The 50,102-nt window shown below is 70.7% G+C and carries 44 protein-coding genes and 1 pseudogene; 29 read left to right on the top strand and 16 right to left on the bottom strand.

Going from position 1 to position 50,102, the window contains the following annotated elements; genetic code table 11:
- The coding region (locus ACWCXB_RS33175) for a LysR family transcriptional regulator (protein WP_450727621.1) at positions 1-854 on the bottom strand (854 nt) is incomplete at its 3' end.
- 95 nt (positions 855-949) lie between these two features.
- On the opposite strand from ACWCXB_RS33175, the gene ACWCXB_RS33170 reads away from it, so the two are divergent.
- The 5 genes from ACWCXB_RS33170 (at position 950) to melC2 (ending at position 6,135) form a co-directional block, all read left to right on the top strand.
- Entirely contained in the window at positions 950-1,654 is a 705-nt protein-coding gene (locus ACWCXB_RS33170) for a succinate dehydrogenase cytochrome b subunit (protein ID WP_450727619.1), read from the top strand.
- Position 1,655: 1 nt separating this feature from the next.
- Positions 1,656-3,602, top strand: coding sequence for a fumarate reductase/succinate dehydrogenase flavoprotein subunit (locus tag ACWCXB_RS33165; protein WP_450727617.1), 1,947 nt, complete (start codon positions 1,656-1,658; stop codon positions 3,600-3,602).
- Positions 3,599-4,354 (top strand): succinate dehydrogenase/fumarate reductase iron-sulfur subunit, encoded by a 756-nt coding sequence (locus ACWCXB_RS33160; protein WP_450727615.1) that lies wholly within the window; start codon positions 3,599-3,601, stop codon positions 4,352-4,354. Before ACWCXB_RS33165 ends, ACWCXB_RS33160 begins: the two co-directional genes overlap by 4 nt.
- 498 nt (positions 4,355-4,852) lie before the next feature.
- Positions 4,853-5,290 (top strand): apotyrosinase chaperone MelC1, encoded by a 438-nt coding sequence (melC1, locus tag ACWCXB_RS33155; protein ID WP_450727613.1) that lies wholly within the window; start codon positions 4,853-4,855, stop codon positions 5,288-5,290.
- Between the two features lie 17 nt (positions 5,291-5,307).
- A complete protein-coding gene (melC2, locus tag ACWCXB_RS33150) occupies positions 5,308-6,135 on the top strand; it encodes a tyrosinase MelC2 (protein ID WP_450727612.1) in 828 nt (275 codons plus the stop codon).
- Positions 6,136-6,139: 4 nt separating this feature from the next.
- Here melC2 and ACWCXB_RS33145 read toward each other — a convergent pair whose 3' ends face one another.
- Together ACWCXB_RS33145 and ACWCXB_RS33140 are read right to left on the bottom strand one after the other, a co-directional pair.
- Complete coding sequence (locus ACWCXB_RS33145; RefSeq protein ID WP_450727610.1) at positions 6,140-8,491, bottom strand: ATP-binding cassette domain-containing protein; 2,352 nt, start codon at positions 8,489-8,491, stop codon at positions 6,140-6,142.
- A gap of 10 nt (positions 8,492-8,501) precedes the next feature.
- The gene (locus ACWCXB_RS33140) at positions 8,502-9,596 is read right to left on the bottom strand and encodes an MsnO8 family LLM class oxidoreductase (RefSeq protein WP_450727608.1); all 1,095 of its coding nucleotides are present in this window, start codon (positions 9,594-9,596) and stop codon (positions 8,502-8,504) included.
- A gap of 60 nt (positions 9,597-9,656) precedes the next feature.
- Between ACWCXB_RS33140 and ACWCXB_RS33135 the strand changes: the two genes are divergently transcribed.
- Positions 9,657-10,145, top strand: a complete 489-nt coding sequence (locus ACWCXB_RS33135) for a phosphatase domain-containing protein (protein WP_450727606.1) — start codon at positions 9,657-9,659, stop codon at positions 10,143-10,145.
- A gap of 144 nt (positions 10,146-10,289) precedes the next feature.
- Here ACWCXB_RS33135 and ACWCXB_RS33130 read toward each other — a convergent pair whose 3' ends face one another.
- Complete coding sequence (locus tag ACWCXB_RS33130) at positions 10,290-10,502, bottom strand: dodecin (protein WP_450727624.1); 213 nt, start codon at positions 10,500-10,502, stop codon at positions 10,290-10,292.
- Positions 10,503-10,694: 192 nt separating this feature from the next.
- On the opposite strand from ACWCXB_RS33130, the gene ACWCXB_RS33125 reads away from it, so the two are divergent.
- The 3 genes from ACWCXB_RS33125 to ACWCXB_RS33115 all read left to right on the top strand — a co-directional run bounded on the left by ACWCXB_RS33125 (position 10,695) and on the right by ACWCXB_RS33115 (position 14,107).
- A complete protein-coding gene (locus ACWCXB_RS33125) occupies positions 10,695-11,945 on the top strand; it encodes an extracellular solute-binding protein (RefSeq protein ID WP_450727604.1) in 1,251 nt (416 codons plus the stop codon).
- A 315-nt stretch (positions 11,946-12,260) separates the two neighbouring features.
- Positions 12,261-13,037 carry a GNAT family N-acetyltransferase gene (locus ACWCXB_RS33120; RefSeq protein WP_450727602.1) on the top strand — a complete coding sequence of 259 codons (777 nt, stop codon included), beginning with the start codon at positions 12,261-12,263 and terminating at the stop codon, positions 13,035-13,037.
- Positions 13,034-14,107, top strand: a complete 1,074-nt coding sequence (locus ACWCXB_RS33115; RefSeq protein WP_450727600.1) for a lysophospholipid acyltransferase family protein — start codon at positions 13,034-13,036, stop codon at positions 14,105-14,107. Before ACWCXB_RS33120 ends, ACWCXB_RS33115 begins: the two co-directional genes overlap by 4 nt.
- On the opposite strand, the gene egtD is transcribed toward ACWCXB_RS33115, so the two are convergent.
- From egtD to egtA, 4 genes are read right to left on the bottom strand one after another with little or no spacing between them, the layout of a single operon-like run.
- Complete coding sequence (egtD, locus tag ACWCXB_RS33110; protein ID WP_450727598.1) at positions 14,002-14,964, bottom strand: L-histidine N(alpha)-methyltransferase; 963 nt, start codon at positions 14,962-14,964, stop codon at positions 14,002-14,004. The two genes, ACWCXB_RS33115 and egtD, sit on opposite strands and share 106 nt — an antisense overlap.
- Positions 14,961-15,716 carry an ergothioneine biosynthesis protein EgtC gene (gene egtC, locus ACWCXB_RS33105; protein WP_450727596.1) on the bottom strand — a complete coding sequence of 252 codons (756 nt, stop codon included), beginning with the start codon at positions 15,714-15,716 and terminating at the stop codon, positions 14,961-14,963. Before egtC ends, egtD begins: the two co-directional genes overlap by 4 nt.
- 1 nt (position 15,717) lies before the next feature.
- A complete protein-coding gene (gene egtB / locus ACWCXB_RS33100; RefSeq protein WP_450727594.1) occupies positions 15,718-17,031 on the bottom strand; it encodes an ergothioneine biosynthesis protein EgtB in 1,314 nt (437 codons plus the stop codon).
- On the bottom strand, positions 17,028-18,296 hold the full coding sequence (gene egtA / locus ACWCXB_RS33095; RefSeq protein WP_450727592.1) for an ergothioneine biosynthesis glutamate--cysteine ligase EgtA: 1,269 nt from the start codon (positions 18,294-18,296) through the stop codon (positions 17,028-17,030). The genes egtB and egtA overlap by 4 nt, the downstream gene beginning before the upstream one ends.
- A gap of 136 nt (positions 18,297-18,432) precedes the next feature.
- Between egtA and ACWCXB_RS33090 the strand changes: the two genes are divergently transcribed.
- The 3 genes from ACWCXB_RS33090 (at position 18,433) to ACWCXB_RS33080 (ending at position 21,333) form a co-directional block, all read left to right on the top strand.
- Positions 18,433-19,254: a TIGR02452 family protein gene (locus ACWCXB_RS33090; RefSeq protein ID WP_450727590.1), complete on the top strand. Its 822-nt coding sequence runs from the start codon at positions 18,433-18,435 to the stop codon at positions 19,252-19,254.
- A 73-nt stretch (positions 19,255-19,327) separates the two neighbouring features.
- The gene (locus ACWCXB_RS33085) at positions 19,328-20,005 is read left to right on the top strand and encodes a helix-turn-helix domain-containing protein (protein WP_450727588.1); all 678 of its coding nucleotides are present in this window, start codon (positions 19,328-19,330) and stop codon (positions 20,003-20,005) included.
- The gene (locus ACWCXB_RS33080; RefSeq protein ID WP_450727586.1) at positions 20,002-21,333 is read left to right on the top strand and encodes an MFS transporter; all 1,332 of its coding nucleotides are present in this window, start codon (positions 20,002-20,004) and stop codon (positions 21,331-21,333) included. The genes ACWCXB_RS33085 and ACWCXB_RS33080 overlap by 4 nt, the downstream gene beginning before the upstream one ends.
- A 77-nt stretch (positions 21,334-21,410) precedes the next feature.
- Here the strand turns inward: ACWCXB_RS33080 and ACWCXB_RS33075 are convergent, their stop codons facing one another.
- Positions 21,411-22,112 carry an alpha/beta fold hydrolase gene (locus ACWCXB_RS33075; RefSeq protein ID WP_450727584.1) on the bottom strand — a complete coding sequence of 234 codons (702 nt, stop codon included), beginning with the start codon at positions 22,110-22,112 and terminating at the stop codon, positions 21,411-21,413.
- Between the two features lie 61 nt (positions 22,113-22,173).
- A complete protein-coding gene (locus ACWCXB_RS33070) occupies positions 22,174-22,425 on the bottom strand; it encodes a helix-turn-helix domain-containing protein (RefSeq protein ID WP_450727623.1) in 252 nt (83 codons plus the stop codon).
- A gap of 152 nt (positions 22,426-22,577) precedes the next feature.
- Between ACWCXB_RS33070 and ACWCXB_RS33065 the strand changes: the two genes are divergently transcribed.
- The 3 genes from ACWCXB_RS33065 to ACWCXB_RS33055 all read left to right on the top strand — a co-directional run bounded on the left by ACWCXB_RS33065 (position 22,578) and on the right by ACWCXB_RS33055 (position 25,516).
- Entirely contained in the window at positions 22,578-23,600 is a 1,023-nt protein-coding gene (locus ACWCXB_RS33065; protein ID WP_450727582.1) for a LacI family DNA-binding transcriptional regulator, read from the top strand.
- A gap of 36 nt (positions 23,601-23,636) precedes the next feature.
- The gene (locus tag ACWCXB_RS33060; protein ID WP_450727580.1) at positions 23,637-23,906 is read left to right on the top strand and encodes a hypothetical protein; all 270 of its coding nucleotides are present in this window, start codon (positions 23,637-23,639) and stop codon (positions 23,904-23,906) included.
- Positions 23,907-24,079: 173 nt separating this feature from the next.
- Positions 24,080-25,516 carry a benzaldehyde dehydrogenase gene (locus ACWCXB_RS33055; RefSeq protein WP_450727578.1) on the top strand — a complete coding sequence of 479 codons (1,437 nt, stop codon included), beginning with the start codon at positions 24,080-24,082 and terminating at the stop codon, positions 25,514-25,516.
- Positions 25,517-25,622: 106 nt separating this feature from the next.
- On the opposite strand, the gene trxA is transcribed toward ACWCXB_RS33055, so the two are convergent.
- Complete coding sequence (trxA, locus tag ACWCXB_RS33050) at positions 25,623-26,006, bottom strand: thioredoxin (RefSeq protein ID WP_450727576.1); 384 nt, start codon at positions 26,004-26,006, stop codon at positions 25,623-25,625.
- A gap of 116 nt (positions 26,007-26,122) precedes the next feature.
- Between trxA and ACWCXB_RS33045 the strand changes: the two genes are divergently transcribed.
- Both ACWCXB_RS33045 and ACWCXB_RS33040 read left to right on the top strand, forming a co-directional pair.
- On the top strand, positions 26,123-27,553 hold the full coding sequence (locus ACWCXB_RS33045) for a dihydrolipoyl dehydrogenase family protein (protein ID WP_450727574.1): 1,431 nt from the start codon (positions 26,123-26,125) through the stop codon (positions 27,551-27,553).
- 532 nt (positions 27,554-28,085) lie between these two features.
- Complete coding sequence (locus ACWCXB_RS33040; protein ID WP_450727572.1) at positions 28,086-29,468, top strand: hypothetical protein; 1,383 nt, start codon at positions 28,086-28,088, stop codon at positions 29,466-29,468.
- 71 nt (positions 29,469-29,539) lie between these two features.
- On the opposite strand, the gene ACWCXB_RS33035 is transcribed toward ACWCXB_RS33040, so the two are convergent.
- A complete protein-coding gene (locus ACWCXB_RS33035) occupies positions 29,540-29,890 on the bottom strand; it encodes a tetratricopeptide repeat protein (RefSeq protein WP_450727570.1) in 351 nt (116 codons plus the stop codon).
- 200 nt (positions 29,891-30,090) lie between these two features.
- On the opposite strand from ACWCXB_RS33035, the gene ACWCXB_RS33030 reads away from it, so the two are divergent.
- Positions 30,091-31,005 (top strand): DUF6891 domain-containing protein, encoded by a 915-nt coding sequence (locus ACWCXB_RS33030; protein WP_450727568.1) that lies wholly within the window; start codon positions 30,091-30,093, stop codon positions 31,003-31,005.
- 151 nt (positions 31,006-31,156) lie between these two features.
- On the opposite strand, the gene ACWCXB_RS33025 is transcribed toward ACWCXB_RS33030, so the two are convergent.
- Positions 31,157-31,348 carry a DUF6381 family protein gene (locus ACWCXB_RS33025; protein ID WP_450727566.1) on the bottom strand — a complete coding sequence of 64 codons (192 nt, stop codon included), beginning with the start codon at positions 31,346-31,348 and terminating at the stop codon, positions 31,157-31,159.
- Positions 31,349-31,702: 354 nt separating this feature from the next.
- Here ACWCXB_RS33025 and ACWCXB_RS33020 point away from each other — a divergent pair, with 354 nt between their 5' ends.
- The 7 genes from ACWCXB_RS33020 to ACWCXB_RS32990 all read left to right on the top strand — a co-directional run bounded on the left by ACWCXB_RS33020 (position 31,703) and on the right by ACWCXB_RS32990 (position 38,634).
- Entirely contained in the window at positions 31,703-31,825 is a 123-nt protein-coding gene (locus ACWCXB_RS33020) for a hypothetical protein (RefSeq protein WP_450727564.1), read from the top strand.
- 298 nt (positions 31,826-32,123) lie between these two features.
- Positions 32,124-33,089, top strand: a complete 966-nt coding sequence (locus tag ACWCXB_RS33015) for a pirin family protein (protein WP_450727562.1) — start codon at positions 32,124-32,126, stop codon at positions 33,087-33,089.
- Positions 33,090-34,427: 1,338 nt separating this feature from the next.
- Positions 34,428-35,825, top strand: coding sequence for a sensor histidine kinase (locus ACWCXB_RS33010; RefSeq protein WP_450727560.1), 1,398 nt, complete (start codon positions 34,428-34,430; stop codon positions 35,823-35,825).
- A gap of 20 nt (positions 35,826-35,845) precedes the next feature.
- Positions 35,846-36,235, top strand: coding sequence for a roadblock/LC7 domain-containing protein (locus ACWCXB_RS33005; RefSeq protein ID WP_450727558.1), 390 nt, complete (start codon positions 35,846-35,848; stop codon positions 36,233-36,235).
- A gap of 38 nt (positions 36,236-36,273) precedes the next feature.
- Positions 36,274-36,588 (top strand): DUF742 domain-containing protein, encoded by a 315-nt coding sequence (locus tag ACWCXB_RS33000; protein WP_450727556.1) that lies wholly within the window; start codon positions 36,274-36,276, stop codon positions 36,586-36,588.
- The gene (locus ACWCXB_RS32995) at positions 36,569-37,192 is read left to right on the top strand and encodes a GTP-binding protein (protein WP_450727554.1); all 624 of its coding nucleotides are present in this window, start codon (positions 36,569-36,571) and stop codon (positions 37,190-37,192) included. Before ACWCXB_RS33000 ends, ACWCXB_RS32995 begins: the two co-directional genes overlap by 20 nt.
- Positions 37,189-38,634, top strand: a complete 1,446-nt coding sequence (locus ACWCXB_RS32990; RefSeq protein WP_450727552.1) for a cytochrome P450 — start codon at positions 37,189-37,191, stop codon at positions 38,632-38,634. Before ACWCXB_RS32995 ends, ACWCXB_RS32990 begins: the two co-directional genes overlap by 4 nt.
- Positions 38,635-38,789: 155 nt before the next feature.
- Here ACWCXB_RS32990 and ACWCXB_RS32985 read toward each other — a convergent pair whose 3' ends face one another.
- Positions 38,790-39,875, bottom strand: coding sequence for a terpene synthase family protein (locus tag ACWCXB_RS32985; RefSeq protein ID WP_450727550.1), 1,086 nt, complete (start codon positions 39,873-39,875; stop codon positions 38,790-38,792).
- Between the two features lie 1,704 nt (positions 39,876-41,579).
- Between ACWCXB_RS32985 and ACWCXB_RS32980 the strand changes: the two genes are divergently transcribed.
- On the top strand, positions 41,580-42,173 hold the full coding sequence (locus ACWCXB_RS32980; protein ID WP_450727548.1) for a carbonic anhydrase: 594 nt from the start codon (positions 41,580-41,582) through the stop codon (positions 42,171-42,173).
- On the top strand, positions 42,170-43,714 hold the full coding sequence (locus ACWCXB_RS32975; protein ID WP_450727546.1) for a SulP family inorganic anion transporter: 1,545 nt from the start codon (positions 42,170-42,172) through the stop codon (positions 43,712-43,714). The genes ACWCXB_RS32980 and ACWCXB_RS32975 overlap by 4 nt, the downstream gene beginning before the upstream one ends.
- Positions 43,715-44,298: 584 nt before the next feature.
- Here the strand turns inward: ACWCXB_RS32975 and ACWCXB_RS32970 are convergent.
- On the bottom strand, positions 44,299-46,461 hold the full coding sequence (locus ACWCXB_RS32970) for an MMPL family transporter (protein ID WP_450727544.1): 2,163 nt from the start codon (positions 46,459-46,461) through the stop codon (positions 44,299-44,301).
- 308 nt (positions 46,462-46,769) lie between these two features.
- Between ACWCXB_RS32970 and ACWCXB_RS32965 the strand changes: the two genes are divergently transcribed.
- Together ACWCXB_RS32965 and ACWCXB_RS32960 are read left to right on the top strand one after the other, a co-directional pair.
- Entirely contained in the window at positions 46,770-47,993 is a 1,224-nt protein-coding gene (locus tag ACWCXB_RS32965) for a sensor histidine kinase (RefSeq protein ID WP_450727542.1), read from the top strand.
- Positions 47,990-48,667 (top strand): response regulator transcription factor, encoded by a 678-nt coding sequence (locus ACWCXB_RS32960; protein WP_450727540.1) that lies wholly within the window; start codon positions 47,990-47,992, stop codon positions 48,665-48,667. Before ACWCXB_RS32965 ends, ACWCXB_RS32960 begins: the two co-directional genes overlap by 4 nt.
- A 679-nt stretch (positions 48,668-49,346) precedes the next feature.
- Here the strand turns inward: ACWCXB_RS32960 and ACWCXB_RS32955 are convergent.
- Positions 49,347-49,945 (bottom strand): annotated as a pseudogene (locus ACWCXB_RS32955) (maleylpyruvate isomerase N-terminal domain-containing protein).
- Between the last annotated feature and the right edge of the window lie 157 nt (positions 49,946-50,102).

Below are 50,102 nucleotides of genomic sequence, written 5' to 3'. Positions count from 1 at the left end.
TCGCGCGCCGCCCGCGGCGGAGCCACGTCGCTGCGGTGGGCCAGTGCGATCGTCCGTTGCAGCCCGGGCCGGGCCAGGGCCGTCACCCGAAGGTCCCGCCCCGCCCGCGCCGCCACCATCCGCGGCACCACCGCCACCCCCAGCCCCGCCCGCACGAACCCGAGCACCGCGTCCATCTCGCCTCCCTCCACCGTGAACGAGGGCTCGAAGCCCTCGGCCCGACATGCCGCCACCGTCAGCTCCCGCAGGTCGTACCCGTGCCGGAACATCACCAGCGGCACCCCCTGCAGATCCGCGATCCGCACGGCCCGCCGCGGAACCGGTGCCTCCGCACCCGCCGAGGACACCACCACGAGGTCCTCCTGCAGCAGCTCCACCGTCGTCAGCGCGGGCGCCGGCGCCGGGAGCGGCAGTACCACCAGCGCCAGATCCAGGGCGCCGCGCGCCAGTTCCCGTACGAGATCGTGCGAGCCACCCTCCTCGATCAGCAGCTCGATCCCCGGATGCAGATCGTGGAACGCGCGCAGCACATCAGGCAGCAGCCCGGTGCACACGCTCGGCGTCGCCCCGAGCCTGATCCGCCCGCGCCGCAGCTGCGCCAGCTCCTGCACCTCGTGACGGGCCGTGTCCGCGTCCGCCAGGATCCGCCGGGCCAGCGGCAGCAGCGCCTCGCCCGCGTCCGTGAGGGCGATATTGCCCCTCGCCCGGCTGAACAGCTCCGCCCCGAGCTCCTTCTCCAGCGCCCTGATCTGCTGCGACAGCGACGGCTGGGACACATGCACCCGCTCCGCGGCCCGTGTGAAGTGCCGGGTCTCGGCGACGGCCACGAAGTACTGAAGCTGCTGGAACTGCATGGCTCCACGATAGACCGTCGATAGGCAGAGCCTATCGAGATGAGCCGGACCATGTCTTGGACCTCTCGGCATCCCCGGCCCTAGCGTCTATGTCCATGGCTCTGGCAACGCGGACGGGCCGACGGCCGTCCATGACACGCACGCTCTGGGGATCGACCGTCGGCAAGAAGACGGTCATGGCCGTCAGCGGCCTGATCATGCTCGGCTATCTGGTCGTCCACATGATGGGCAACCTCAAGATCTTCTTCGGGCCGGACGAGTTCAACGCGTACGGCCGGTGGCTGCGCCACATGGGCGAGCCGTTCCTGCACAGCCACTGGGGCCTGTGGGCCGCGCGGATCGTGCTGCTCGCGGCCGTCGTGCTGCACGGCGTGTCCGCGTACCAGCTCAGTCGGCGGGACATCAGGGCCCGCCCCAGCAAGTACGTCCACAAGAGGCCCCGCGCGAGCTACGCCACCCGCACCATGCGCTGGGGCGGCATCATCCTCGGCCTCTTCGTCGTCTGGCATCTGCTGGACCTGACCACGCTCACCGTCAACGAGAACGCGCAGCACGGACGCCCGTACGAGAACGTCGTCGCGACCTTCTCCACCTGGTACGGCAACACCATCTACGTCACCGCGATGCTCGCCCTCGGCCTGCACGTCCGGCACGGCTTCTGGAGCGCCGCCCAGACCCTCGGCGTGGGCAACGCGACCCGCGACCGTGTCCTCAAGGCCGCCGCCAACCTCCTTGCGCTGGTGCTGACGGTGGGCTTCATCTCGGTACCCGTCGCCGTCATGACCGGAGTCGTGAGCTGACATGAACTACCTGAACCACGAGACCGGCGAGCCGATCGCCGACACCAAGGCGCCCGCCGGGCCCATCGCCGAACGCTGGGACCGCCGCCGCTTCGGGGCCAAGCTGGTCAACCCCGCCAACCGCCGCAAGCACACCGTCATCGTCGTGGGCACCGGCCTCGCGGGCGGATCGGCGGGCGCGACGCTCGCCGAACAGGGGTACCACGTCGTCCAGTTCTGCTATCAGGACTCCCCGCGCCGCGCCCACTCCATCGCCGCCCAGGGCGGCATCAACGCGGCCAAGAACTACCGCAACGACGGCGACTCCATCCACCGTCTCTTCTACGACACCGTCAAGGGTGGCGACTTCCGCGCCCGCGAGTCCAACGTCCACCGCCTCGCCCAGATCTCCGTCGAGATCATCGACCAGTGCGTCGCCCAGGGCGTGCCCTTCGCCCGCGAGTACGGCGGCCTCCTCGACACCCGATCCTTCGGCGGCGTCCAGGTCTCGCGTACCTTCTACGCCCGCGGGCAGACGGGCCAGCAGCTGCTCCTCGGCGCCTACCAGGCGCTGTCCCGGCAGATCGCCGCCGGCAACGTCGAGATGCATCCGCGTACGGAGATGCTCGACCTGATAGTCGTCGACGGACGGGCCCGCGGAATCGTCGCCCGCGATCTGATCACCGGGAAGATCGACACGTACTTCGCCGACGCGGTGGTCCTGGCCACCGGCGGCTACGGCAACGTCTTCTATCTGTCGACGAACGCCATGAACTCCAACGCCACCGCCATCTGGCGCGCCCATCGGCGCGGGGCGTACTTCGCCAACCCCTGCTTCACCCAGATCCACCCCACCTGCATCCCGCGCACCGGTGACCACCAGTCCAAGCTGACGCTGATGAGCGAGTCGCTCCGCAACGACGGGCGTATCTGGGTGCCGAAGGCGAAGGGCGACACACGCCCGGCCAACAAGATCCCCGAGGACGAGCGCGACTACTACCTGGAGCGCCTCTACCCCTCCTTCGGCAACCTCGTCCCGCGCGACATCGCCTCGCGAGCGGCGAAGAACGTCTGCGACGAGGGGCGGGGCGTCGGCCCCGGCGGCCAGGGCGTCTACCTGGACTTCGCCGACGCGATCCGGCGCATGGGCCGGGCGAAGGTCGAGGAGAAGTACGGCAACCTCTTCGACATGTACGAGCGGATCACCGCGGAGAACCCGTACGAGGTGCCGATGCGGATCTACCCCGCCGTGCACTACACGATGGGCGGCCTCTGGGTCGACTACGACCTCCAGACCACCGTCCCGGGGCTCTTCGCCATCGGTGAGGCCAACTTCTCCGACCACGGCGCCAACCGCCTGGGCGCGTCGGCGCTGATGCAGGGCCTCGCCGACGGCTACTTCGTCCTCCCGTCGACGATCAACGACTATCTCGCCCGCAACCCGCACCACGACGAGATCGACGGGAGCCACCCCGCCGTGACCGAGGTGCTCGCCGAGACCGAGGACCGGCTCAACGTGCTCCTCGCGGTCGACGGTGACCGCACGCCCGACTCCTTCCACCGTGAACTCGGAGAGCTGATGTGGGAGTTCTGCGGAATGGCTCGCACCGAGGAGGGCCTGCGCAAGGCGCTCGACCGGATCCCGCAGATCCGTGAGGAGTTCTGGCGCCGGATCAAGGTGCCCGGCACCGGCGAGGAGTTCAACCAGTCGCTGGAGAAGGCCAACCGGATCGTCGACTACCTGGAGCTCGCAGAGCTGATGTGCCTCGATGCGCTCAGCCGCAGAGAGTCCTGCGGCGGCCACTTCCGCGAGGAGTCGCAGACTCCGGACGGCGAGGCGGAGCGGAAGGACGAGGAGTTCTCGTACGTCGCCGCCTGGGAGTTCAACGGCACCGGCGAGGCGCCCGTCCTGCACAAGGAAGACCTGGTCTTCGAGTTCGTCCACCCCACCCAGCGGAGCTACGCATGAGGCTCAACCTCCGCGTCTGGCGTCAGAAGAACGCCGACGCCCCCGGCGCCATGGCCACCTACAAGGTCGACGGCATCTCCCAGGACATGTCGTTCCTGGAGATGCTCGACACCCTCAACGAGGAACTGATCCTGCGCGGCGAGGACCCCGTCGCCTTCGACCACGACTGCCGCGAGGGCATCTGCGGCGCCTGCTCGCTCGTCATCAACGGCGACGCCCACGGCCCCGAGCGCACCACCACCTGCCAGCTCCACATGCGGTCCTTCAAGGACGGCGACACCATCGACGTCGAGCCGTGGCGGGCCTCGGCCTTCCCGGTGGTGAAGGACCTGGTGGTGGACCGGTCGGCCTTCGACCGGATCATCCAGGCCGGCGGCTACATCTCCGTGCCGACCGGCTCCGCCCCCGAGGCGCACGCCACCCCGGTCCCCAAGGCCGACGCCGACTCCGCCTTCGAGCACGCCGAGTGCATCGGCTGCGGCGCGTGCGTCGCGGCCTGCCCCAACGGCTCGGCGATGCTCTTCACCTCGGCGAAGATCAACCACCTCAACGTGCTTCCGCAGGGCGCACCCGAGCGCGAGACCCGCGTGCTCGACATGGTCGCGGCGATGGACGAGGAGGGCTTCGGCGGCTGCACACTGACCGGTGAATGCGCGACGGCCTGCCCGAAGGGAATCCCGCTGCCGTCGATCGCGGCGATGAACAAGGAGTGGCTGCGGGCCGCCCGCAAGGTGGGCCAGGGGCCGTCCTGACCGAGGTGCGGAGCTCTCGGTCCCCGGACCGGTCACTCGAACGGACCTCGGGCCTGCACGACCAGACCACCCACCGGGCACTGCGTGCCCCGGCGGGCGAGTCTGCACCGTGGAGGTGCGTCGGTGCGCTCCGGTGAGCGGGCCGCCCACGAGGTCCTGGCCGCGAGTTGACCCCCTCCCGATCCGGCAGGTGCGTACGGCATATCTTCAGGACAGATTTCCCATGTGAGGGCGGGCACACCTTGCCCCGTGCACAGAAGATTCTTCACGAGAGTGACATATTCCGTGCAGGATCTTCGCCCTGTGGGCGGAGCGAGGGTGTGCGCAACAAGATCAACTTTGTTCAACGCTGCACTTCGTATGGCGACATGTCCGTATAGCAGCCAACCGGCACCCGGCAACTTCTTGTTGCCGGGTGCCGCCCTGTAGGCATGGCCACGGCGGTACCGACCGACCACCGGACCGCCGTCCCACCACAGCCACACCAGGGGGTTATGCATGTCCCGAATCACTCGCCGCCGAGCCATGGGAGCCGTCGCCGGCGCGGCCGCGGCATTCGCGGCCACCGGCGCAGCGAAGGCGTTACCGGCGGCGCGCGCCACCCCGGCCGCGGCCGTGTCCGCGTCGCCGGACGCCTTCGACGAGGTCTACCGGGGCCGCCGCATACAAGGAGCGCCCTCGCCCGGCGGCGACCACGGCGAAGACCACGGCGGCGGTCACGGCGGTCACGGCGGCCACGCCGGCCACCACGGAAGCCACGGCGGTGGCTGGACCGTGCGCATAGACGGCGAAGAGCTGCACGTCATGCGGAACGCCGACGGCACCTGGATCAGTGTCGTCAACCACTACGAGCCGCTCGCCACCCCCCGCGCCGTGGCCCGCGCGGCGGTCGTCGAACTCCAGGGCGCTGCCCTCGTCCCGCTCGCCCTCACCTGATCCGGAGCACCACCGCCATGACCGTACGCAAGAACCAGGCCCAGCTCACCGCGGACGAGAAGCGACGCTTCGTGAACGCGCTCCTCGCCCTCAAGAGCAGCGGCCGCTACGACGCCTTCGTCACCACCCACAACGGCTTCATCATGAGCGACACGGACAGCGGCGACCGCGTCGGTCACCGCTCGCCGTCGTTCCTTCCGTGGCACCGCAGATTCCTCATGAAGTTCGAGCAGGCGCTGCAGTCCGTGGATCCGTCCGTGGCCCTCCCGTACTGGGACTGGACCGCCGACCGCACCGCCGCCTCCTCGCTCTGGGCGGCCGACTTCCTCGGCGGCACCGGCCGCAGCCGGGACGGGCAGGTGATGGACGGCCCCTTCGCGGCCGTCTCCGGTGCCTGGACCGTCAACGTCCGTGTCGACGGGCGCAGTTACCTCCGGCGCGCCCTGGGTGCGGGCGGGCGCCCGCTGCCGACCAAGGCGGAGGTCGAATCGGTCCTGGCCATGTCCACGTACGACGCCCCGCCGTGGAACAGCGCGTCCGACGGCTTCCGCAACCACGTGGAGGGCTGGCGCGGGGTCAATCTCCACAACCGCGTCCATGTCTGGGTCGGCGGCCAGATGGCGACCGGAGTCTCCCCGAACGACCCTGTGTTCTGGCTGCACCACGCGTTCATCGACAGGCTCTGGGCCCAGTGGCAGGCACGCCATCCCGGCTCCACGTATCTGCCGGCGGCCGGCACGGCGAACGTCGTCGGCCTGCGGGACACGATGCGCCCGTGGAACGACGTGACCCCGGCCGACATGCTCGACCACACACCCCACTACACCTACGACACCGCCGCGTAGGACCTCAGACGCGGTCCTGGCCCAGGGACCTGGCGAGATACGGCGCGGTGCGGCTCCCGGCCGCCCGCGCCACCTGCGCCGGGGGACCCTCGGCCACGATCGTGCCGCCCTCGTCCCCGCCGCCCGGGCCCAGGTCGATCACCCAGTCCGCGTCCGCGACCACTTCCATGTCGTGCTCGACGACGACCACCGAGTGCCCGGCGTCGACCAGACCGTGCAACTGCCGCATCAGCACCTCGACATCGGCGGGATGCAGCCCGGTCGTCGGCTCGTCCAGCACGTAGAGGGTGTGGCCGCGACGCAGCCGCTGAAGCTCGGCTGCAAGCTTGATGCGCTGCGCCTCGCCGCCGGACAGCTCGGTCGCCGGCTGGCCGAGCCGCAGATAGCCGAGGCCGACATCGAGCAGCGCCCGCAGGCTCCGCAGCGCTGCCGGTGTGTCCGCGAAGACCTCGGCCGCGGCCTCCACGGTCAGATCCAGCACCTCGGCGATGTTCCGGCCGCCGTGGCGGACCTCGAGGGTCTGCGGGTTGTAGCGGGCGCCGTGGCAGTCCGGGCAGGGTGCGTACGTACTGGGCAGGAAGAGCAGTTCGACGGAGACGAACCCCTCACCCTGGCAGGTCTCGCACCGGCCGCCCGCCACATTGAAGGAGAACCGCCCCGCCTTGTAGCCGCGTGCCCGCGCCTCGTCGGTGGCGGTGAAGAGCTTGCGCACGACATCGAACAAACCCGTGTACGTCGCCAGGTTGGAGCGCGGTGTGCGGCCGATCGGACGCTGATCCACCGTCACCAGCCGCTCCACACCGGTGAGTTCCTCGGTGATCGACCCTACGAAGGTCGACTTGCCCGAACCCGACACGCCGGTGACGGCCGTGAACACCCCGAGCGGCAGCCGGGTGGTCAGGCCCCGCAGATTGTGCCGGGTGACCGGACCCAGCAGGAGCTGCCCCGACGGCACGCGCGTCTCCCGCGCGGGCGCCGGAGCCGCGTCGAAGAGGAAGCGGCGGGTCGCCGAATCCGCCACATCGGCGAGCCGCTCCGGCGGCCCGCTGTGCAGCACCTGCCCGCCGTGCTCGCCCGCCCGCGGCCCCACATCGACCAGCCAGTCCGCGTGCCGCACCACGTCCAGATGGTGTTCCACCACGAAGACCGTGTTGCCGCCCGCCTTCAGCCGGTCCAGGACGACCAACAGCGCCTCCGTGTCGGCGGGGTGCAGCCCGGCGGACGGCTCGTCGAGCACGTACACGACCCCGAAGAGACCGGACCGCAGCTGGGTGGCCAGCCGCAGCCGCTGCAGCTCACCGCTGGAGAGCGTCGGCGTGGCACGGTCCAGGCTCAGATAGCCGAGGCCCAGCTCGGTCACCGTGCCGATACGGGCCAGCAGATCCTCGGTCAGCACCCGGGCCGTCTCGTCGTCGCGGCCCTCCGCGCCCAGCGCCTCGGCGAGCGCGGTCAGCGGCAGCGCAGCCAGCTCGGCGATCGACCGCCCCGCGAACGTCACCGCGAGCGCCTCGGGCCGCAGCCTGCTGCCCCCGCACACCGGACACGGCGCACTGGTCAGAAAGCGCTCGGCCTTCGTGCGCAGCGTATGGCTCCTGGATTCGGCAAAGGTGTGCAGGACATAGCGCCGTGCGCTCATGTACGTGCCCTGGTACGGGCGCTGGATACGGCCCGCCTCACGCACCGGATGGACCGTCACCACCGGCTGCTCGTCCGTGAACAGGATCCAGTCGCGGTCCTTCTGCGCGAGTTCCCGCCACGGCCGGTCCACGTCGTACCCGAGCGTGTCCAGCACATCCCGCAGGTTCTTGCCCTGCCAGGCGCCCGGCCACGCGGCGATCGCGCCCTCCCGGATGGACAGCGAGGGATCAGGGACCAGCAGCTCCTCGCTGGTGCGGTGGATCCGCCCGAGGCCGTGGCACTCGGGACAGGCGCCGGCGGCCGTGTTCGGCGAGAACGCATCGGAGTCCAGCCGCTCGGCACCCTCCGGATAGTCACCGGCCCGCGAGAACAGCATCCGCAGCGAGTTCGACAGCGTCGTCACCGTACCGACGGACGACCGTGAGGTGGGCGATGAACGGCGCTGTTCCAGGGACACGGCCGGCGGCAGCCCGGTGATCTCGCCGACCTTCGGCGCCCCCACCTGGTGGATCAGCCGGCGCGCGTACGGCGCGACCGACTCGAAGTAGCGGCGCTGGGCCTCGGCGTAGATCGTGCCGAAGGCGAGCGAGGACTTGCCCGATCCGGACACTCCGGTGAAGACGGTCAGCGCGTCGCGCGGGATGTCGACGTCGACGTTCTTGAGATTGTGCTCGCGGGCGCCGCGGACGCGGACGTACGGATCGTGGGGGCCTTGCATACCGTGGATTCTAGGCAGCGGCCGGGACATCCCTGCTGGTCAGTCCCGCGAGTACGGCGAGGCGCCGGAACGAGTCGACCAGCCCGGCGCGGTCGTACGTGCTCGTCGTCACCAGCACCTCGTCCGCGCCGCTGTCCTTGATCACCGCTTCCAGGGCATCCGCAACCTGATCCTCCGTGCCGTGGATCTGGCCGCGCAGCCCGGACTCGTAGAACTCCCGCTCCTTCGCGGTCATCGTCCGCGCCTCGATCCGCCCGGCCGGTGCCAGCGGCGGGAACGTGCCGTGCGTACGGGCGTACGCCATCGCCCACGCCTCCGGGACCAGCAGCCGCCGGGCCTCTTCCTCGCTGCCCGCGACCGCGACCGTGCCCGCCACGACGACGTACGGCTCCGCGGCCCACGGCGACGGCCGGAACGCGACCCGATAGCGCTCGACAGCCCGCAGCAGCCGCTCCCGGCCCTTGAGGTCGCCGATCACCAGCGGCAGCCCGGCCGCGGCGGCGACCCCTGCGCCCTCGCCGGTCGCCAGCACGAACGGCGGCACCCGCAGCCCCTCGGCGGGGCGGGCGTGCACCTGCGGATGCGTCCCCTCGCTGTGCTCATCCGGGGGGCGACCCCCAGACCCCCGGCTGTGCTCATCCGGGGAGCGACCCCCAGACCCCCCGAAGTAGCCCAGCAGCTCGCGCAGCTGTCCCGCGAAGTCCTTCGCGTCGTCCTTGTCGCGCCCCAGCGCCCTGCGGACCCCGTCGGTGAAGCCGACCGAGCGGCCGAGCCCCATGTCGATCCGTCCCGGGAAGAGGGACTCCAGCACCCCGAACTGCTCTGCCACGACCAGCGGTTGGTGATTGGGCAGCATCACCCCGCCGGTGCCCACCCGGATGGTTGAGGTCGTGGCGGCCACCGCGGCCGCCAGCACCGTCGGTGCCGAGCTGGCCACTCCCGGCACCCCGTGATGCTCGGATACCCAGAAGCGGTGGAAGCCCAGCGCCTCCGCCTGCTGTGCCAGCCGGACGGTGTCGCGCAGCGCCTGCGGGCCGTCCTGCCCCTCACGGGTACGGGAGCGGTCGAGCACGGAGAACCGGGTCGAAGCGATCACTGAGCTCATACGGGGTTCAACAGACCGGGGCGGCGAGGATTCCCGCCGCGTCCGCCTAACCTTGGGGCCGTGCATCCGAGCAGCAGGCCGCTGGCCATATTCGACCTTGACGGGACCGTCGCCGAGACCGGCCACCGCCAGCACTACCTGGAGCGGAAGCCGCGCGACTGGGACGGCTTCTTCGCCGCCGCTCCCGACGACACACCGCTCGCCGATGGCGTACGGATGGCGGCCGAGGCGGCCGAGGAGTGCGAGGTGATGTACCTCACCGGCCGACCCGAGCGCTGTCGTGTGGCGACCGTGAAGTGGCTGGAGCAGCACGGGCTGCCCAGCGGGCGCATCTGGATGCGCCGCAACGACGACCGCCGCCCCGCCCGGACCACCAAACTGGAGATCCTGCGGCGCCTCGTCCGCTCCCGCGAGATCCGCATGCTCGTCGATGACGACGAACTCGTCTGCGATGCGGCCGAACGGGCGGGCTTCCGCGTCGTACGCGCCCGCTGGGCCAGTACGTCCCAGGCGATGAAGGACGCTCAGGGGCGCGAAGGCCGCACCTGACCGGGGGAGGGGCACCGGGAAGGCCCGGATCGGCGCCTGCACGGCCCTGACGGCGCCTGCACGGCCCGGAACGGCTCATGGGCGGCCCGGAACGGCGTCCGTGCCGCCCGTACGGCCGAACGGGTGAGGCCGGAAGCCCCTGCCCTACACGTCCTCCAGCCGGAAACCGACCTTCAGGCCGACCTGGTAGTGCTCGACCTCGCCGTCCAGGATGTTGCCGCGGATCTGCGTCACCTCGAACCAGTCGAGGCCCCTGAGGGTCTGTTTGGCGCGGGCGATGCCGTTGCGCAGGGCCTGGTCGATCCCCTCGTGCGAGGTGCCGACGATCTCGGTGACCCGATAGGTGTGGTGGGACATGGGGCCGAACTCCTCGTCGCTGTGCCGGTGGTTCCACTCCACGGTGCCCCACCCCAGGGCGGTGCGCGAGGCGTCGGGGGGTTGACCACCCGATTGGTACATACCAAAATCCAGCCAACAGCCCGCGCGAACACCGTTCGATCCCCCCACGTCGGGTCCACCATCCGTGCCTCCACGCAAAAGGTGACCTACGTGAAGAGACGTTTCCTGGCCTGCGCCACAGCCATCGTGTCCGCCGCAGCACTCGGCGGCTGTGCACTGCTGCCGGGTGCCGGCCCGGGCGGCCGTACCGTCACGGTCTGGCTGATGCAGGACAGCGTCTCCGACGACTTCCTGGAGCGCTTCATCACGGAGTACGAGGACGAGCACCCCGACGTCGACCTGGAGGTCACCTTCCAGGAGTGGACCGGCATCGGCGCGAAGGTGACCGCCGCGCTGAAGAGCGACGAGGCACCGGACGTCATCGAGGTGGGGAACACCCAGGTCGCCCAGTACGCCGAGAGCAACGCGCTGCTCGATCTCACCCTGGAGTCCATCCGTGACCTGGGGAGCGAGGACTGGCTCCCGGGCCTCGCCGACCCGGGGAGCATCAGCGGGACGCAGTACGGCATCCCCTGGTACGCGGCCAACCGCGTCGTCATCTACAACAAGGACCTTTTCGCACAGGCGGGCATCGAGGAGCCGGCGAAGACGCGCGAGCAGTGGCTCAAGGACACCGAGAAGCTCAACAGCGGCGGGAACCAGGGCATTTACCTCTCCGGCCAGGACTGGTACACCCTTGCGGGGTTCGTCTGGGAAGAGGGTGGGGAGATCGCCGTCGACGAGGGCGGTGCCTGGTCGGGAGCCCTCCACAAACCCGAGGCGATCAAGGGCATGGAGTTCTACAAGAAGCTCCAGGCCCTCGGGGAAGGGCCCGAGAACGCGGACGAGCAGACGCCGCCGCAGGCCGGGGTCTTCGCCAAGGGCGACGTCGCCCAGATCATCGCGCCGCCGTCCACCGCGAAGGCCATCGAGGAGGCGAACCCCGACCTGAAGGGCAAGCTCGGGTACTTCCCGATCCCGGGCAAGACCGCGGCGAGACCCGGCGCCGTCTTCATCGGCGGCTCGGATCTGATCATCCCGGAGAAGTCACGTGAGCGCGGCGCCGCCATCGAGGTCGTCAAGGCCCTCGCCGGTGAACGCTGGCAGAAGGAGCTCGCGCAGACCATGAGCTACGTGCCGAACAAGACGAGCCTTGCGTCGGTCATCGAGGGCGACGAGGCCACCGCGGCGATGGCCGCCGGCGCGGCCCGGGGGCGGGCCACCCCCAATTCCCCGCAGTGGGCGGCCGTCGAGGCCGACAACCCTATCAAGCCGTACATGACCGCTGTCCTCCAGGGCAAGGACCCCGTGCGGGCGGCGAAGACCGCCTCGGACCGCATCACGGCGGCGCTCGCCGACTGAGCCGGACGAGGCCGTATCTGCTCTTCGGAATCTCCGATTTCCCCTGTTTCTCCGCGAACTTCTGCGTGAGCTTGCCGTGAACTTTGCCGCGGCCTTCTCCGTGACGCCGGTCCGCCGCCCTGTGCGGACAGGTGTCGTGCCGCCTCTCACGGACCGGGTCATCTGCCGGGCGGGCCGGGGTCGCCCGGCATTCAGATGGCGCACATCCGCGCTCCGCACCCCCGTCATGTCGAATCCAGCCGGTCACGGAATTAGTTAGGGGCCGGACCGCCGCAGGAGCGGTCCAGTGCTTCCGTCCGGCAGAGGAGAGCCGCCATGCCCGCATCGCCCGCCGTCGCCCCCGCACCACTTGTGTCCGCCGAGCCACGGTACGTGGTCTCCATCGCCCGCGACCAGGACGAGGTCCGCGCCGCGCAGCGGCTGAGGCACCAGGTGTTCGCCGGAGAGATGGGCGCCCGGCTCGAGGGACCCGAGCCCGGCCTCGACATCGACGCCTTCGACGCGTACTGCGACCACATTCTCGTACGGCACGAGCAGACCGGCGAGGTCGTCGGCACGTACCGGGTGCTGCCCCCCGACCGGGCCAAGGTCGCCGGGCGGCTCTACTCCGAGACCGAGTTCGACCTCGCCTGGCTCGAGCCCATTCGCGACGACCTCGTCGAGGTCGGCCGCTCCTGCGTCCACCCCGCGCACCGCAACGGCGCCGTGATCGCCCTGATCTGGGCCGGCCTCGCCCGCTACATGACCCGTACCGGCCACACCTGGCTGGCCGGCTGCTGCTCCATCCCGCTCGCCGACGGGGGCACCCTCGCGGCCGCCACGTGGGACACGGTCAAGGCCAAGCACCTCGCCCCGGAGGAGTACTGGGTCACCCCGCACAAGCTCTGGAGCGCCGAGGGCATCGCCCGCCCCGAGGGCCGCACCGAGCTCCCCCCGCTGCTGCGGGGCTACCTCCGGCTGGGCGCCTGGGTGTGCGGCGCGCCCGCCCACGACCCCGACTTCGGCGTCGCCGACCTGTACGTGCTGCTGTCGCTGCGCCGGACCAACCCCCGCTACCTCCGCCACTTCCTCTCCCTGGCCCCGGTGAAATGAGCGTCTGGCTCCCTGTCGCGCCCTGCACCCCGGCCGACTGTGCCGCCCCTCAGTGGCCCACGGTCGGCCGTCTCACGGCGATCACCCGCCTGGTCGCGGGCACCCTGGCGGTGCTCGCAGGAGTCCTGCTCTCCCCGTCGGCGATCCTCCTCGGTCCGGCGGGGCGGGCCCGCCTGGTCGGCCTGTGGTGCCGCACGGTGATGCGCGCCTTCGGCGTGCGGATCCGGATCGTGGGCCCCGAGCCGGGTGCCGGTCATGTGCCGGCTCCCCGGCTCGCACCGGAGGCCGGGCTCGTGCAGGGCGCCGCGGCCGCCCCATCGGCCGGGACGCTCGTCGTCCCGAACCACATCTCCTGGCTGGACATCCCGCTGGTCGCCGCCGTCCTGCCCGGGCGGATGCTCGCCAAGAAGGAGGTGCGGCAGTGGCCCGTGCTCGGGCCGCTCGCCGGATTCGGGGGGACGCTCTTCGTGGACCGGGACCGGTTGCGGGCGCTGCCCGGGGTCGTCGGGACCATGGCGGGCACGCTCAGGGGAGGGTCGCGGGTGATCGTGTTCCCCGAGGGTTCGACGTGGTGCGGCCGGGAGAAGGGACGCTTCCGCAACGCCGCGTTCCAGGCGGCGATCGACGCGGGCGCGGCCGTACAGCCCGTACGGATCACCTACAGGCCCGTCGGCGCCGCCGCGTTCGTGGGCGAGGATCCGCTCGCCGCGTCGCTGTGGCGGGTCGCGACGGCCGGCGGGCTCACCGCGGAGATCAGGATCCTTCCCCCGATCCCCGCGGGCCGCCACGCCGACCGCCGCTCACTCGCACAGGCCGCACACACCGCGGTGGCCGACGACGCGGACGCGCCGACCGGCCGCACCGCTCACGCCGGTCGCACCGTTCACGTCGGTCGCACAGTTCAAGCCGGTCGCACCGTTCATGCAGGTCGCACCGTTCACGCCGGTCACGTCATGCACACGGCTCAGACCGCCGTCGACAGCGACAGCGCGAACCTCCCCGCCTCATCGGTCCACCACTCCGACATCTTCAGCCCCGCCTCGGCCAGTTCGGCCCGCACCCCTTCCTGACGGAACTTCGCCGAGACCTCCGTACGGATCTCCTCGCCCGCCTCGAACGGCACCACCAGATCCAGCTCCCGGATCTTCACGGTCACCGCGTCCCGCGCCCGCAGGCGCATCTCGATCCACTCCTCCTCCGCGTTCCACAGCGCCACATGGGCGAAGTCGTCCAGCGGGAAGTCGGCGCCCAGTTCCCTGTTGATGACAGCCAGCACATTCCGGTTGAACTCGGCGGTGACACCGGCCGCGTCGTCGTACGCCGCGACCAGCACCGCCTCCTCCTTCACCAGATCCGTGCCGAGCAGCAGCGCGTCACCGGGCGACAGCATCGCGCGTACGGAGCGCAGGAACGCGTTCCGCTCGCCCGGCAGCAGATTGCCGATCGTGCCGCCGAGGAAGGCGACCAGCCGGGGACCGGGGGTCTCCGGCAGGGTCAGGCTGCGCGTGAAGTCGGCGACCATGGCGTGGACATGGAGGTCCGGCCGCTCGGCGAGCAGCGCCTCGGCCGCCCCTGCGAGCGCGCTCCCGCTGACGTCCACCGGGACGTAGCTGTGCAGCTCCGTGAGTGCGTCGAGCAGATGGCGGGTCTTCTCGGAGGAGCCGGAGCCCAGCTCCACCAGGGTGCGGGCGCCGGACTCGGCGGCGATCCCGGCCGAGCGGGTGACGAGGATCTCGCGCTCCGCGCGGGTCGGGTAGTACTCGGGCAGCCGGGTGATCTCCTCGAAGAGCTCACTGCCACGGGCGTCGTAGAACCACTTGGGCGGCAGCTCCTTGGGCGTACGGGTCAGCCCGTGCAGCACGTCGGCGCGCAGCGCGGCGGCCATGGCGTCGTCGGGCAGGGTGCGGGTCAGCTGGAACGGGCTCACGCGGTCGGCTCCTTGAGCGGGGTCAGCAGTACATCGGTGCGGGTCGCCACGAGCAGCGTGCGGTCGGACACCTCGCGCCAGTGGGGGTCGTCGTCGTACGGCTCCGATGCCACGACCGTGCGGCGGCCGGGCTCGGCGAGATACCAGAGCGAGTCGCCCCAGGCCGTCGCCGTGACCGTCGTACCGTCCGTGAGCAGCAGATTGAGCCGTGATCCCGGGGCCGCAGCGGCGACCTCGAGCACGGTGTCGGCGAGGGCCTGGCCCAGTTCGTCGCCGCTGCGCAGCCGGTGCAGCACGAGCGCCCACACCAGTGCGGAGTCCGAGCGTGCCTCCAGCGACAGCAGTTCGGCGGCCGGCAGGGCGGCGGCCGGCACGGTTACCGAGTCCGGCCAGCCCCTGACGGCGCCGTTGTGGCTGAACAGCCAGGGCCCGGCGGCAAAGGGCGCCGCTGCGGCTTCCCCGTCCGCGCCCGGTTCGGTCGCGTCCCGGACGGCCGCGAGCAGCGCCTCGCTGCGGACCACCCGGGCCAGGTCGGCGAAGGACCGGTCGCCCCAGATCGGCCCGGACCGGCGGTAGCGGGCCGGGACCGGATCGCCCTCGGCGTACCATCCGATCCCGAAACCGTCGGCGTTGACCGTCCCGTACCGCTGACCGCGCGGCGCCCAGGACTGCCGCAGCAGCGCGTGCGGGGGCCGTACGAGCAGCTCGCCCAGCGCCGTCGGCGGGCCCAGGAACGCGATGTGGCGGCACATGTCAGGCGTCCCTGGCGGTGCGGAACCCGGAGAAGATCTGCCGGCGCACGGGCAGGTCCCAGTTGCGGAACGTGCCGCGGCACGCCACCGGGTCCACGGCGAACGAACCGCCGCGCAGCACCTTGTGGTCGGGGCCGAAGAAGACCTCCGAGTACTCGCGGTACGGGAACGCCGCGAAGCCCGGGTAGGGCAGGAAGTCGCTCGCGGTCCACTCCCAGACGTCGCCGATGAGCTGGTGGACGCCGAGCGGCGACGCCCCCTCCGGGTAGGCACCGGCGGGTGCGGGCCGCAGATGACGCTGGCCCAGATTGGCGCGGCCGGGGGTCGGGTCCTCGTCGCCCCACGGGTAGCGCCGCGAGCGCCCGGACGCGGGATCGTGGCGGGCCGCCTTCTCCCACTCGGCCTCCGTCGGCAGCCGCCGTCCGGCCCAGCGGGCGTACGCATCGGCCTCGTACCAGCTGACGTGCAGGACGGGCTCGTCCTCGGGCACCGGCTCGGTCACCCCGAACCGGCGGCGCAGCCACTGCCCGCCCTCGCGCCGCCAGAACAGCGGCGCGCCGATGTCGTGCTTGCGGATCTGGGCCCAGCCGTCGGGCGCCCACCACCGCTCGTCGGAGTAGCCACCGTCGGCGATGAAGGCCTGGAAGGCGCCGTTGGTGACGGGTGTGGTGTCGAGGAAGTACGCCCCGAGCTGGCGGTGGTGCGCGGGCCGCTCGTTGTCGAGTGCCCAGGGCTCGGCGGAGGTGCCCATGGTGAACGGGCCCGCCGGGACCAGCACTTCGGCCGGCAGCCCGTGCGTGCTGCCGCGAGGCGGCTCGGGCGCATCGAGCGCGGCCGGTCCACGCCGGAGCTGATGGGTGATCAGCATGGTCTCGTCGTGCTGCTGTTCGTGCTGCGCGATCATGCCGAAGGCGAAGGCGGAGTCGACGAGGGGGCGGCCCTGCAGCGGGTGGCCGTCGAGGATGTCGAGCACCCGGTCGCGTACGTCGGAGGCGTAGGCCCGGGACTCGGCGGGGGAGAGGAGCGGCAGCGAGGGCCGCTCGGCGCGGGGGTGCTCGAAGGCGTCGTACACCGAGTCGATCTCGGGGCGTATCGCCTCCCGCCCGGCGACGGCCCTCAGGAGCCACTGCTCCTCCTGGTTGCCGATGTGTGCCAGGTCCCACACGAGCGGCGACATCAACGGCGAGTGTTGCGCGGTCAGTTCGTGGTCGTCGACGCAGCTGGTGAGCAGCGCGGTGCGGGCGCGGGCGGTGGTCAGCGCCTCGAGGGCGCGCTGCCTGAGCGCGTCGTCGGTCGCCACCGGGGACTCGTTCATGAGCTGATCTCCTTGCTACGGAGCGAGAAGTCGTCGGCCGGACACCGGCCCCGCAGGACGTAGCGGTCGTGGTACGCGGCCACCGCGTCCGTGACGGACGTGGACGCCCCCAGTCGGGGGAGTGCCTCCAGCGCGACGGCGAAGCACGTGACGGCGGCGCAGTGCAGTTCGGGGTCGGTGAGCCCGTCACGGGCGGCACCGAGCCAGAGGGGATTGCGCGGCGCGGGCAGCTCCCCGGCGACCTCGGCGAGCGGCTTGACCGTGCGGTAGGCGGTCTCGGCCGCCTCCGGGTCGTCGAACAGCGCCATGGTGACGGCGAGCGGCACGATCCACCCGTTCTCGCCGGACTGCGCGTCGATCATGCGCAGTTCGAGATGACCGCGCGGGCGCACGGGCGGGAACAGTGTGGTGACGTGGTACTCGAGATCCGCGCGGACGGGCGGCCGCGGCACCCCCGACCGTATCCACTCGCGGAAGGTGAGCCGCTCCGGCACCGGCCAGGGACCTTCCGGGGCGCGGATGCACATCACCGGCGTGTCCAGCACATGGGCGGCCCAGGCGTCGCGCGGCGGCATGTCCGGTCCGGGGGCGAGGGACCGCACCGGGTCCAGCTCCGCCCACAGGGACTGCCGGGTGGAGCGCCAGCCGGTGGGCCGGCCGGCCCCGGCCGGGGAATTCGCGAAGGCCGCCACCAGCACGGCACCCAGCAGATGCGCCAACTTCCAGCGTCGGCCGAGCCCCAGCGGTCCCGGCTCCTCGAAGCCCGCGTCCAGGCACACCTGGACGGAGGCGGACGAGCACATCATCGAGCGACCCGCCGGCCCCGTGCGGTCGAGGCAGGTCTCCATGGCGTCGTACCGCGGCTCACGCAGGAGCCGGCGCGGGGGATGCCAGGGATCGTGGCCGAAACCGTTCAGAGTGAGGCCGGATGCGCGCAGTGCGGTCCGGACGGCCGCGAGATCCGCTGCGGTGGAGTCGATGCACTCCATGAGCGACGCGGCGGGCGGCGAGCTGAGCTCCAGCTGCCCGCCGGGCTCGAACGTGAGTGCCGAGGCGAGGGGCAGGTCCCGCAGCCCGGCGAAGGCCCGGTCCAGACGGGTCGGCGCGACGGGCAAGTGGGGGTGGTGCAGTTCGTGTACGAGCCATTCGAGTTCCACCCCGACGGTGCGGGGCGGGCCCGTCTTGAAGCAGATACATCGCAGTAGGTCTTCGGCGTCGTCCTCGGTGAGCGGCGGGCCGCCGTCCCCGAAGCCGTGTGCTGCCATGATCGACTCCTCCTGTCGCAGGCGCTCCGTCCACCTAAAGCCACCGTCGAGGGTTCGCACAAGAGTGCCCCTGCGGGGCGTAAGGGGGCCGTAATGCGCTTGCTGCCTCCCTGCTTGATCGCTGAGGATTCCGGGCATGAGTGCACGTTTGCGGGGGATCGCGAAGCAGACCCAGGAGATCGTCGAAGCAGGTCGCTACCGGGCGCCAGGCGGCCACACGGTGACGATCGGCGGGGCACTGTCCGCCGCGGTCGAGGGGACACGGATGTACGGACCCGGTCCCGTGCCGGTGGTCCCCGACACGGACCGTTTCAGCCTAAGTGAGGTCAGGGGGGAGAGCAGCCTGGACGCTGCCCGCCGCCTGGTGGCCCGGGATCCGGGGCCCGTCGCGGTTCTGAACTTCGCCTCGGCCCGCAATCCGGGCGGTGGCTACCTCAACGGCGCACAGGCGCAGGAGGAGGCGCTCTGCCGGGCCTCGGCGCTCTACACCACGCTTTTGCGCGCCCCCGAGTTCTACGAGCACCACCGGGCCGACCGCAGCCCCTTCTACTCCGACCGGGTGATCCACTCTCCTGGCGTCCCGGTCTTCCGCGACGACAGCGGCCGTCTCCTCGACACGCCGTACACGGTGGGCTTCCTTACGTCGCCCGCGCCGAACGCGGGGGTGATCCTGAGCCGTACGCCGGAGGAGGCCGCCCGCATACCGGCGGCCCTGGCGTCGCGCGCCGAACGGGTCCTGGAGACCGCCGCCGCGGCCGGTTACCGGCGGTTGGTGCTGGGGGCCTGGGGCTGCGGGGTCTTTCGCAACGACCCGGCGCATGTGGCGGGCGCGTTCCGGGCGCTGCTCAGGGACGGTGGGCGATTCTCCGGGCACTTCGACGAGATCGTCTTCGCGGTCCTGGACCGCACGCGGGGGCAGGGCACGCTGGGGGCGTTCCGGGAGACGTTCCGGGAGTAGCCCGTGGGTCTTTCCCAAAGAAATTCTGCAAAAATACTTTTGGAAAGCCCATGACTCGCTCTACGCTCCCGCCATGGTCAGCCAAGAGCGCAAACGCGTCCTCGACCCCGAGCACGACGCGGCGGCCCTGAAGGCCCTCACCCATCCGCTGCGGATCCGGCTGCTCGGGCTCCTGCGGCAGGACGGTCCCGCCACCGCGAGCGAACTCGCCGTGCGCACCGGCGAGTCCTCGGCATCCACCAGCTACCACCTGCGGGTGCTGGCCAAATACGCGTTCGTCGCCGAGGCCGAGCACCGGGACGGGCGCGAGCGGCGCTGGCGTGCGGTGCACGAGATCACCTCCTGGAGCAACGAGGCCATGGGCGCGTCGGACGAGAGCCGGGCCTTCGTCTCCGCAAGCCGCCGGGCCCAGCTCGCCCACCTGGAACAGGCGCTCGCCCAGCACGAGCAGGATGCATCGGCGGGGCGGCTCGGCCCCGAGTGGGCGGAGCCATCGGGCATCAACGACCTGGTGCTGCGGCTGACCCCGGAGTCCCTGGCCGAGCTGTGGGAGGTGTTCGAACGGACGGTGGACGAGCTGGCGGCGCGTGACGAGGACGACCCGCGCGCGCGGCAGGCCGTCCTCCTGTGGGTGGGACTGCCGCTCGCCGGGCGCGAAGCCGAAGCCGAAGCAGAAGCCGAGGCCGGCGCCGAAGCCGAGGCCAAAGAGGACGCCGACGCCGACATCGAGGCCGACGAGGACGCGCGGTGACCCCGCCGCTGGACCCGCGCGCCGCACGCCGCCGGTTCTCCGCCGTCACCTTTCTCTTCTGGCTGCCGGTGGGCCTGTACATACCGTCACAGGTCCTCCTCCTCGGCGAGCGGGGCATGAGCCTCGCGACGATCGCCTCGCTGTTCGCCGTGCACTCCTTCACCGTCGCCGCACTGGAACTTCCCACCGGCGGCCTCTCCGACGTCATCGGCCGCCGCCCCGTGCTTGCCGCCGCGGGAGTGCTCAACCTGAGCGCCCTCGTCCTCCTCGCGCTGGGGAACGACGTCTGGATGCTCGCGCTCGCCATGCTGCTCATGGGCTCGGGCCGCGCCCTGTCGAGCGGACCCGCCGAAGCCTGGTACGTCGACACCGTGCAGGCCCACTCCGGCCCCGACGCCGAGCTCCGCACCGGGCTGGCCCGCGCAGGCACCGCCTCCGCCGCCGCACTGGCACTCGGCACCCTGACGGGCGGCGCACTGCCCTGGCTGCTCGGGCTCGGCCCGGACCTCGGGGCGCGGCTGGCCGACGCCACCTCCGGGCTGGTACTCCCGCTCTCCGTACCGGCGTTGCTGGGCTCAGCCGTCGGACTCGTCTTCGTGACGTACGTGCTCACGCGGCTGCCCGAACCGCCCAGGCCCCCCACTGCGCTGCGCGATGTCCTGCGCGGGGTCCCGGTCACCGTGCTCGGCGGGCTGCGCCTGGGTGCGGGAGACCCGCTCGTACGCCGGGTGCTCCTCACGGCGGGCGCGGCCGGCGCGGCTCTCGGCACCGTGGAACTCCTCACCCCCGGACGTGCCGCCGCGCTGACCGGCGCACCGGCGTCCGGCGCCGTGCTCTTCGCCGTGCTCGCCTGCGCGGGCTTCGTATGCACGGCCCTCGGCAGCCACGCCGCACCGCTCGTGTCCCGCTGGGCGCGCAGCGGAGAGCGCGCGGTCCTGGCCGCTCTCGGTGTGGGCGCAACCGGCCTGCTGCTGCTCGGCCTCACCGTCCTATGGTCCGGGCCGGTCGCCCTGGTCCTCGCGGCCACCGGCTACGGGCTGATCTACCTCGGGCTCGGCGCCGCGGGCCCCAACGAGAACGACCTCCTGCACCGCCGCGTCGACAGCGCGGGCCGCGCCACGGCCCTGTCGGTGCAGTCCCTCGCCCTCCAGCTCATCGGCGCCCTGGTCGGCCTGGTCGTCGGACGATTGCCGGCAGGCCCGCTGCCCTGGCTGCTCGGCGGGACCGTCCTGCTCGCCGGCGCACTGCTGTGGATCCGCCGCCCACGCCCTGCGGCGCCGGAGCCCGGATCGCCGACCGTCACGGCGCCCACGGCGTCGGCACGCTGACCGCCGCGTACGGTCGGGGCCGGTGCGCACCCCATCCGCGCACCGGGCCCCCTGCGGCTCCCAGGAGATCCGGACCGTCAGATCCAGCCGTCCAGCGACGACATGAAGCCGTCGAAGTCGTCCCGGTGGATCGTGTGGCCGGCCCCCTTGACCGTACGGACATCGAAGCCACGCGTCGCGAGCACCTCGGCCCGCTCCGCCGAGACCAGGAAGCTGGGATCGGCGAGCTGCACCAACGACGGCACGACCGGCTTCGCGGGCAGCAGATCCACGCCGACGGACCCCGCGAGGCCCTGCACCGACGACTCGTCCCACGCGGCGAGCGTCTCCAGCTCGATGTCCACGTCGACGCTTTCCCAGCGCGGGTTGAGCGTCACGATCCGCTCCCGCGTGGCCGTCGTCTTGAACGCGGCGAACTGCCCCGGATCGAAGCCCTCTTCGGGCGTCGCGAGATACCAGGCCGGGTCGGAGTACACGGCACGCCGCGGCGCGAGCCGCTCCACGGCGAGCGAGAGGGTGAGCCCGCCGAGCGAGTGCCCGATGGCCAGTTCGGCGCCCGCCGGCAGGGTCTCGGCCACGTCGTCGGCGTGGTCCTGAGGCGTGTACGAGTCGGTGCGACCGCTCGCGCCATGGCCCCGCAGATCGACGGCGATCACCCGGTAGCCCTGGTCGGCGAGGGCCGGACCGACCCTGCGCCAGGTGCGGTGGTCGGCCATGATGCCGTGGATCAGGAGCGCGACGCGGTCGCCCGCGCCCCAGGTGTGCGTGTGGAGCTGCACGGTGGTGTGCCTTTCGCGAAGGGGGCCTGGGGGCCAGAGGACTTGGGGGTCAACGCACGGATCAGGCGCACGGCGAGCGTGCCGAGTACTGACAGCACCACGGCCGCCAGGAAGAGGGCCGCACAGCCACCACTGACCGACCCGGGGTCTTCTTGGCTTCGGTGATCAGTAGCTTCGACAGCTCCCCGACCTTCGGACACGGCTCTCCGGCTCCGTGGACTTCTCTGCGGGCGCGCAGCGCGTCGTTGAACACGACGCGGGCGCACCCGAATGCCTTGGCCGGCGCGGCACCCTGAGGGCCGTTCGGGTACAGAGGAAGCTGTACCTCAGCTGCATGTTGATCACCATATCAGGGAATTACACGTGTCAATGACGCGTGTAACCCTGTGTAGCATTCAATTCAGGCCATCCGCCAGACCCCGAACGGGATCGCTGCCGGATCGGTCTGGAAAGATGCCGAGGGCGATGAGCCAGACACCCAGACAGTCAGCAGAACGTTCCGTTCCGACCAGTGCGGATGTCGCGCGGCTGGCCGGAGTCTCCCGGGCCACCGTCTCCTACGTGCTCAACAACACCTCGGCCGTACGGATCAGCGAGCCCACCCGCCGCCGGGTGCGCGAGGCCGCCGAGGAACTGGGCTACGTACCGCACGCCGCCGCCCGCAGTCTGCGCGCCGGACACACCCGCATCGTGCTGCTGCCCACCGCGCACGTCCCGATCGGGCCGCTCTACAGCCGCTTCATCAACGAACTTCAGTGGGCGCTGCGGCGCCTGGACTACACGGTCGTCCAGTACGGGAGCCTCGGCCTGGACGGCGACGCCGCGGCCCGCGCCTGGGCCGAGCTGCGCCCCGTCGCCGTTGTGTCGCTCGGCGAGATCGCACTCACCCCGCAGGGCGTCGAGGTGCTCAAGCGCTCCGGGGCGAAGGCGGTGATAACGCTCGGACCGCAGCACGTGGAGGGCGCACACTCCCTGGTCATGGACCAGCGCGAGATCGGCGCCCGCGCGGCGGAGCATCTCCTGGAGTGCGGCTACCGGCGGATCGGCGTGATCATGCCCGAGGAGCAGGGGCTCGACCTCTTCTCCGAGCCCCGGCTGGCGGGCGTCCGAAAGGCCGCGGAACCCACCGGCGCGATCGTGCGGCCCCTCCCGCTCTCGTACGACGAGGACGCCGCCGGCGCACTCGCGGCACGCTGGCGCGACCTCGGCCTGGACGCCGTCTACGCGTACAACGACGAGTACGCCATGCTCCTGATGCGGGCCCTGCAGGACGCGGGGATCGCTGTCCCGGACGAGGCCGCGGTGATCGGCGCGGACGATCTGCTGCTGGGGCGGCTGCTGCGGCCCCGGCTGAGCACGGTGCGGATCGACATGGTCACCGGGCAGTATCTGGCCGAGCTCGTCGACCGTGTGGTCCGCGACCCGGGCGGAGTGCCCGAGCGGCACGATCTGATGGGCGCCCAGGCCGTCCGGCGCGAGTCCACCTGACGTGCGGGGCGGGCGGCGCGTGATTAGCGTCGTGGCATGAGCACACTTCCGCGGCGCTTCGTGGTCCTGCTGGTGCCCGAGCATGTCGTCGACCGCTCCGGCGCGGCGGTCGAGGACAGCGCGGTGCGCTCGGCGGTCGTGGAGTCGACCGGTGCGCAAGGCGCGTCGGGCTATCCCCGCTACGCCGGCCACGGCATCGTGGCCGACATCGACCCGGAGACCCGCACGGTGGAGGCGCTGCTGGTGGACGGATCGGAACTGGACTACGGGCTCACCGCGCTGGTCATGGAATACACCTCGACCTGACGGACCCGTCCGCTCTCCGCCGCCCTGGCGTTCCACTCCAACTCGTCGCCTGGGGCGAGGAGTTGACGCACTGTTGACTCATGGCCGGAACGTTTGAGGAGCTCTCTCCTGGTTACGATGTTGCGCGTTCAACTGGGCGAAACCGAGCGAAACCGACCGACTGGAGAGCCTTCATGCCCCTGCTCGATCCCAAGACGTGGCAGCCCGTCAGACTCTCGGGAGGCGAGTCGGACGTCGTCGAGCCCGCCACCGGGGAGACGCTCGGCGCCGTGGACCTCGCCACGCCCGAGGACGTGTCCATCGCCGCGCAGGCCGCCGCGTCGGCCCGGTCCGCATGGGCGCGCACCCCGCACTTCCTGCGGGCCGCCGTGCTTCGCAGGGCCGGGGACCTCTTCGGGGAGCACGCTGCCGAGCTGCGCGAATGGCTCGTCCGCGAGTCCGGTTCGATCCCGGGCAAGGCGGACTTCGAGCTGCACGTCGCCGCCCAGGAGTGCTACGAGGCCGCCGCACTCGCCTCCCGCCCCACCGGCCAGGTGCTGCCCAGCGAGCAGCCCCGGCTGTCGTACACCCGCCGCGTCCCGGCCGGCGTCGTCGGCGTCATCGCGCCGTTCAACGCCCCGCTGATCCTCGCCATACGCTCGGTCGCCCCGGCCCTCGCGCTCGGCAACGCCGTTCTGCTCAAGCCCGATCCGCGCACCGCGGTCTGCGGCGGTCTGTCCCTCGCCGCCGTCTTCGCGGAGGCCGGGCTCCCCGAGCATCTCCTGCACGTCCTGCCGGGCGGAGCCGACACGGGCCGGGCACTCGTCGCGGAACCGGGCGTCCCCGTCATCTCGTTCACCGGCTCGACCGCCGCCGGCCGTACCGTGGGCGAGGCCGCGGGCCGCCATCTCAAGCGCGTCCACCTCGAACTCGGCGGAAACTCGGCCCTCGTGGTCCTGGAGGACGCCGACATCGAGGCCGCCGTCGCCCAGGCGTCCTGGGGCTCCTTCTTCCACCAGGGGCAGATCTGCATGACCACCGGCCGCCATCTCGTGCACGCCTCGCTCTACGGCGAGTACGTCGAGCGGCTCGCGGCGAAGGCGGACTCGCTGGCCGTCGGCGACCCGCACCGCGAGCAGGTCCACCTCGGCCCGGTCATCGACCGAGGCCAGCTGTCCCGGATCCACGGCCTCGTCGAGTCCAGCAGGGCCCGTGGCGCCGTGCTCGTCGCGGGCGGTACGCACCGCGACCTGTTCTACCGCCCCACCGTCCTCGCGGGCGTCGACGACCACACCCCCGCCTACGCGGAGGAGGTCTTCGGGCCGGTGGCCCCGGTCCGCTCGTTCACCACCCTCGACGAGGCGGCGGCGCTCGCTGCCGCGGGCCCGTACGGACTCTCGCTGGGCATCGTCACCCGGGACACCGCGCTGGGCCTCGAACTCGCCGACCGCATCCCCACCGGCATCGCCCACATCAACGACCAGACGGTCAACGACGAGGCGGTCGCGCCGTTCGGCGGCGTCGCAGCGTCGGGCACCGGCGCGCGCTTCGGCGGCGACGCCAATCTGGAGGCCTTCACCGAGCTGCGGTGGACGACGGTGCGGCGCGAGGCCGCGGGTCACCCGTTCTGACGGTGGTCCGGGCGGATCCGCGCCTGTCACCGGTGATGACGGACGGGAGCCCGGGCCGCCGCCTCGCGCGCGCGGCCCGGGCTCCGGGACCGTCTTCCGCCGGCGCTCACTGCGCCTGCTGCGACTCCGTCTGCTGCGCCTCCGCGATCGACTTGCGGATCTCGTCCATGTCGAGTCCGCGTGCCTGGCCGATCACGTCCTCCAGCACCGGCTCGGGCAGCGCCCCGGGCTCGGCGAAGACGGCGACGTTGTCGCGCACGATCATCAGCGTCGGGATCGAGCGGATCTCGAACGCCGCGGCCAGCTCCTGCTGCGCCTCCGTGTCCACCTTGGCGAAGACAAGGTCGGGGTGGCGCTCCGAGGCCTTCTCGAAGACCGGGGCGAACTGGCGGCAAGGGCCGCACCAGGAAGCCCAGAAGTCGATCAGGACGAAGTCGTTGTCGGATACAACCTGATCGAAGTTTTCCTTGGTGAGCTCGACAGTGCTCATTGCTTCCTACCTCTTCCTGGTGTCCGTCCGGCACCGCCCCGCACAACCGTGCACGGGGCAGCCCTATTCCGCCTGCCCATGTGGCCACGGCGCACACGTGGCACCAGACTGTGCGTATGACGGAAGCCGTGGAGTACGACGTGGTGGTGCTGGGAGCCGGCCCGACCGGGGAGAACGTGGCGGACAGAACCAGGGCCGCCGGACTGAGCACCGCGGTGGTGGAGAGCGAGCTCGTCGGCGGCGAATGTTCGTACTGGGCGTGCATGCCGAGCAAGGCACTGCTACGGCCCGTCATCACCCGCGCCGACGCGCGCAGGGTCCCCGGCGTGCGGAGCGCCGTGCAGGGCCCGCTGGACGCCGCCGAGGTGCTTGCCCACCGCGACTACTTCGCGTCCCACTGGAAGGATGACGGCCAGGTCGGCTGGCTCGACTCGATCGGTGCCCGCCTCTACCGCGGCCAGGGCCGGCTCCACGGCCCCCGGAAGGTCGTCGTCGACGGTCCCGAGAACGAGCACCATGTGCTCGTCGCACGGCACGCCGTCGCCGTCTGCACCGGCAGCCGGGCCGTCCTGCCGCAGTTGCCGGGACTCACCGGGGCCAGGGCGTGGACCAGCCGCGAGGCGACCAGCGCGCAGTCCGTGCCCGGCCGGCTCGTGGTGGTCGGCGGGGGAGTGGTGGGCTCCGAGATGGCCACCGCCTGGCAGGCGCTCGGCTCGCAGGTCACCATGCTGGTGCGCGGCAAGGGGCTGCTGCCGCGCATGGAACCCTTCGTCGGCGAGCACGTCGCCGATGCGCTCACCGAGGCGGGCGCCACGGTCCGTACGAACGTGTCCGTGGCCGCGGTACGACGCGACGGGGGCGGCGCACCGGTCACGGTCGTCCTCGAGGACGGCGAGCTGATCGACGCCGACGAGGTCCTCTTCGCCACCGGACGCGCCCCGCGCACCGACGACATCGGGCTGGAGACGGTGGGCCTGGAGCCCGGCTCCTGGCTCCCGGTCGACGACAGCTGCCGGGTCGACGGCTCGGAGTGGCTCTACGGGGTGGGCGACGTCAACCGCCGCGCCCTCATGACCCATCAGGGCAAGTACCAGGCACGCATCGCGGGCGCCGCGATCGCCGCCCGGGCCCAGCACACGCCGCTCCTGGAGACGGACCGCTGGGGCGCGCACTCCGCCACCGCCGACCACGACGCCGTTCCGCAGGTCGTCTTCACCGACCCCGAGGCGGCGTCGGTCGGCCTGTCCCTCGCCCAGGCGGAGGCCACCGGACGCCGCGTGCGCGCCGTCGACCACGACCTCGCCTCCGTCGCCGGATCCGGGCTCTACGTCGACAACTACCGCGGCCGCGCGCGCATGGTCGTCGACCTGGACCGCGAGATCCTCCTCGGCGTCACCTTCGTCGGCCCCGGCGTGGGCGAACTCCTCCACTCGGCGACGATCGCGGTCGCCGGCGAGGTCCCCATCGACCGTCTCTGGCACGCGGTCCCGGCGTACCCGACGATCAGCGAGGTGTGGCTGCGACTGCTGGAGGCGTACCGCGGTTAGGGCGCCCGACGGATCCGGGGCGCCCGACGGATCCGGGGCGCCCGACGGATCTCGGGCGGCGGTGAACCGGGGCGCCTGGGGAGGACCGGGGGCGCCCGCGGAGGACCGGTTCCCCGAGGCGGACGAGCCGTAATCTCTCTCGCCGACGACGAGGCCGGCACGCGAATGGCCCTGGCGAATCTCGCCGAACTCGTCGAGGCGAACCGGGCAGGCCGCGATGTCGAACAGCACCCGGGTTGACGCGCCGGTGACGAACAGGCCCCGCAGGACGCCCCCCCACATAGAGCGGACAAGAAAGAGCGGGGCTCCGGACAGCAGGACGGGTGTCGGGCGCGCGTGGTGGAGCGGCGAGCGGGTCGGGGCCGGACGGGGGACCCGCCCGCCGCGCGGGTTCCCGCGCTCCGCCGACGGCCAAGGCGCCGGACCGGGCCCGCCGCGCCCTGCGGCGTTCACTCCCGTGGCCCGGTCCGCTCGCGTGGGCCCGCCTCTCGAGGTCAGCTGGATCCACCCATACGTACGGGGAGGACGCGCCATGTCGGACAACGGAGCAACCGGTCCCGACGCGGAGCGTGCCGCGTCGCCAGGTGGGGACGACGGGCACGCCCAGATCGAGCAGCTGCGTACGCGCATCGCGGCGCTGGAGGCCGGCCGTCCGCCACGGCCGCCCAGGCACCGGACGCGGTCGTTCTTCGCGGCCCTGCTCATCGTCATCGGCTGTGTCCTCGTACCGTTCGCCATCGTCGCCGCGTGGACGTCCTCCGAGGTGGGGAACACGGACCGGTACGTCGAGACCGTCGCGCCCCTCGCCTCGGACCCCGACATCCAGGCGGCCGCGGCGAACCGGGTCACCTCCGCGGTGATGGAGCACATCGACATTCCGACCCTCCTCGAAGGCGTGGCCCCGGAGAACCGGCCACTGCTGGAGAAGGCGCTCGGCAGGCTCGGCAAATCACTGGAGAGCGCGGTCAGCAGCTTCGTCCACGACAAGGCGGAGGAGGTCCTTGCCTCCCAGACCTTCGCGAAGATCTGGACCGACGCCAACCGCAGGATCCACGCAGCCGTCGACAAGGCCCTGACCGGCACCGGCGGCGGCGCCGTGAAGATCAACAACGACTCGGTGACCATCGATCTCGCCCCCGTCATCGACCAGGTCAAACAGCGCCTGGTCGACGAGGGAATGACCGTGGCCGGGAAGATCCCCGAGGTGCACACCGACTTCACGGTCCTGCGAGCGGACAACATCGGCAAGGTCAAGACCTACTTCCGGCTCCTCCAGATCGCCGGGTTCTGGCTGCCGGTCCTCGCGGTGCTGCTGATCGCCGCCGGTGTACTGCTCTCGGCCCACCGTCGGCACACCCTCGTGATCGCCGCGCTCGCCTTCGCGTTCGCCGCGCTGATGCTCGGCCTCGCTCTGACCGTCTTCCGTGTGGTGTATCTGAACGCGCTGCCGGACAACGTCTCCCAGCCCGCCGCCCAGTCCGTCTACGACGCTCTGACGCGCTATCTGCGGACCACGGTGCGGATGGCCGCCGTGCTGGGCGTGGTGGTCGCGCTGGCCGCGTGGCTCTCCGGCCCGGGCCGGACGGCCACGCTCGTGCGTGGGCTGTGGAACTCCGGTATCGCTGCGGTCCGCTCCACGGCGGACCGTGCGGGTCTGCGCACCGGCCCGGTCGGACCGTTCGTGCGCCGTCACCGGACGTGGATCACCTGGGTGCTCGTCGCGGCGGCTGTTGTCACGTACCTCCTCTGGAGCTTCCCCACGGCCTGGGTCGTCGTCGGGATCGCGCTCGTGTGGCTCTTCGCGACGGCGGTGGTGCAGTTCCTCGCGGAGGACCGCGCGGAGGACCGCGCGGATACGGGCCCGGCCGGTGGGCCGGGTCCGGACCCGGCGTCACGGGAGTCGTCAGCCAGGTGACAACCGCAGCCGCAGCCTTACGGGCGCGGCGAGCGCGGGCCCCGGCCGGCGCCTCGGCGGGGCCGGCCGGTTCACGGGGTGTCGGGGAACTCCCCGGACATCGCCGCCGCCATCCTCAGGTGCGGAGCGGCTTCGGCGGCCCTGCCCTGCCGCTCCAGAGTGCGGCCCAGCATCAGCCGGGCGTACTGCTCCACAGGGTCGCGCTCGAGGATCTCGCGCAGCTCGGTCTCGGCCTTCCGCAGCTGTGCGGAGTGGTAGTACGCACGCGCCAGCAGCAGCCGCGGCGCGACCTGCTCGGGGACCTCGGCCACCAGCCCGCCGAGGATCCGCGCCGCCGTCAGGTACTCCTTGGCGTCGAAGAACATCCGGGCCCGGTCCCAGCGGTCCGCGGCCGTTCCGAATTCGTAGTACGTCTCGCTCACTTGCGCTCCTTCCCTGCGGGCCCGCTCCCGTGCCGCGCACCCCGTCAACCGACAGGAGTGGTTGAATATTCCACAATGGAGTGCTGCAGCGCGTCGCACTCGACAACGGCCAGGTCCGATCCAGAGCGGATTTCCGGAGGGCGCCCGTCGTTGCATCGGCGGCGTCCGTCGTTGTCGGTGGGGCGTGTCATGGTGGGGGCATGCCGGAGATCAAAGTAAGGACCGAGAACGGGGAGACGCACGCGCGGGTTTCGGCGGAGCGGCTCGGTGAACTGGTGGCGCGCATCGGGGATGAGCACGACCGGTTCCTGGTGGTGCAGCGGATCCCCGATCTGCCGGACGTGTTCATCCAGGTCTGGCACGAGGCGGGCGGGGACTACCAGTTGGAGCACCGGGCCGGCGCCCCCGACCGGCACTTCGGAACGCGTCTCTCCGCTCCCGGTGAGGTCGCGGCCGCGATGGTGCGCTGGGCGCTACAGGAGACCGGCTGGGACGAAGGCCCGGTCTGGGAGCCGGTCGACTTCGGTGCCGCGGCCGAGCCCGTTCCCGAACTTCCCGACGAGATACGGGAAGAGGTCGAGGAGCATGTGCGGGAGCTGCTGCGCGGCGGCTACCTGACGCGTGACGCCCTTGCCGAGGCGGCCGAGGAGTGGCTGGTCGACGGGGACGACCGACCGGTCTCGCCGGCGCAGGCCCGGCAGTTGGTGGACCGGCTGTGGCTGGAGCGACTCGGCGAGCAGGCCGGGTGGGAGGGGGCGACGGATCCGGAGCGGATCGAGGCGGTCTTCGCGCGGCTGGAGGAACATGGGATCACAGCCCGGGAGAACTTCACCTGCTGTCGGAACTGTGGGCTGTCCGAGATACACGGAGCGGGGCGGGCGGACGCGCGGGGCTTCGTGTTCTTCCACTCGCAGTGCGTGGAGGGTGCCGCGGCCGGTGGCGGGCTGTATCTGCTGTACGGGGGCTTCGACGGCTCGGCTCGGACCTCGGCGGCCGTGGGGCGGGAGGTCGCGGAGGCACTCGGCGAGGCCGGCCTGTCGGTCGAATGGAGCGGTTCTCCGGACGATGCGATGAGGGTCGCTCCACTGGACTGGCGCAAGCGGCTCACGGGATGAGCGGCCGGTCCGCGGAAGTGCGTCCCGCCCCGGAGGGCCAGGTGGGGAAACGTGGATATCGCCATGGGTGGGGGCACGTGACCGGCCGGTGGCCTCTCGCGCGCCTGAAAAGTCGCGGGGGCAGCCACCGGCCGGCGCATGTGCAGGGCACCTACAGCATGGGGTCGATGTCCCCGCTGCCCGTGCCGCGTTCCAGCCCGCTCTGCTCCTTGAGCTGGCGGGCCTTGTCCTTCAGCCTCTGACGCTCCTGCGGGTCGTTGGTACGCTCCGCGGCCTGTTCCAACTCCTGCGCCTTCTGGCGCAACTGCTGGGCACGATCGCCGGACTCGCCTGAAACGCTCATGATCACTCCTCTGTGTCAGTCGGGCGGCCACACCAGCGAAACAGGACCCTTGCGGCTGTGCATCTCGGACGACTACCCAGCGTGAGTCACGCGCAGGGCGGCGGCTTGGCAGGAGCCACGAGGGCAGCCCGGGAGCTGGTGCGTGAAGTCCGGGCGATGCCGCGCTCAGGGCCCTGAACTCGTTGACCCGTACGGGCATGTTCCCGGCCGGTTCCGGTGTCCGCCCCCAAGTCGGGTACCTCGATGGCAGGCCGCAGCCGACGTGGAACTAGAGTGGCGTGACGGGGTAAGGCGATTTCCGGCCATGCATGGGGGTGGTGGCCGGATTTTGTCCTGGTTTCGGGTTGCGTGGCCATGGCGGCGGGCACTCAGGTGCCCGGGCAGTCCCTGGCCGCTGCCCTGGACGAGCACGGGCCGCTGCCGCTGCCTACCGCCCTCCAGCTGGACCGGGTGCGCCGCCCTCGCACGACGAACTGACCCCGGCCGGCGACGTATTCGCCCTGACTCTGCCGGCGGCCCTCGCCGCAACGGGACGCCACCCCTACGGCGACAGCCACGGCCTCGGCACCGCCGCGATGATCGCCGCCACCGCCGAGCAGCCTCCGGACCTGAGCGGCTGTTCCTGGCCGGCTACGCCACATCCTGGCGGCGTGCCGGCTCCCGACCCGGACCAGTGCGCCATGCTGGACCTCGATGCACCGTGCACATCCAGGTACTCATTCGGCGAGCTGGACGGTCTTTGTGGCCCGACCCGTGCAGGACTAGGTTGGGCCCCATGAGCAATCTTGATCGTCAGGCGACGCCGTCCGTCTGCGGCGGCCGCGGCTTCGTCGTCGCCGAGCCGGTACGTGAGCTCCTCGCCCCGCGCCATGTCCAGCTCGGCGAATCCACCGAAGTGCGCAGGCTGCTGCCCAACCTCGGCCGCCGCATGGTCGGCGCCTGGTGCTTCGTCGACCATTACGGCCCCGACGACATTGCCGACGAGCCCGGAATGCAGGTCCCGCCGCACCCGCACATGGGCCTCCAGACCGTCAGCTGGCTGCACGAAGGCGAGGTCCTGCACCGGGACAGCGTCGGCAGCCTCCAGACGATCCGCCCGCTCGAGCTCGGGCTCATGACCTCGGGGCGGGCGATCAGCCACTCCGAGGAGAGCCCCAAGCCGCACGCACGCTTCCTGCACGGCGCCCAGCTGTGGGTCGCGCTGCCCGAGACCCACCGTCATGTGGAGCCGCACTTCCAGCACCACCCGGAGCTGCCCCGTGTCACCGCGCCCGGCCTGACGGCCACGGTCATCCTGGGCGAACTCGACGGCGCCGCCTCACCCGGCACGACGTACACGCCCCTCGTCGGCGCAGACCTGGCCCTCACGCGCGGCACCGAAACCAGCGTGCCGCTGGAGCCCGACTTCGAGTACGCCGTCCTGTCCATGTCCGGCGAGGCCCACGTCGACGGCGTGCCCGTACTGCCCGGATCCATGCTCTACCTGGGCTGCGGCCGCACCGAACTGCCGCTGCGCGCCGAGTCGGACGCGGGGCTGATGCTCCTCGGCGGCGAGCCGTTCGAGGAGGAGCTCATCATGTGGTGGAACTTCATCGGGCGTACGAACGAGGAGATCGCGCAGGCGCGGGCCGACTGGATGACCGGCTCCCGCTTCGGCGAGGTCAAGGGCTACGACGGAGGCCCGCTGGTGGCCCCGGAGCTCCCGCCGGTGGCGCTGAAACCACGGGGACGGGTGCGCTGACCTGGTCCGATGGTGCTGGATCGGTTTGCGAGGGCAGAGCCCTTGCTGCCGGACAGCCAGGGTGAGACTTGTCTGGTCCATCGGCGGTGTCCCTTTGGCGACGGAGCCGTGCCCGCGGTATCGACGCGACGACGGCGACGATGACGGGGTGCCCGGGCACCCCCGTGGTCGCAGTGGAGCGCGCCCCCTCCCGGCGTCCTGCGCACCGCCGCCGGGCCGCGCGCAACCGCCGTCGTCGGAACGCAGACCCGGCGCCCGTACGGGAGTTCACGGGCGATCAGCGCGCAGAGCGTCATGCCGAGGAACAGCGGCATGACAGTGTGTCCGCCCGCGACGCCCATCAGGGGAGCGACGGCTGCGCCGAGGGCACTCTGAAGTGTGCCGAGCACCGCTGAGCCGGTGCCGGCCGCGTGGGGGGACGCGCTCGAGGGCGAGTGCAGTCGCGGTGGCGAAGACTTGACCAAGTCCGAGGAAACCGATGCCGACCAGGCCCAGGGCCCAGACGCCTCGGCGTCGGTGTGGGCAGGTGTGACAGCCGTGATCATGCGAGCCCTCTCCATCAGTTCGGAATTCATCCGTTGAATGTTGTGGTGAGCCCCTGACTTTGGCGTGGCGAAATGTGACTTGCCTGTACGTCGCAGCAGCGACGCGACGCTATTCGCGAAGGAGGGTCTCCCGCAGTGAATGGAGTTCCAGAACTTGAGAGCCCGGACCCGGCAGAGCGCCACTGAGCTTGCAGCGTGTCTTCCTGAGGGCCAGTCAGATAGTGAATGTCGCGAGAGGCCCGGTCTCAGCCGGACCGGCCCCAGAGTCGGCGGTCCCCCGGCGCGTACGTCCCGCGGAAGCGGGCGGCGGACAACGGAGCCGGGAGCCATGAACAGCAGGCTGCTGGATGTGGTCGATTCCATGCATTTGCAGTGCGTGTCATGGCAGTGACCGATCAACTATGGGTCCAGGTCGGTCCAACGGAGGTTTCCGTTCCAGCAAGGTCACATGGCGAACCCGAACTGACTATGCTCCCGCGTGTTGCGCTGCAGTCACAGCGAGTCACCGAGCGCTGTGTTGCGCGCGGACGGAGCCTGGCCGCAGGGAGGCGTGACCACCGATGCGATCTCGAACCGACCCGTCGGGGGCACCCATCGGAACACTTGTGCTCGGCCGAGCGAAGTCCCGACCGTTCTTGTCGGCGCACCGCATAACCCCCAGTCCACTAATTCCAGACTGTTTAGGGACCCCTCGATGGTTCGTGCAGGTTCAACCCCTAGAGCCCTGCCACGTGCAGTGGCTCCAGCATGGCTAATTCCCCCTGGTGTTCTGGCTGGGGCCTGCGGTATAGCGTTGATCTTTATCCCCGCGCAGATACGCACGCCGGTTGCCTGGTGCGGCCTCGTCGCGGTCGTCCTGACGGCTATCACTTCGGCTGAGACGGCGCGCCGGGCGCGCTCGGCAGAGGCGGGCCGCTACGCGCGGGCGAGTGCCGTCGCAGAGCAGCACTACTCGCAACGCGAAGCCGCGCTGCTCGGGCGCTCGTCCGATCAGCGAGCCACCACTGTATGGCTCGCCGAAGAGCTCCTCCCCGCGGCTGTCGCCCGTCTGCAGAAGGGTGAGCCCGCTTCCGAGATCCTGCAGTCCGTCACGTTCGGGGAACATCTGGACAGCGACTTCGCCGAAGCGCTCCGGGCAGCTCTGCGGACACTCCTGGAGGCCGTGGAGGCCGAGGAGCGCATGCGGGACTCCTCTCAGCGGGCATTGGTGGCGATCGCGCGCAGGGTCCAGGCGATCGTGCATCAACTCGCCAAGGACCTCCGCGACATGCAGACCCTCCACGGTACGGATGTCGTGGTCTCCCACGGCCTGCAGGACATCGACCATCGCAATGCCCTGATCGGGCGCCTTGCGGCCAGCATTGCGGTACTGGGTGACGCCCGGCCCGGGCGGCAGTGGTCGAAGACGATCCCGCTCTACGACGTCGTGCGGGGGGCCATGTCACGCATCGTGGACTATCCCCGCGTCAAGCTGCAGTCGGTGACAGAGGTGGCTGTGATCGGCCAGGGAGCCGAGCCGCTGATCCACCTGCTCGCCGAGCTGCTCGACAACGCCACGACCTTCTCACCGCCGCACACCCCCGTCGAGGTGACCGCGAGCGAGGTGCCTTCCGGTATCGCGATCGAGATCGAGGACCGGGGGGTCGGGCTCACCGAAGAGGTCCGGCAGCGCATCGACCGCGTCATGGCTCAGGCATCATCCGGCATCGATCTGGCCGACCTGGGCGGGGCGACGCAGCTCGGCCTGCCCGTCGTCAGCAGACTGGCCCGCGAGAACGGCCTCGACGTCGACTTGCGCACCTCCGCGTACGGAGGAGTACGGGCCGTCGTACTCGTTCCGCGGCGCCTGATCACCACAGTTCAGCAGCCCGCCCCGAAAATCCAACACTTCGCGCCGAAGCACACGGGCGCACCGATCGTGCCGAGGCCGACGATGACGCGCGATGCCGCAGCAGATTCCGTCGAGGTCAAACAGACCGTCAACGGACTGCCGCAGCGACGACGCGAGTCGCCCGTTCCGACACCGGTCGTCCGCACGACCCCCCATCCCCCCGCTGCTCCGGCCGCCTCCCCGGGAACGGCCGGCGTACCCCGGCAGCCCGGCCTGATGTGGGAGGCGTTCAGCGGCGAAAAGAAACCGAGCGCCGACCCTTCCGTCCAAACCAGCGAGCCATCAGATGAGGGTGAGTAACCGTGCCGCCACTGCCCAACATGGACTGGATGCTCAAGGAGCTCGCGGCCAGCGTCCCGTACGTGCGACACGTGGTCGTGTTGTCGTCGGACGGTCTGTGCATCGGTCAAGCGAACACGGAGACCGACACCGCTGACGCGATCGCCGCTGCCTGCTCGGGCATGCAGAGCCTGGCGAAGGCCATCGCGCAGAAGTTCCCGCACGGAGACGGCTCGACGCGCATGGTCGGGATCGAAGTCGACGGCGGATACTTCTCCCTGATGGCGGCCGGACCCGGGGCCTATCTCGCAGTGCTCGCCGATGAGGAAGTGGACGCAGGGTTGCTGGGCGACCGCATGCGTACGCTGGTGGTCCGGATCGGCCAGCACATGACCAGCCCGCCTCGTGATGACGTCGGGCAGGCGATGTGACGTCAGAGAACCAGGACGCATGGGATGAAGGCAGTCCCGTGCCGCTCTATGTCATCTCCGGCGGTCCAGGTTCCTCAGCCAAGGGCTTCAACCTGGTGACCCTCATCGCATCGAGGTCCGCACCCGAACCCGGTATGCAGCCCGAGCAGGCGGCAATCCTCACCATGTGCCAATACCCGCTGTCGGTGGCCGAGATTTCCGCGTATCTGAGTCTGCCGTTCAGCGTCGTCACGGTGCTGCTCTCCAAGCTCGTCGACAACGAGCGAGTTGAGGCCATTGCTCCCGTTCCCGTCGCGGCGGTCCCCGAACTTGGCCTTCTGGAGGCGGTGATCCATGGACTACGTAAGCTCTGACGCACCCGCCGTCGGCCCCCGCAGCACGGACGTGCTGCTGCCGCGCGGCGCCAGGGGAGTCAAGGTGGTGATTGTCGGCGGCTTCGGGGTCGGCAAGACGACCATGGTCGGGGCGGTGAGCGAGATCCCGCCACTGACCACCGAAGAAACCATGACTCAGGCCGGCGTCGGGATCGACCACAATCCCGGTGCGAAAGGCAAGAACACCACGACCGTTGCCCTGGACTTCGGCCGCATCAGCATCAATGAGCAGCTGATCCTCTATCTCTTCGGTACGCCGGGACAGGAGCGCTTCTGGTTCCTGTGGAACGGCATTTTCGAAGGTGCGCTCGGCGCCGTGGTCCTCGTCGACACCCGGAGTATCGAAGTCTGTTTCGAGATCATCACCCGCCTGGAAGACCGTCGCGTCCCCTTCATCGTGGCCGTCAACACCTTCCCCGAAGCCCCGAACCACCCGATACCAGCCCTGCGCACTGCTCTGGCCCTCAACGAATCCGTGCCCATCATCACCTGTGACGCACGCGACCGGTCGTCCAGCCGCGACGCCCTGATCTCGCTGATGGGCTACCTGTGCACCCTCGCCGCCGCTCAGGAGTCCGTATGACTGTCCCACCCTCCGACCGCACCACCACAGAACCGGGGCTCACCCCGCCCCCGGGTTGCCCGGCCCACACCGCCACGGGAGCCGACGGAGTGACCCGGCTCCATGGCGCCGCTGCCGAAACCGACCCCATGGGCCTGTACGAGAAGTTGCGTGCGGCCCACGGTCCGGTGGCGCCCGTCCTGCTCGACGGGGACGTACGTGCCTGGCTCGTCCTGGGGTACCTCGAGAACCGTGATGTGGCCAGCCGCTCCACCCAGTTCTCCCGTGACCCCCGCACCTGGCACGGTTGGAAGAGCGGTGAGATCGACCCCACCACCTCGCCGTTGGTGCCGATGATCGGCTGGCGTCCCGACTGTGTATGTGCGGACGGCGAAGAGCACCAGCGCCTGCGCGGCGCTGTCACGGCCAGCCTCGACCAGTTCGACCAACGCGGGATCCGCCGCAACATCACCCGCTTTGCACACCAGTTGGTCGATGAGTTCTGCGAGAGTGGCGAGGCGGAGCTGGTCGGTCAGTTCACCGAGCACCTGCCCATGCTCGTTCTCACCCACCTGCTCGGAATGCCGGACGAGTACGGTCCCAAGCTCGTGCATGCCGCCCGGGACCTCTTCAAGGGCACCGAAACGTCGCTCAAGAGCAACGCCTATGTGCTGGAGACCCTCGAGCAGCTCGTCGTCGCCAAGCGCGCCCTGCCCGGGCAGGACATCGCATCCGTGCTGATGGCCCACCCGGCCGGCCTCAGCGACGAGGAGGTGCAGCACCACCTGCGCCTCATCCTGCTCGCGGGCTATGAGACAACCGCCAATCTCATGTCCAACGTGCTACGGATGGTGGTCACCGACCCGCGGTTCCGCGGGTCGTTGGCCGGCGGCCAGATGACCTTGCCCGAAGCAGTGGAGCAGGTGCTCTGGGACGAGCCACCGTTGATGGTGTGCCCAGGCCGCTGGGCCACCGGTGACACCTCCCTCGGAGGACAGGAGATCAAGGCGGGAGACATGCTCCTGCTGGGCCTGGCCGCCGGGAACGTCGATCAGGCGGTCCGTCCGGATCCCTCGACCCGCGTGCACCACAACCGCGCGCACCTGTCCTTCAGCGCAGGCGCCCATGAGTGCCCCGGCCAGGACATCGGCCGTGTCATCGCCGACACCGGCATCGACATCCTGCTCACCCGGCTTCCCGACATCAGCCTGGCCATCCCCGAGGACGAGCTCACCTGGCGCTCCTCCACCTGGGCCCGGCATCTGACGGCACTGCCCGTGAAGTTCGCCTCCCGTGCTCGGGAAACCCATGATCTGCTGGCACCGCTGCCGGCCCCGCCCTCGCCGAGCGGCGGTATGCCGACAGCACCCCAATGGCCGGTATCCGACCCCGAGTTGATGCACCGATCCGTACCCCGCGCCTCCTGGCGGGCGTGGCTGAGGCGGTTCCTGCGGAGGCGGTAGGCCTCGCAGGTCGCACAAGAGCCGAGCACCACAGCCGAGGGGGCTGCCGGACAGCATGGGTCGGCAGCCTCCTCAGAGCCGGGCGGGCCACCAACCGAGTGCGGTGGGCCGCGCCCAGACGTGACGGCCCGCCCGACGTCGACCTTGTGAGCGCCTCATGACACTGAGGAATACCGCTCGCCGGCGGGCACAGTGGCGGTGGAAGTCCGTTGCTCCGGGAACGGACCGTCTGCCGGAGCGTAGCGGGGTGCCCCGGTGTACCAGGCATGGAGGCCGGACAGGAAACTGCAAGCTCCCCGGAGCCACGTCTCCAGCTCGATCCGTTCGCCGCGGTTCAGCCCGGCGCGCCGGACAAGCGGGGGCAGTTCGCTCTGTGTGAGGTGCTCGAAGTGGCGCAGTCGGGCGGTCACCAGATCGGCGGCGGCATGCATCGCCTCCTGGACGGTGATGCCCAGGGATGTTGCGAGGACTATGACGAGGTTGTTGACGTCGTGTTCGTCATGGACTTCCCGCTGATAGGAGGCGATGTCGTTCGCCAGCCCCATGTAGTCCATGAAGGCGTCGAGCAGAGCGCCGACGGTCCGGCTGTGCCGGATCTGCTCAGGGATCCGTGCGCCAGTGGAGAGTTCGACAGAATAGGGGGCGGTATAGGCGGCGAAGCTTTCACGGCGGAACTGGGCATACTCGATGAGGTCCGGGACACGGCCGGCGCGGCTGTTGGCCAATTCCTGAACTCCCGCGTCGATGTACCTTGCCAGGGCCCGGTTGAGCGCGCCATGCCAGTGCGTCAGTCTCGGGGGGAACAGGCGTTGCTGGAGGTCGGCCATTCCCCTTTCGACGGCATTGGCCGGCTCCGGCAACCGGGCGCCCGGCTTCGGCGACAGGAAGGCATGGAGACGGGCGGTGAAGACCTGTGCGCCTGCGAGGTCGCGCGTCTGCTTGAAGGCGGAGGCGAAGTAGTCGTCCCAGGCCAGAGCCCAGAGGTTGAACCGGTGATTGAGCCGGAGGTCGGCGAGCGAGGCATCTGGAAGAGCCCAGGCAGTCAGCTGGTCAACGGCCATGGCGTGGAACTGGGACAGGGTCCAGATCGCCCCGTGGGCCGACGGTGCTTCGTCGCTGTCCAGCATGCCCATCTCTCGCGCCCACGTCTCGGTCTCCTCGTGCAGGGCCGACAGGTACGGATTCACCCGCACGGGATACGGCATCTGCAATATGGGGAGCTTGATGGCCTGCACTGTCATGGGATCCCTGCTTCCCTTTCGGCGCACATCGGTGTGCGGACACACCCGCGAGCGGCATGCCCTTCGAAGGCAGCTTGCCTTGCCTTTCTCAACTCGCTTCGGGCGGAGTACGACCACGCCCGTGGACGGCACGTCAGAGCGGCCCATGGTCACGCGGCGTAACGCGGTCGCGCTCGTCGGCGAACTGCGCGCCTTCGGCGTGCGCGTCACTCTTCTCGTCGTCCACGAGCACAAACGCCTCGGCCGCGGCATCGAACCGGCCGCGACATCGCTGCCCGACTCGTCATCACCAAGGGCGCCACGAAGGGCGGGCATCCCTCGCCCGCGACCGTCACGCGGATGCCGCGCGAGCACGACGAGCGGACCGCCGGAGTCCCGGCACCGTAGAGATACGAGCCCGTGGTGCCCCGTCACGAGCTCAAGATCATCCCGTGGCGGGTCTCTGGCGTGTCAGGCTCATGCCCCTTGATCGGGGACTGGAAGGCGATCGCGAATGTCAGCTCCTGGGGCATCGTTTCTCCCTCCGAGACGGCTGATAGGTGACGATCCACTACTGCCACGGGAACGGACGCCGGACTGTTCCCGTCCTGTGGCGCTCCAAACCTGCCCATCCCGGCCGATCCACAACCCCGCGCAGCCGTCCTCGGCCCGCGATCAGAGCGGGTTTGTACGGAAAAAGGCGATCCCTCTGGGTCGGTGCGGGGCAAATTCGACCCAATGCTGGCCATGATCGACCACTGATCGCCAGTCGGTGTGCGTGGGAGGCAGTGCCCGTATCGGCGGGCAGGGGACCGATCCCGCCCGGACGGCGAGATCCCGTCGAATCCCACGCGACCAAGCGGCCGGCGCACTCTCGGGTCGCGGTGATGACCCGGCAGTGGTAGGCGTAGGCGGCCGGGCCGCTCACGGCCGTAGCCCGCCCCGTCGTCGCGGAGCTCGGTCGTGACGCAGGAGGCCGCCGTGCGGCGATGCTGGACGTCGTCAGCGCCTCAACTGGGGTGACTCGCGGTATCCCCGTCAAATGGCGACTGTCAAGAGGTGTGACGCTCACGAATGTTTAACGAATCGCTGATTTTTATGCCGTCTTGGTGTCACAGTGACTGAAGAGGCTGGAGTTACTGACCAGTTGGACCAACTGTTGCGTACCGAAGTCGGGAGGGACCGTGACGCGGCGAAACGCAGCACCGTACGCACTTGTCGCACTGTGCACCCTGCTGCTTGCGGTCCTTGCGCCTTGCCAGGCACCCGAATTCGCCGCCGAGGCAGGGGAGTCGAGCGCCAAAGGGACTTCCCAAGACGCCGGCTCCTCACCCGAGGCACCAAGCGAATCCCACCCGACCGACGGACCCGGCTCACGCGGCTCACCCGCCAACTCGTCCCGGGACGATTCGAATCCCCTGGACAAGCCACCCCCCTCATGCGACGGCGGCCGGCCCAACAGGCCGCCGGCCGCCAAGGCTCCGCCCACAGGCGATCGCCCCTCATCAGCCCCCACGGGTGACGGCGGCTCCGCCGCGTCCCCGGTGCACGGGGCACCACTTCTCGGTCCATCCGAACAGCGCCCAGCACGGCCCGCCGTGCTGCAGGTGTTCCGCCTCTGATCGATGCGTCGAATCCCGTACGGCCCCTCACCACGTACCTGCGATCCGATCCGACATGACGGCTCACCACCGCGCGCCCTGGCGCGCTGGAGGAAACACCCCCATGCACATGCTCATGAAGAATGCCCGCGCCTTCCGGCACCGGGCCGCCGCCCAGGCCGAGGAGTTCGGCCGCCTCGCGGACGGTCAGTCCCCGCAAGCGATGTTCATCACCTGCTCCGATTCGCGGGTGATCCCATCGCTGATCACCGGGGCCCGTCCCGGCGAACTCTTCGAACTCCGCACGGCGGGCAGCATCCTGCCCGAACACGACCCCGACCGGCACTCGAGCGAGGCGGCCACCATCGAGTACGCGGTGGAAGTGCTGGGCGTCGCCGACATCGTCGTCTGCGGACACTCCCACTGCGGTGCCGTCGGCGCGATGGTGCGCCGCGAAGATCTCTCCGCCGTCCCCGCGGTCCGCGGCTGGCTCGAGAGTGCGTCACCCCCGCCCCTCTTCGCCGATACTTCGTCCCCCGCCATCGCCGAGGCCGTCCAGCACCATGTGCTGCGCCAGCTCCGGCGGTTGGGCGACTACCCCTGCGTCGCCCACCGGGCCGCGGATGGACGGCTGAGGCTGCACGGATGGTTCTACGAGATAGACACCGGCTCCGTGCTCGTCCACCGGCCGCACGACGACGCGTTCCTTCCGCTGTGAGCGCCGCCGACACCCGCGAACGCGGGAACCGCGGACGCCACCGGCGGGCTGCGGCGCAGCGCGGCGAGCGACCCTCCGCCTCGACGCTGCGAGCCGATCTCACCGCGTCCGTCGTCGTCTTCCTCGTCGCCCTGCCGCTGTGCGTGGGCGTGGCCGTAGCTTCCGGCGTCCCGGCGGAACTCGGCCTGGTCACCGGAATCGTCGGCGGGCTCGTCACCGGGCTGCTCCCCGGAAGCAGCCTCCAGGTCAGCGGACCCGCAGCGGGGCTGACGGTTCTCGTCCTCGAAGCCGTCAACGAATTCGGACTCGGGGCCCTGGGCGTCTTCGTCCTCACGGCGGGCGTTCTCCAGCTGGTCATGGGCGCACTACGGCTGGGCCGCTGGTTCCGCGCCATCTCCATCGCCGTGGTGGAAGGGATGCTGGCCGGAATCGGACTCGTGCTGATTGCCGGTCAGTTCTACGCCATGGCCGACGCGAAGGCACCAGGCTCGGGCCCGGCCAACCTGATGGGCCTGCCCGAGCTGCTCATCCGTACGGCCCGCTCGCCGGAAGCGCTGACCGCCTTCGGTCTCGGCGCGGGCACCGTCGTGCTGATGGCACTGTGGAAACATCTGCCGCCGAAGGTCCGAGTGGTCCCCGCACCGCTGGCCGCCGTCGCTCTGACCACGTCCGTCGTCGCGCTGTTCGGACTGTCGGTGAAGCGCGTCGATGTGCAGGGGCTGCTGGGCGCGATCCGGCCACCGTCCCTCGACGACCTCGGCAGCATCACGAATGCCGGAGTGGTCGGGGCGATCGGCACGGTCGTCGCCATCACGCTCATCGCCTCGGCGGAGAGTCTGTTCAGCGCCGCCGCCGTCGATCGGCTGCACAGCGGACCCGGTACCGACTACGACAAGGAGCTGATGGCGCAGGGCGCGGGCAACGCGTTGTGCGGAGCCCTCGGGGCGCTGCCGATGACCGCCGTCATCGTGCGCAGCGCGGCCAATGTCCAAGCGGGTGCCCGAACCAAGGCGTCGCGGGTGCTGCACGGCGTATGGCTGCTGCTCTTCGCGGCGCTCGTACCGGCCGCGCTCGGCCTCATACCGGTCGCCGCGCTCGCCGGCATCCTGGTCTACTCCGGCTGGAAGCTCATCCCGCTGAGGGAACTCGGGTCGTTGTGGCGCGAGCACCGCGGGGAGGCGCTGATCCTGGTGGCGACCGCGGTCGCCATCATCGCCACCAGCATGTTCGAGGGCGTGCTGGCCGGGCTGCTGCTCGCCGTCGCCAAGACGGCCTGGGAGACGTCGCACGTCCGCGTGCAGGTGGACGAAGGCTCCGACCGGAATGGACCCCTGCGCGTGGTCCTCTCCGGCAACGCGACCTTCCTCCGGCTGCCCCGGATCCTCGACACCCTCGAAGGACTGCCGAAGGACCGGCACATCGAGCTCGACCTGCTCGATCTGCGGCATGTCGATCACGCGTGCAGCACGGCCCTCGCCAACTGGGCCGACCGGCACAACAAGGAGAAAGGAGCGGCGCGTGTGCTGATGCCGTCGGCCTGAAGCGCCTCCGCGTACGGCTCGGGCCGTACGGCGCCCTGACAAGGTTCGCGGTACGGCCAAGGGTCAAGTCCCCGGCCTCCACCGGCAGTCGGAGACCGGATGATGTCCGCACGGATGCCGAAGACCAGCGCACGGTGGTACGCCGAGGCAGATCGCACGGCCGACTCGACCACCCCATCCAGCCGTAGCCCGTGTGAAACGGCGAGGGTGCCCCGCGAAGACGGGGCACCCTTCGCTGACCAGTCCGTCCGTCATAGGGGCAGGCCCCTCGCGCCACGGGCGTGAGGGGCCTGCCGGTGTTGGATTGGCGGTGTTACGCGCCAGCCTGCACGTAGAACTTGTCTCCGGGCAGGATGTGGTCAGCGGAGGCGGAGACGGCCAGCAGTTGGGGTGGGTCATGTCGTTGGCGAACGCCTTGCGCTTCTCCTGGGTCCAGGTGTTGGCGCCGGAGCGCCAGGCGTTGGCGCGCGGCAAGCTGCTGGCCGGCTCCACGGTCAGCATCGCCCTTGGGCGACGGCCTTCATGAGGAACTCTCTCCGATCGGTGGATTGTTGGGGGCGCTGTGGGACGGCGGGGGCGTGGCTTCAGCGGCTCCCGGGCGCGGCAGCGAGCACCGGCTCGGGGTAAGGCTGCCGGTCGGCGTCCTCGACGCCGATGCGGGGCAGCCGACTGTCGAGCCAGCGGGGCAGCCACCAGGTCGCGCGCCCCATCAGCGCCATGGCGGCGGGCACGAGCACCATGCGGACGATCGTCGCGTCGAGCACGATCGCGGTCGCCAGGCCCAGGCCCATCATCTTCACGAGCGGCGACGGGTTGGCGACAAAGCTGAGGAACACCACCGCCATGATCAGTGCGGCAGAGGTGATCACACGGCCCGTGGCCGCCATGCCGCGTGCCACCGACTCGGTGGTGTCGCCCGTGGCGGCGTACTCCTCGCGGACGCGCGAGAGCAGGAACACCTCGTAGTCCATGGACAGGCCGAACAGGACCGCGAAGAAGATCGTCGGCATGGGCGAGGCGATCAGGAAGGTGTCCTGCAGGTTGAACAGGCCCCCGAGCCAGCCCCACTGGAAGACGGCGACCACCACGCCGTATGCCCCGCCGATGGACAACAGGTTGACCAGGGCGGCCTTCAGCGGCAGTGCGACGGAGCGGAACACCACCATCAGCAGCAGGAACGACGCTGCCAGGATCGCGGCGATGAAGACCGGCAGGGTGTCGGCGAGTTGCTCGGTGAGGTCGTCGGTCATGGCGGTCAGGCCGGATACGGCGACGTTGTCGGGGACGAGGTCACGGACGCGCTCAAGGGTCCGGGAGGTCTCGGCGTCGGCGGGGGCGGTGGTGGGGAACATGGACAGCACGACGGTGTCCCCGGCCGCGGAGGTCTGTGGCTCGCCGACCGTGGCGATGCCGGGGTCGGCGGCGATGCGCCGGGACAGTGCGGGCACGTCCTCGGCCTCTGCGCCGGGGCGGGTCAGATCGGCGACGATCAGCAGAGGGGCGTTGAAGCCCGGCCCGAAGCCCTCGGCCAGCAGGTCGTAGGCGCGGCGGTGGGTGGTGCTCGTGGAGTCGTCGCCGGCGTCGGGGAAGCCGGTCTCCATGCGCAGCGCGGGGGCGGCCAGTGCGAGCAGGACCGCGGACGCGGCGAGCAGGTAGCGCCACGGCCGCCCGGACACACGGTGGGCGAAGCGCCACCATGCCGTGTCCTCGGCCTTCTTCACAGGGCGCTTACGGCCCCGGCGGCCCCTTTTGTGGACACGGTCACCCAGGAGCGACAGCAGGGCGGGCAGCAACGTCAGGGCGGTCGCCACGGCGAAGAGAACGACCAGGGCGGTACTCAGGCCGATCGACGTCAGGAAGCCCAGGCCGGTCAGCCCGAGAGCGGCCATCGCCACGATGACGGTGCCGCCGGCGAACAGGACGGCCGCGCCCGAGGACCCCATGGCGTTCGACAGTGCGGCGGTGTTGTCCTGGCCGGCGGCGCGGTTCTCGCGGTGCCGGGCCACGATGAACAGGGCGTAGTCGATGCCGACGCCCAGGCCGATCATCGCGCCGATCGTGGGGGCCGCGGTGGAGACGTCCAGCGCGTTGGCCAGCAGCATGACGCTGCCCAGGCCCGCGGCGACGGCCACCAGGGCGAGCACGATCGGCACCAGCGCGGCCAGGATCGTGCCGAACGCCACCACCAGGATGACCAGTCCGGTCAGCAGGCCCGCCGCCTCCGCGCCCGATGTCTCTGTCTCGGCGTTGATGAAGACGGCGTCACCGCCCAGCTCGACGACGACGCCGTCCCCGCGTGCGGGCTCGATCGCGTCGGTCAGGGCCTCGATCTCCTTGGGGTCCACTTCCATCGCGGGCACGTCGAACGTGATCCGGGCGAAGCCGATACGTCCGTCGGGCGAGAGCGTGCCGGCGGTGAAGGGATCGGCTGCCGTGGCGACGTGCTCCACGTCGGCGATCCGGGCGACCGCGGCGTCGACGGCAGGCCGGTGGCGCTCCAGTCGCTCCCCTTCCGGCGCGGCGAAGACCGCCATGACACTGCCACCGGACGCTTCCGGGAAGCGCTCTTCGAGCAGCTCCATCGCCTCCTCGCTCTGGCTGCCGGGAGCGACCAGGTCGTCGACGAACGAGCCGCCGACCGTGCCGGCCAGAGGCAGCACGAGGAGGAGGACAACCGCCCAGGTGGCGATGGTGACCCATGGCCGGCGGGCGCTCGCGCTGCCGATGCGACGGGTGAATCGGTTCATGGCTGTGGCTCCTGGCTGTGGGCTCTGGTGAGATGGCCGCCGTCCGCCGCCGGTCCGTGGAGCGCCGGCGGCAGGAGTCGTGAGCGGTTCCATCGTGGATTCCGGCGCCCGCGCCGTCCCCCGCCACCGGACGGGTTCGGGGCTCCCGCGCGGGACGGGGAGAACGCGGCGGCATCTCCACCTGGCGGGGGAGCCCGGGATCCGCCCACAGGTGGGTGACTGCGCCTGCGACCTGGACCTACGATGGCTTGCCCGGTGCACCCTGATGACCAACGCCAGGGCGCCGGAAGCCTTTTGACGGAGCGATGATGAGCCGCACGGCGCTGCCTTCAGAGATGCTGGTCCGCGACGTGCCGACCAGGTTCCGCGGGCCCTTCGCCCGGTGGCCGCGGGGCGCGGACGCCGTCCTCGCGGCCGCCATGCTCCTGGCCATGGTGTTCGTGGAGGAGGCACCCGGCGATGCGCTCGGCGTCCGCCCGATCACCGAGGTGCCCGTCCCGGTCCTGCTGCTGTTCGCCGTGGCCGGCGGGGCGCTCTACTGGCGCCGCCGCGAACCCCTCGCAGTCCTGTCCGTGGCACTCGTCGCCTGGGGGCCGACGCTGGGGAGCAGCTACTCCAACGTGGGCGGAGTCGTGATCGTGGCGCTGTACAGCGCCGGGCGATACGCCGCGGACACCCGGCGGAGCCGCCTCGGCACCGCCGCGGCCATCGCTGCGGCCATCGCCGCGCTCGTGATCGACGGCCTGCTGCTCTCCTACCCCTGGGGGGACATCGGCTTTGGCGCCGTGATCATGTTCGTGGCCTGGTACATCGGTCGGCGTCTGCGGCTGCGTGCGGATCGCCGCGCCCGGCTCCGCCAGGAGCAGGCCGCCGAGGCGCGCCGGATCGTCGCCGAGGAGCGCACCCACATCGCCCGCGAACTGCACGACGTGGTCGCCCACCGGGTGAGCATGATGACGGTTCAGGCGGGTGCGGCCCGGATGGTGGCCGCCGACGATCCCCAGGAGGCCCTCGAAGCGATGGCGGCGGTGGAGCAAGCCGGACGCCAGGCGCTGGACGAACTGCGTCACCTGCTGGGAGTACTGCGGCCGGACGCCGACCGCGACCGGCTGGGCCCCCAGCCGCGGCTGGCCGACCTTCACCAGCTCGTCGAGCAGGTCCGCGAGGCGGGACTGGACGTCTCGGTCACCGGCGGTGTCCCGGCTGCTCTCCCGGCCCGCGTGGAGCTGTCGGCGTACCGCATCGTCCAGGAGGCACTGACCAACGTGCTCAAGCACAGCGGACCGCGGACCCATACCGAGGTGCGCCTGAGCTGCGAGAGTGGCGGTCTCATCATCGAGGTGCTCGACGACGGTCGCGGAGCCGCCGTACAGTCCGTGTCGGCCGGCGCCCACGGCGGTGTGCCCGGCCATGGGATCGTCGGCATGCGGGAGAGAGCACTCCTCCTCGGCGGCAGCCTCGATGCGGGGCCGCGCCCCGGTGGCGGATTCCGGCTGGCCGCCCATCTGCCCACTGGAGGAGAGCCCGCGTGAGCATCCGTGTCGTCGTCGTGGATGACCAGGCGCTGGTCCGCCGGGGCTTCGTCATGATTCTGCGGGTCCATGACGACATCGAGGTCATGGCCGAGGCCGGGACCGGACTCGAGGCCGTCGACGCGGCACGCACGCATCGTCCGGACGTGATCCTCATGGACATCCGCATGCCCGGCATGGACGGCATCGAGGCCACCTCCCGGATCCTGCGGGATGCGGACTGGGACGTGCGGGTGCTGATCCTGACCACGTTCGATCCGGACGAGTACGTCTACAAGGCGCTGCGTGCCGGTGCCAGCGCGTTCGTGCTCAAGGACATTCCCCCCGAGCAGCTCGCCACCGCCGTGCGCACCGTGGCCGAGGGCGGGGCGCTGCTGGCACCGTCGATCACCCGGCGCCTCATCGACCAGTTCGCGGAGCGACGTGTCGTCAGCACCGCCGTGTCGGGCCGCCTGGAGCGACTCACCGACCGCGAACTCGAGATCGTGGTCGCCGTCGCGCGGGGCGCGAGCAACTCGGAGATCGCCGCCCAGCTCTTCATCGGGCCCGCCACGGTCAAATCGCACGTGTCGAGCATCCTCACCAAACTTGGTCTGCGTGACCGCATCCAGATCGTGATCTTCGCCTACGAGAGCGGACTCGTCGAAGCGGGGGACCACGACATCGGTCACTGAGACAACCGTCCTGCGGCTTGCCCCCCACGGACCTGTCCTCGCGTCCCGCGGGCACGCCCTTCTGATCCTTTCCTCCGGGACGGCAGGCTCGTCCTCGACCGGATCGGTCTGTGAGGAGGGCGCGGGGAAGATCCATCCTGGACGGCGTCCTTGGTCTCGCCGATCGGGAGCGAGAGGTCGAGGCCTTCGATCTCGGCGCCGATGCGCGGGGTGATCGGGCGGATGCCCGGCTGGTGGTACTAGGCCGGGGGCGGGCCCGGCGCCGTGCGCTGCAGCAGCCGCTTCCCGTAGTGCATCAGGGGCTTGTCAAGGGTGGGTGCAGGAGTGGGGACCATGCTGCCCATGGGTCCTCCATAGCGGCGACCAAGAATTCGTTACCGAAAGTATTGTTATCGAGGTGTGGTGTGACAAGGGTCTGACTGCGTCGATGTGGAGCCGGGCCACGGGGGCGGTCGGTCGACCGGGGCGCTGGCGGAGGAGCGGCAGGGCATGCCGCCGGTCGAGCCGGCCGGGGTGTCGAGCCCACGGTGGGAGGCGACAGGCTGCGAGTTCCCTTGGCGCCTCACGCCCGGATTTGCACATCGACTGCGCATGTTCGGCGAGCTTCAAGTAGCCGCTGTGAAGCAGCGTTCGACGACGTTGCGCTACGTTCAACCAGACGATCAAGGCCGTTGCTCGTTCAGCCGAGCACGAGCGGGATCTTCGCGGCCAGCTCACCCAGCGTGGCTTTCTCGGCGTCCGTCGGAGCGCGACGTCCGGTCCCGACCAGCAGTGCGTCCTTGTCGGAGAACGGTGCCGGAATCGGTGCCCCGGCGATCTTTTCCAGCGACGCGCGGGCAGCCGCGAGGGTCTCGGCGGGCGGTTCAGTGGCCGAGGGCAGGTGCGCGATCAGGTCGAGGTGGTGCAACGTCCATTCCAGGACATACGCGGACAGGTGGTCGCCGACAGTCAGCACTTCGTCGCGGGTGCTGACGCGGCCGCCCGGGTCGGCGAGTTCGGCGGCGGAGCCGACGTCGTCGAAATGGAACTTGAGCCACCTCGGCTCGCCGTACGCGGCGGCCAGCCGGGGGATCAGTGCTTCGAGCGGGTCTTCGCCGGTCGGGGGCTCGACGAGGTCCCAGTAGGTGACCGAGTCCACCGTCGGTTCGGTTTCGGCGGGCGTGACCAGCGTGATCAGGACGTCCTGGGCGTCGATGATCAGGTGGCACACCAGTCCCGCACGAGCCAGCCGGTACAGCCGGACGGCCGTTCCCAGTTTTGTCCGACCGCTGGCCGCAGCCTCCGTGCTTGCCCGGACGAACGTGGCCACCGCCCCGCGACCGCGTCCGTTCGAGGCCCGGGCGCCGCGGTTTACGCGGGGGGCGGGCCCCCGGGCGCCGCCGCCGCCCGGGCGGGGCGGTTATGGCGGGGGCGTGTTGTTTTGGTCGAAAGGTGG

It is taken from the genome of Streptomyces sp. NPDC001514 (genome assembly GCF_053597075.1).
Note: the sequence above shows the minus strand (reverse complement) of the source record. Positions and strands in the feature narration are given on the sequence as shown.

Coding starts and splice junctions, on each gene's coding strand:
- egtC (WP_450727596.1), bottom strand. CDS start 15,716: ATGTGCCGCCACATCGCGTTCCTGGGCCCGCCGACGGCGCTGGGCGAG.
- egtA (WP_450727592.1), bottom strand. CDS start 18,296: ATGGCAGCACACGGCTTCGGGGACGGCGGCCCGCCGCTCACCGAGGAC.
- ACWCXB_RS33165 (WP_450727617.1), top strand. CDS start 1,656: ATGAACTACCTGAACCACGAGACCGGCGAGCCGATCGCCGACACCAAG.
- melC1 (WP_450727613.1), top strand. CDS start 4,853: ATGTCCCGAATCACTCGCCGCCGAGCCATGGGAGCCGTCGCCGGCGCG.
- ACWCXB_RS33025 (WP_450727566.1), bottom strand. CDS start 31,348: ATGAGCGTTTCAGGCGAGTCCGGCGATCGTGCCCAGCAGTTGCGCCAG.
- ACWCXB_RS33020 (WP_450727564.1), top strand. CDS start 31,703: ATGGCGGCGGGCACTCAGGTGCCCGGGCAGTCCCTGGCCGCTGCCCTG.
- ACWCXB_RS32965 (WP_450727542.1), top strand. CDS start 46,770: ATGAGCCGCACGGCGCTGCCTTCAGAGATGCTGGTCCGCGACGTGCCG.
- ACWCXB_RS32980 (WP_450727548.1), top strand. CDS start 41,580: ATGCACATGCTCATGAAGAATGCCCGCGCCTTCCGGCACCGGGCCGCC.
- melC2 (WP_450727612.1), top strand. CDS start 5,308: ATGACCGTACGCAAGAACCAGGCCCAGCTCACCGCGGACGAGAAGCGA.
- ACWCXB_RS33085 (WP_450727588.1), top strand. CDS start 19,328: ATGGTCAGCCAAGAGCGCAAACGCGTCCTCGACCCCGAGCACGACGCG.
- ACWCXB_RS32970 (WP_450727544.1), bottom strand. CDS start 46,461: ATGAACCGATTCACCCGTCGCATCGGCAGCGCGAGCGCCCGCCGGCCA.
- ACWCXB_RS32990 (WP_450727552.1), top strand. CDS start 37,189: ATGACTGTCCCACCCTCCGACCGCACCACCACAGAACCGGGGCTCACC.
- ACWCXB_RS32985 (WP_450727550.1), bottom strand. CDS start 39,875: ATGACAGTGCAGGCCATCAAGCTCCCCATATTGCAGATGCCGTATCCC.
- ACWCXB_RS33015 (WP_450727562.1), top strand. CDS start 32,124: ATGAGCAATCTTGATCGTCAGGCGACGCCGTCCGTCTGCGGCGGCCGC.
- ACWCXB_RS33005 (WP_450727558.1), top strand. CDS start 35,846: ATGGACTGGATGCTCAAGGAGCTCGCGGCCAGCGTCCCGTACGTGCGA.
- ACWCXB_RS33040 (WP_450727572.1), top strand. CDS start 28,086: ATGTCGGACAACGGAGCAACCGGTCCCGACGCGGAGCGTGCCGCGTCG.
- ACWCXB_RS33090 (WP_450727590.1), top strand. CDS start 18,433: ATGAGTGCACGTTTGCGGGGGATCGCGAAGCAGACCCAGGAGATCGTC.
- ACWCXB_RS33030 (WP_450727568.1), top strand. CDS start 30,091: ATGCCGGAGATCAAAGTAAGGACCGAGAACGGGGAGACGCACGCGCGG.
- ACWCXB_RS33060 (WP_450727580.1), top strand. CDS start 23,637: ATGAGCACACTTCCGCGGCGCTTCGTGGTCCTGCTGGTGCCCGAGCAT.
- ACWCXB_RS33120 (WP_450727602.1), top strand. CDS start 12,261: ATGCCCGCATCGCCCGCCGTCGCCCCCGCACCACTTGTGTCCGCCGAG.
- trxA (WP_450727576.1), bottom strand. CDS start 26,006: ATGAGCACTGTCGAGCTCACCAAGGAAAACTTCGATCAGGTTGTATCC.
- ACWCXB_RS33145 (WP_450727610.1), bottom strand. CDS start 8,491: ATGCAAGGCCCCCACGATCCGTACGTCCGCGTCCGCGGCGCCCGCGAG.
- ACWCXB_RS32995 (WP_450727554.1), top strand. CDS start 36,569: ATGGACTACGTAAGCTCTGACGCACCCGCCGTCGGCCCCCGCAGCACG.
- ACWCXB_RS33055 (WP_450727578.1), top strand. CDS start 24,080: ATGCCCCTGCTCGATCCCAAGACGTGGCAGCCCGTCAGACTCTCGGGA.
- ACWCXB_RS33170 (WP_450727619.1), top strand. CDS start 950: ATGGCTCTGGCAACGCGGACGGGCCGACGGCCGTCCATGACACGCACG.
- ACWCXB_RS33130 (WP_450727624.1), bottom strand. CDS start 10,502: ATGTCCCACCACACCTATCGGGTCACCGAGATCGTCGGCACCTCGCAC.
- ACWCXB_RS33045 (WP_450727574.1), top strand. CDS start 26,123: ATGACGGAAGCCGTGGAGTACGACGTGGTGGTGCTGGGAGCCGGCCCG.
- egtB (WP_450727594.1), bottom strand. CDS start 17,031: ATGAACGAGTCCCCGGTGGCGACCGACGACGCGCTCAGGCAGCGCGCC.
- ACWCXB_RS33065 (WP_450727582.1), top strand. CDS start 22,578: ATGAGCCAGACACCCAGACAGTCAGCAGAACGTTCCGTTCCGACCAGT.
- ACWCXB_RS33115 (WP_450727600.1), top strand. CDS start 13,034: ATGAGCGTCTGGCTCCCTGTCGCGCCCTGCACCCCGGCCGACTGTGCC.
- ACWCXB_RS33160 (WP_450727615.1), top strand. CDS start 3,599: ATGAGGCTCAACCTCCGCGTCTGGCGTCAGAAGAACGCCGACGCCCCC.
- ACWCXB_RS33140 (WP_450727608.1), bottom strand. CDS start 9,596: ATGAGCTCAGTGATCGCTTCGACCCGGTTCTCCGTGCTCGACCGCTCC.